Source organism: Enhygromyxa salina (genome assembly GCF_000737335.2).
Classification (GTDB): Bacteria; Myxococcota_A; Polyangia; order Nannocystales; family Nannocystaceae; genus Plesiocystis; species Plesiocystis salina_C.
Map to the genome: position 1 here is coordinate 1 of NZ_JMCC02000033.1, position 57671 is coordinate 57671.

General features: G+C 68.0%; 47 protein-coding genes and 1 pseudogene (1 of these 48 running past the window's edge). 21 read left to right on the forward strand and 27 right to left on the reverse strand.

Annotated features, from left to right (window positions below; all coding sequences use genetic code 11):
• The 3 genes and pseudogenes from DB30_RS41420 to DB30_RS41425 form a co-directional block, all read right to left on the reverse strand.
• Positions 1-398, reverse strand: a pseudogene (locus tag DB30_RS41420) (hypothetical protein); the annotation flags it as partial.
• 30 nt (positions 399-428) lie between these two features.
• Complete coding sequence (locus DB30_RS14335; protein WP_153258323.1) at positions 429-689, reverse strand: hypothetical protein; 261 nt, start codon at positions 687-689, stop codon at positions 429-431.
• 50 nt (positions 690-739) lie between these two features.
• Entirely contained in the window at positions 740-1471 is a 732-nt protein-coding gene (locus DB30_RS41425; protein ID WP_052549091.1) for a hypothetical protein, read from the reverse strand.
• Between the two features lie 289 nt (positions 1472-1760).
• Between DB30_RS41425 and DB30_RS14345 the strand changes: the two genes are divergently transcribed.
• From DB30_RS14345 to DB30_RS14355, 3 genes are all read left to right on the forward strand, one after another.
• Complete coding sequence (locus DB30_RS14345) at positions 1761-2258, forward strand: hypothetical protein (RefSeq protein ID WP_052549093.1); 498 nt, start codon at positions 1761-1763, stop codon at positions 2256-2258.
• A gap of 177 nt (positions 2259-2435) precedes the next feature.
• Complete coding sequence (locus tag DB30_RS14350; protein ID WP_052549096.1) at positions 2436-3404, forward strand: PDZ domain-containing protein; 969 nt, start codon at positions 2436-2438, stop codon at positions 3402-3404.
• A 77-nt stretch (positions 3405-3481) separates the two neighbouring features.
• A complete protein-coding gene (locus DB30_RS14355; protein WP_052549099.1) occupies positions 3482-4381 on the forward strand; it encodes a creatininase family protein in 900 nt (299 codons plus the stop codon).
• Here DB30_RS14355 and DB30_RS14360 read toward each other — a convergent pair.
• From DB30_RS14360 to pyrF, 3 genes are read right to left on the reverse strand one after another with little or no spacing between them, the layout of a single operon-like run.
• Positions 4370-5416, reverse strand: a complete 1047-nt coding sequence (locus DB30_RS14360; protein WP_052549103.1) for a GntG family PLP-dependent aldolase — start codon at positions 5414-5416, stop codon at positions 4370-4372. The genes DB30_RS14355 and DB30_RS14360 overlap by 12 nt on opposite strands.
• Positions 5413-5955 (reverse strand): CopD family protein, encoded by a 543-nt coding sequence (locus DB30_RS14365; RefSeq protein WP_052549104.1) that lies wholly within the window; start codon positions 5953-5955, stop codon positions 5413-5415. The genes DB30_RS14360 and DB30_RS14365 overlap by 4 nt, the downstream gene beginning before the upstream one ends.
• A gap of 22 nt (positions 5956-5977) precedes the next feature.
• Positions 5978-6685, reverse strand: coding sequence for an orotidine-5'-phosphate decarboxylase (gene pyrF, locus DB30_RS14370; protein WP_052549109.1), 708 nt, complete (start codon positions 6683-6685; stop codon positions 5978-5980).
• Between the two features lie 162 nt (positions 6686-6847).
• Here pyrF and DB30_RS14375 point away from each other — a divergent pair, with 162 nt between their 5' ends.
• Both DB30_RS14375 and DB30_RS14380 read left to right on the forward strand, forming a co-directional pair.
• Positions 6848-7993, forward strand: a complete 1146-nt coding sequence (locus DB30_RS14375) for a serine hydrolase domain-containing protein (RefSeq protein WP_165703760.1) — start codon at positions 6848-6850, stop codon at positions 7991-7993.
• Between the two features lie 40 nt (positions 7994-8033).
• A complete protein-coding gene (locus DB30_RS14380; protein ID WP_052549115.1) occupies positions 8034-10364 on the forward strand; it encodes a hypothetical protein in 2331 nt (776 codons plus the stop codon).
• 18 nt (positions 10365-10382) lie between these two features.
• Here DB30_RS14380 and DB30_RS14385 read toward each other — a convergent pair whose 3' ends face one another.
• The 4 genes from DB30_RS14385 to DB30_RS14400 form a co-directional block, all read right to left on the reverse strand.
• Complete coding sequence (locus DB30_RS14385) at positions 10383-11042, reverse strand: response regulator transcription factor (protein ID WP_052549117.1); 660 nt, start codon at positions 11040-11042, stop codon at positions 10383-10385.
• 106 nt (positions 11043-11148) lie between these two features.
• Positions 11149-12174, reverse strand: a complete 1026-nt coding sequence (locus tag DB30_RS14390) for a ParA family protein (RefSeq protein ID WP_052549121.1) — start codon at positions 12172-12174, stop codon at positions 11149-11151.
• Positions 12174-13370: an ATP-binding protein gene (locus DB30_RS14395; protein ID WP_052549124.1), complete on the reverse strand. Its 1197-nt coding sequence runs from the start codon at positions 13368-13370 to the stop codon at positions 12174-12176. The genes DB30_RS14390 and DB30_RS14395 overlap by 1 nt, the downstream gene beginning before the upstream one ends.
• 130 nt (positions 13371-13500) lie before the next feature.
• On the reverse strand, positions 13501-14850 hold the full coding sequence (locus DB30_RS14400) for a sensor histidine kinase (protein ID WP_052549126.1): 1350 nt from the start codon (positions 14848-14850) through the stop codon (positions 13501-13503).
• A 287-nt stretch (positions 14851-15137) separates the two neighbouring features.
• Between DB30_RS14400 and DB30_RS14405 the strand changes: the two genes are divergently transcribed.
• From DB30_RS14405 to DB30_RS14415, 3 genes are read left to right on the forward strand one after another with little or no spacing between them, the layout of a single operon-like run.
• Entirely contained in the window at positions 15138-17387 is a 2250-nt protein-coding gene (locus DB30_RS14405) for a serine/threonine-protein kinase (protein ID WP_052549129.1), read from the forward strand.
• Between the two features lie 59 nt (positions 17388-17446).
• Entirely contained in the window at positions 17447-19399 is a 1953-nt protein-coding gene (locus DB30_RS14410; RefSeq protein ID WP_165703761.1) for a YfbK domain-containing protein, read from the forward strand.
• A 26-nt stretch (positions 19400-19425) separates the two neighbouring features.
• Entirely contained in the window at positions 19426-20019 is a 594-nt protein-coding gene (locus DB30_RS14415) for a Maf family protein (protein WP_052549135.1), read from the forward strand.
• Between the two features lie 40 nt (positions 20020-20059).
• On the opposite strand, the gene DB30_RS14420 is transcribed toward DB30_RS14415, so the two are convergent.
• Both DB30_RS14420 and DB30_RS14425 read right to left on the reverse strand, forming a co-directional pair.
• A complete protein-coding gene (locus tag DB30_RS14420) occupies positions 20060-20689 on the reverse strand; it encodes a 5-formyltetrahydrofolate cyclo-ligase (RefSeq protein ID WP_052549137.1) in 630 nt (209 codons plus the stop codon).
• Entirely contained in the window at positions 20686-21918 is a 1233-nt protein-coding gene (locus DB30_RS14425) for a globin domain-containing protein (protein ID WP_052549142.1), read from the reverse strand. The genes DB30_RS14420 and DB30_RS14425 overlap by 4 nt, the downstream gene beginning before the upstream one ends.
• Positions 21919-22096: 178 nt before the next feature.
• Between DB30_RS14425 and norR the strand changes: the two genes are divergently transcribed.
• A complete protein-coding gene (norR, locus tag DB30_RS14430; protein WP_052549147.1) occupies positions 22097-23584 on the forward strand; it encodes a nitric oxide reductase transcriptional regulator NorR in 1488 nt (495 codons plus the stop codon).
• A 30-nt stretch (positions 23585-23614) separates the two neighbouring features.
• Positions 23615-25078, forward strand: coding sequence for a hypothetical protein (locus DB30_RS14435; RefSeq protein ID WP_146658890.1), 1464 nt, complete (start codon positions 23615-23617; stop codon positions 25076-25078).
• Between the two features lie 22 nt (positions 25079-25100).
• Here DB30_RS14435 and DB30_RS14440 read toward each other — a convergent pair whose 3' ends face one another.
• From DB30_RS14440 to DB30_RS14450, 3 genes are all read right to left on the reverse strand, one after another.
• On the reverse strand, positions 25101-25973 hold the full coding sequence (locus tag DB30_RS14440; RefSeq protein ID WP_052549155.1) for a response regulator: 873 nt from the start codon (positions 25971-25973) through the stop codon (positions 25101-25103).
• A 177-nt stretch (positions 25974-26150) separates the two neighbouring features.
• Positions 26151-27392, reverse strand: coding sequence for a sensor histidine kinase (locus tag DB30_RS14445; protein ID WP_052549159.1), 1242 nt, complete (start codon positions 27390-27392; stop codon positions 26151-26153).
• Position 27393: 1 nt separating this feature from the next.
• Complete coding sequence (locus tag DB30_RS14450; protein ID WP_052549164.1) at positions 27394-29292, reverse strand: AAA family ATPase; 1899 nt, start codon at positions 29290-29292, stop codon at positions 27394-27396.
• Positions 29293-29503: 211 nt separating this feature from the next.
• On the opposite strand from DB30_RS14450, the gene DB30_RS14455 reads away from it, so the two are divergent.
• The 4 genes from DB30_RS14455 (at position 29504) to DB30_RS14470 (ending at position 33343) form a co-directional block, all read left to right on the forward strand.
• The gene (locus tag DB30_RS14455) at positions 29504-30169 is read left to right on the forward strand and encodes a nitroreductase family protein (protein ID WP_240480232.1); all 666 of its coding nucleotides are present in this window, start codon (positions 29504-29506) and stop codon (positions 30167-30169) included.
• Positions 30170-30249: 80 nt separating this feature from the next.
• The gene (locus DB30_RS41430; RefSeq protein ID WP_052549168.1) at positions 30250-31011 is read left to right on the forward strand and encodes an MYXO-CTERM sorting domain-containing protein; all 762 of its coding nucleotides are present in this window, start codon (positions 30250-30252) and stop codon (positions 31009-31011) included.
• A gap of 49 nt (positions 31012-31060) precedes the next feature.
• On the forward strand, positions 31061-32197 hold the full coding sequence (locus DB30_RS41435) for an FG-GAP repeat domain-containing protein (protein WP_052549170.1): 1137 nt from the start codon (positions 31061-31063) through the stop codon (positions 32195-32197).
• A 33-nt stretch (positions 32198-32230) separates the two neighbouring features.
• Positions 32231-33343, forward strand: a complete 1113-nt coding sequence (locus tag DB30_RS14470; RefSeq protein ID WP_052549239.1) for an alkene reductase — start codon at positions 32231-32233, stop codon at positions 33341-33343.
• A gap of 12 nt (positions 33344-33355) precedes the next feature.
• On the opposite strand, the gene DB30_RS14475 is transcribed toward DB30_RS14470, so the two are convergent.
• From DB30_RS14475 to DB30_RS14500, 6 genes are all read right to left on the reverse strand, one after another.
• The gene (locus DB30_RS14475) at positions 33356-33712 is read right to left on the reverse strand and encodes a hypothetical protein (protein WP_146658893.1); all 357 of its coding nucleotides are present in this window, start codon (positions 33710-33712) and stop codon (positions 33356-33358) included.
• Positions 33713-33724: 12 nt separating this feature from the next.
• Complete coding sequence (locus DB30_RS14480) at positions 33725-34489, reverse strand: hypothetical protein (protein WP_146658895.1); 765 nt, start codon at positions 34487-34489, stop codon at positions 33725-33727.
• Positions 34490-34685: 196 nt separating this feature from the next.
• Positions 34686-35429: a hypothetical protein gene (locus DB30_RS14485; RefSeq protein WP_052549180.1), complete on the reverse strand. Its 744-nt coding sequence runs from the start codon at positions 35427-35429 to the stop codon at positions 34686-34688.
• Positions 35426-36160 carry an ATP phosphoribosyltransferase gene (gene hisG, locus DB30_RS14490; RefSeq protein ID WP_052549182.1) on the reverse strand — a complete coding sequence of 245 codons (735 nt, stop codon included), beginning with the start codon at positions 36158-36160 and terminating at the stop codon, positions 35426-35428. Before hisG ends, DB30_RS14485 begins: the two co-directional genes overlap by 4 nt.
• Positions 36144-37442 (reverse strand): UDP-N-acetylglucosamine 1-carboxyvinyltransferase, encoded by a 1299-nt coding sequence (gene murA / locus DB30_RS14495; RefSeq protein ID WP_052549184.1) that lies wholly within the window; start codon positions 37440-37442, stop codon positions 36144-36146. Before murA ends, hisG begins: the two co-directional genes overlap by 17 nt.
• Before the next feature lie 74 nt (positions 37443-37516).
• Positions 37517-38563, reverse strand: a complete 1047-nt coding sequence (locus DB30_RS14500) for a hypothetical protein (RefSeq protein WP_052549187.1) — start codon at positions 38561-38563, stop codon at positions 37517-37519.
• 181 nt (positions 38564-38744) lie between these two features.
• On the opposite strand from DB30_RS14500, the gene DB30_RS14505 reads away from it, so the two are divergent.
• From DB30_RS14505 to DB30_RS14525, 5 genes are all read left to right on the forward strand, one after another.
• Positions 38745-39257: a hypothetical protein gene (locus DB30_RS14505; protein WP_146658897.1), complete on the forward strand. Its 513-nt coding sequence runs from the start codon at positions 38745-38747 to the stop codon at positions 39255-39257.
• A gap of 152 nt (positions 39258-39409) precedes the next feature.
• A complete protein-coding gene (locus DB30_RS14510) occupies positions 39410-40195 on the forward strand; it encodes an OmpA family protein (protein ID WP_146658899.1) in 786 nt (261 codons plus the stop codon).
• Positions 40196-40313: 118 nt separating this feature from the next.
• The gene (locus tag DB30_RS14515) at positions 40314-41180 is read left to right on the forward strand and encodes a tetratricopeptide repeat protein (RefSeq protein WP_165703762.1); all 867 of its coding nucleotides are present in this window, start codon (positions 40314-40316) and stop codon (positions 41178-41180) included.
• A gap of 190 nt (positions 41181-41370) precedes the next feature.
• Positions 41371-42807 (forward strand): DUF2914 domain-containing protein, encoded by a 1437-nt coding sequence (locus tag DB30_RS14520; RefSeq protein ID WP_153258325.1) that lies wholly within the window; start codon positions 41371-41373, stop codon positions 42805-42807.
• 23 nt (positions 42808-42830) lie between these two features.
• Positions 42831-43910: an SGNH/GDSL hydrolase family protein gene (locus DB30_RS14525; RefSeq protein WP_205632981.1), complete on the forward strand. Its 1080-nt coding sequence runs from the start codon at positions 42831-42833 to the stop codon at positions 43908-43910.
• Between the two features lie 448 nt (positions 43911-44358).
• On the opposite strand, the gene DB30_RS14530 is transcribed toward DB30_RS14525, so the two are convergent.
• The 6 genes from DB30_RS14530 to DB30_RS14555 form a co-directional block, all read right to left on the reverse strand.
• Positions 44359-44619 (reverse strand): hypothetical protein, encoded by a 261-nt coding sequence (locus tag DB30_RS14530; RefSeq protein WP_146658907.1) that lies wholly within the window; start codon positions 44617-44619, stop codon positions 44359-44361.
• Between the two features lie 96 nt (positions 44620-44715).
• On the reverse strand, positions 44716-46317 hold the full coding sequence (locus DB30_RS14535) for a M16 family metallopeptidase (RefSeq protein ID WP_052549199.1): 1602 nt from the start codon (positions 46315-46317) through the stop codon (positions 44716-44718).
• Positions 46314-47717 (reverse strand): M16 family metallopeptidase, encoded by a 1404-nt coding sequence (locus DB30_RS14540; protein ID WP_165703763.1) that lies wholly within the window; start codon positions 47715-47717, stop codon positions 46314-46316. The genes DB30_RS14535 and DB30_RS14540 overlap by 4 nt, the downstream gene beginning before the upstream one ends.
• Before the next feature lie 162 nt (positions 47718-47879).
• Positions 47880-49484 carry a hypothetical protein gene (locus DB30_RS14545; protein ID WP_146658911.1) on the reverse strand — a complete coding sequence of 535 codons (1605 nt, stop codon included), beginning with the start codon at positions 49482-49484 and terminating at the stop codon, positions 47880-47882.
• Positions 49477-52560 carry a sacsin N-terminal ATP-binding-like domain-containing protein gene (locus DB30_RS14550; RefSeq protein ID WP_052549205.1) on the reverse strand — a complete coding sequence of 1028 codons (3084 nt, stop codon included), beginning with the start codon at positions 52558-52560 and terminating at the stop codon, positions 49477-49479. The genes DB30_RS14545 and DB30_RS14550 overlap by 8 nt, the downstream gene beginning before the upstream one ends.
• A gap of 20 nt (positions 52561-52580) precedes the next feature.
• Positions 52581-54281 (reverse strand): IgGFc-binding protein, encoded by a 1701-nt coding sequence (locus DB30_RS14555; RefSeq protein ID WP_052549207.1) that lies wholly within the window; start codon positions 54279-54281, stop codon positions 52581-52583.
• A 319-nt stretch (positions 54282-54600) separates the two neighbouring features.
• Here DB30_RS14555 and DB30_RS14560 point away from each other — a divergent pair, with 319 nt between their 5' ends.
• Both DB30_RS14560 and DB30_RS14565 read left to right on the forward strand, forming a co-directional pair.
• Entirely contained in the window at positions 54601-56814 is a 2214-nt protein-coding gene (locus DB30_RS14560) for a dipeptidyl-peptidase 5 (RefSeq protein WP_240480234.1), read from the forward strand.
• A gap of 622 nt (positions 56815-57436) precedes the next feature.
• Positions 57437-57671, forward strand: partial view of a hypothetical protein gene (locus DB30_RS14565; protein ID WP_052549209.1) — the 5' portion only. The gene runs 215 nt beyond the window's last position; 235 of the gene's 450 nt are visible here — the first part of the coding sequence; it begins with the start codon at positions 57437-57439; its stop codon lies off the right edge, out of view.

Consider the following 57671-nt stretch of genomic DNA (forward strand, 5'->3'; position numbering starts at 1 on the left):
TCGAACCTGCGGGTGCTCGACGGCGTGGATCTGTCGGACTGTCGTGGCCCGATCGACGTGGCCGCGCCAGCGCCCACGCGGGCGCGCCCCGTTCCCACGCCGGTCGCGGCGGGCCGGACCGACGTCACACCGCCGCGTGCGCGCCCCGTTCCCTCAGCGAATCCCAACCCCGGCCGGGCGCCGATCGACGCGCGCCGGATCGAGCCAAGCAGGCCGCCGCGTGCGCCCGTTGCGTCGGCGACCACGCCAAGCGCCCGCCCAACGCGTGCACGCGTGCCGCAGGTGCAGGTCCACTCGAGCTCGCCAAATGCCACGCGGGCGACGTACTCCCCGCCAACGGCTCGCCGGGCCCCGGCACCGTCGCGGGCGGTCTCACGCAGCGTGGGGACCAATCCCAACCCTCGCCCAAGCTCGAGCTCGTCGCCGACCTACCGCACGTACTCACCACCGGCGAACAACAACAACCCGCGGCCGTCCTCGTCGAGCCCGTCGCGCTCGTCGAGCCCCTCGCCGTCGTACTCCCCGTCGCGTTCGTCGAGCCCGTCGCGTTCGTCGAGCCCGTCGCGTTCGTCGAGCCCGTCGCGTTCGTCGAGCCCGTCGCGGTCATCGAGCCCGTCGCGGTCATCGAGCCCGTCGCGGTCATCGAGCCCGTCGCGGTCATCGCGTTCCCGCTGAGCGCTCCAAATCAAAAAGACAGCCGGCAACACCGGCTGTCTTTTTGTTTGGAGCGGAGCTGCGCTCAGAACCGGCCGACCATGGCCACGCCGCCGCCACCGCCGGGGACCATCGTGGGCACGACCGCGGTCTCGGGGGCCCATCGCTCCCAGCGCTTGTACTTGATGCGGTTGCCAACGCCGACGCCGAGCAGCAGCAGGCCAAGGCCCGTGGAGGCGACCGCGAGCGGGACCAAGAAGTCTCGCTGAGGGGCGAGCTTGCAGCTCAACGCTGACTCGTAGTCGCAGCCGGTGATCAAGATTGACGTGACGATGAACCCAGCGCCGAGGCCGGTGACGACGCCACCCGTGATCAGCATGCCCTTGCCGTTCATCGGGAACTGGTCCTTGGGTCCCCAGGTTGGCTCTGCAGGGCGGAGTGGGCCTTCGGGAACGATCGGGAGCTCGGCTTCCTCCTCCTCGGGCTCGGCTTCCTCCTCCTCGGGCTCGGGCTCGGGCTCGGGCTCTTCGGGCTCGGGCTCTTCGACCTCGGGCTCTTCGGGCTCCACGGGCTCCTCGGCCACGGGCTCCTCGCCCTCCTCGCCTTCGGTGACCGCTTCGGGATCGACACCCTCGCCCTCGGGGTCCTCGCCCTCGGGATCCTCGCCCTCGTCCACTTCGTCGACCGGCTGCGGATCCAGAGGCGCTGGAGCGGGCGCGGCGGCTGGTGCAGCGACTGCACCTCGGACCGGCGCGAGGGTCAACGCGGTGGCGAGCACGGAAGAGGTGATGCGGAGGCCGAGCTTGGTAGCGTTCATGGCGTTCGAGTCGCAGGCAATAGCCGACGCGTGCCGGGTGAGTATGGTACGGCTGGCGCCGCGTACACAACCCCTGGAGGGGGTCGAGCTTACGCACCGTCTTACGGGCATTCTCAACACGCCGTGCCGGCGAAACTGCCGGCGGGTGCCTGGCCGCTCACGCGCCGTCGAGCCACGAATGTGATGAAAAGCGCTCCGCGCCATCCAGGGCCGGCGGCGTTTGGCCGCCGGGCAAGACCCGGGACCTGTAGAAATTCGACAGCCCAAGCCATGATCGTAGACTGCCCAGATGCCGATGCTCGCCGACATCGATGATCCCCGGCCTTCGCGGGTCCGGGGATTCCTGATCGGGGCAGCGATCGCCGTGCCAGTTGGTTTGGTGTTCTGGTGGTTCGCCAGCAGCTGGCTCCCGGGGCTGATCCTCGGCAACGCGGTCGAGTATGACGCGCGCTTGCGGCAAGAAGACGCGTACATGCAGGGTGTCTGCGCGAACATGGACCTCGCGCGCGACGAGTCGCTGTGCGAGTGCGTGTTGGCCGTGGAGTACCCCTCGCTCGATTGCCGGCTGCCATTCATGCACTGGAGCCTCGTGCAGATGGTCGAAACCTGCAGCGATGACGCGGTGTTCAAGCAGTCCTTGTCGTTCTGCTCGTGCGTGCGCAGCCTCGATGAGCAGCTCGGCGCGGTCGCGCCCGACACCAAGGAAGCGCGGCAGATTGTGCAGACCTACGCAAGTTGCACGGAGCTCGCCGACGCGCTGTTCCTGCCGGCGCTCGAGCAGCTGTAGACGACCCAGATCGTGGCCATGAGCCAGCACACGTATGGACGGCGTGGGCCCGCGCGAACCTTGCGTGAAATCGCGGTGAGCCCTCGCCGTTGACGCGGCGCGCTGGCGCGTCCTACATTCCGCGCCAATCGTGCTCGCCAGCGTTGGTACCCACGCCGCGAGCCACCGAGGAGCCCCATGCTGAAGAAACTCGCCACGGCCGCGCTGTTGTCCCTACCCCTGTTGCTGTCCACCGCGTGCGACGACGAGTTCAAGGTCTCGTCCAAGGAGCTCAAGCCGGGTGGTCTGTACATCACCTACGTTCAGCCGCAGGACTGCGACGGCTGCGACGCGCTCAACCGCGGCGACCTGATCCAAGAGATCGACGGCACCCCGGTCAAGTCCGCCGATGAGATGTTGGCCAAGAACCTCACCGACGGTCAGCCGCACAAGGTCAAGTTCTTCGACAAGAGCGCGGACAACGAGCTCAAAGAGATCGAGATCACCGCGAACCCCAACAACTCGATGGCGCCGGTCAAGGACGCGCCGCCGTTTTGGACGGTTGGCGCAGAGGAGCTCAACAAAGCGCCAGACTGGGCGCGACGCCGGTTGTTTGGTCACGCCTCGCCGCAGCTGCTGCTCGTCAACTCCGACGGCGGCTTCGTCAACGGCCGCGACCTCTACGGCAAGAAGGTCCTGATGGTGTTCTTCGACTGGGCGGCGTCGTCGGATCGGCAAAACGGCGCGCTGTCGATGCAGGTGCTGCAAAAGGCCCAGGCCGACCTCAAGAACAAGGGCGTCGAGATCGTGTTCGCCCAGATCGCGCATCCGCAGCAACGCGAGATCGCGCCGATGAACGACACGGATCTGCGCAAGTTCTTCACCGACAACCAGGTCGGCCCGACCGAGGGTGGTCCGCTGCCGCCCCCGCCCCTGTACCGCATGCCCAACAAGACCGAGGACAACCCCACGCGGGTGCTTGGGCTCGAGGGCGCGTTCACGTACTACGAGGCGATCGGCGAGGCGCCGAACATCTTCTTGCTCGACGAGCACGGGATCATCCGCTGGCACTCGGCTGGCACCACCCCCGATCCCGAAGGCAAGATCCCCGTGGACATGGTCTACACGATCAACGCCGCGGTGCTGTTCGCCCTCCAAAACCTGTAGCCGCCTGGTGCGCGAGCGGGTGGTCCTCACGCCTCGGCGGGGGGCCACCGTTTTCAATCTGTTCGCTGCTGGCCGTGATGAAATTTGGCTACTCCAGCTGGTTCGTGTGCACGCTGGCGCTGTTCGCCTGTGAGCGCGGCGAGCCCGGCCAGGCTGTTCCCGTGTCAGACCCACCGCCAACGACCGCGCCCGCAGCTGCGCCGCAACCCGTGGCGGCGCCAAGCCGGATCCCAACCCAGGGGATCGTGCTGGGTGACAAGACCTGGCTCGAGGCCGAGCAGCTGCTCACGCCAGACACGATCGTCGTGATCCCGCTGGGCGCGGCGGCCAAGGAACACGGCCCGCACCTGCGGCTCGACAATGACCTGACCTTGGCCACCTACTTCCGGGACCGCGTGCTCGCCCAGGCTGAGGTCGTGATGCTGCCGACGGTCGGCTATCACTATTATCCAGCGTTCTCGGAGTACCCTGGATCGACGACGCTGCGGCTCGAGACCGCGCGGGATCTGATCGTCGACATTGTGCGCTCGGTCGCCCGGCATGGGCCGCGGCGCTTCTATGTGATCAACACGGGGGTCTCGACCAATCGCGCGCTCGAGCCCGCGGCCGCGCAGCTGCTGGCCGAGGACGGCGTGGTGCTGCGCTACACGGATCTGCTGAAGGTCGCCGGGCCCGTCGAGCGCGAGCTATCGGAGCAGCCCGGGGGCACCCACGCCGACGAGATCGAGACCTCGATGCTGCTCTACATCGCCCCGGATCGGGTCGACATGAGCCAGGCGGTCGCCGACTACCATCCGCGCGGGGACAAGGGCTGGCTGACCCGCGACGCCGACGGCGAGGGGACCTACTCGAAGACGGGGATCTGGGGCGACCCCACGCTGGCGACCCAGGCCAAAGGTGAGCGCGTGGTCGAGGCGATCGTCGCCGGGATGCTGGCCGACATCGAGGCGCTGCGGCAGCTCGAGCTACACGATTGAGTTGATCGCCGCTTGGACGCGGGTGATCGCTTCGGTGATCGTCGCGTCGTCGTGGTGGCGGTTGGTCACCAAGCGAATGTGATCCGGCGGGCGGTTGCTGGCGATCACGCTGTGGCGGGCGAGCAGCTCGATGATCTGGTCCGTCGAGCGGCCCGTCGCGGTGTGGTTCACGTAGACCATGTTGGTCTCCACGCTGGCCATGTCGACGCGCAAGCCGGGGATCCGCGCGAGCCCTTCGGCCAGGGCGCGGGCGCGGGCGTGGTCGTGGGCGAGCGGCTCGATCATGGTCTCGAGCGCGACGATCCCCGCGGCGGCGATGATCCCAGCCTGCCGCATGCCCCCGCCGAGCCGCCGCCGCACGTGGCGGGCCTCGGCGATGAACGCCTCGTCGCCCGCGAGCACCGAGCCGAGCGGGCAGCTCAAGCCCTTGGTCAGCGCGAACATGACCGAGTCGACCTTGGCGGTGTAGGCGTGAACGCTGACGCCGGCCGCGATCGCGGCGTTGAAGATCCGCGCGCCGTCGAGGTGAACCGCGAGCCCGCGCGCGTGGGCGACCTCGCACAGCTCGTCGTGGAGACCAAGCGGGATCACCCGGCCGCCGCTGCGGTTGTGGGTGTTCTCCAGGCACAGCAGCCGCGGCGTTGGGTAGTGGATGTCGCGCTCGCGGATCGCCGCGGCCACGCGCTGCGGGTCGAGCATGCCGGCCTCGCTGGTGACCGGCCACGGCATCAGGTGTGCGACGCTGCCGAGCGAGCCGACCTCGTAGTGAAAGATGTGCGAGTCGGCATCCAGGATGACCTCGCTGCCGGCCGGGGCGTGGACGATCAACGCGATCAGGTTGGCCATGTGACCGCTGATCGCCAGCATCGCCGCGGGCTTGCCGATCGCGGCCGCGGCCATCGCCTCGAACCGCTTGACGGTTGGATCCGCGTCGTAGGTGTCGTCCCCGAGCTCGGCGCTGGCGATCGCCTGCAGCATCGCGGGCGTGGGCAGGGTCTGGGTGTCGCTGCGGAGGTTGATCGGCTTGGGGCTCATGCGCTGCGCTCTCGGATCTTTCGGTACAAGCGAACGCCGAGCATCAGGGACACACCCAGTATGAGCAGGCCGCCCACGCCCCACGCGACGCTGAGCGCCGACCGGAACACGGCGAGGAACACGATCGCGACCATGAACATGGTCCCGAGCTCATTGAACATGCGCAGCCGGTTGCTGGTCCAGCCCGAGCGCTTGGCGGCCTGACTGCGGCGGATCTGGCCGCACCACAGCGTGTACCCGATCAACCCAGCGAGCAGCGCGAACTTGAGGTGCAGCCAGCCGGGCAGCGGGCCGAGCTGGGCCAGCTGAACCACCATCGAGACACCGGCTGCGATCGTGAGGATCATCGCCGGGACCGTGATGATCTGCCAGAGACGTCGGGCCATGAGCTCGAGCTGCGGCAGCAAGATCTCGCGCTCGTGCTCGGGTCGCTCGGTGGCTTCGGCGTGGTAGACGAACAGCCGCACGATGTAGAACAGCCCCGCGAACCACGAGATGAACCCGACGATGTGCAGGGCCTTGGAGAGCGTGTAGTCCATTCGCGCCGGGCCGCAGAGGGTGTCAGTTGGGTAGCGCCAGCGCGATCTCGTTGACGATCCCGGTGGCGGCCGCCGCCGGGTCGCTGGCGCTGCGGATCGGCCGACCCACGACCAGGTGCGTGGCCCCAGCCGCGATCGCGTTGGCCGGGGTCATGACGCGCTTTTGATCGCCGACGTCGGCGCCAGCGGGGCGGATCCCCGGGACGACCCTGAACAGCCCGGGGGCCACGTCCGCGAGCGACTCGAGCTCTTGGCCGCTGCACACCAAGCCTGCGCAGCCGGCCTGCGCGGCCGCTTGCGCCCGGATCTTCACGAGCTCCGCCGGACCGCGGGTATGGCCCGCCTCGCGGCAAGCCTGCTCGTCTTGGCTGGTCAGCACGGTGACCGCGAGGATCCCCGTGCTGTCCCCGGCCTGCTCCACGCAGGCGCGCAGGTGGGCGATCCCCGAGCCGGCGTGGACCGTGATGAAGCGGACGCCGAGGCTGCTGGCGCTGCGGATCGCCCCGGCCATGGTGTTGGGGATGTCGTGCAGCTTGAGGTCCAAGAACACGTCGAGCTCGGGGTGACGCCGACGCAGCTCGCGGACGATCCCCGGACCTTCGGCGACGAACAGCTCGAGGCCGATCTTCAGCATGCCGACGTGACCGGCGAGGCGCCCGGCGAGGGCGAGGGCGGACTCACCATCTGGTACATCCAGGGCGACGATCAGGCGCGAGCGAGCGGCGGACATCGAGGGCAACGTATGAGATCGGGCGGCCGTTGTCAGCTTGAGCGGACAGCTCGCTGCCCACAGGGACCCAGTCCACGAATGCTGTCCGCAAGCGGGCGAGAAGCCCTCGCTCGAGCTGCTGACAACCTGGTCAATCCGGCACCGGTCGGGCAAGCTGCCCGGGTGGACGGCCGCGAGCGTGTGGACCAGCTGTTGCGCGACGCGGTCGCGGACGGCGTCACGCCTGGCTGCGTGGCGTTGGTCTGGCGTGACCAAGCGCTGCGCTACGCGGGCGCCCACGGGGTGACCGCCCGGCTGGGGCCGGTGGCGCCGCGGCCGGTCAGCCTGGAGACGATCTACGACCTCGCCTCGCTGACCAAGGTGCTGTGCACGACGACGCTGGTTGCTCGGGGGATCGGGCGCGGGGAGCTGCGGCTCGAGGATCAGCTCCCGAGCGCGCTCGCCGTCGGCGGGTATCGGCCCACGCTGCGAGACCTGCTCGAGCACGCGAGCGGGCTGGTCGCCCACCAAGAATTTTTTCACGCGCCGTGGTCGCTGGGGATCGATCAGCGCGAGGCGTTGCTGGCGGCGGTGCGCGCCGTGCCGCTCGCCGCCGCCCCGCGCGAGCGGGCGATCTACACGGACCTCGGGTTCTTGTTGCTGGGCGCGTGGCTCGAGCAGCTCGGCGGCGCGCGGCTGGATCAGTTGTTCGCCGAGCAAGTCGCCAAGCCGCTCGGGCTCAGCGACGCGCTCGTGTTTGGGAGCACCCGGCCGCTGCCGCAGGTCGACCTCGCCGCGACCGAGGTCTACGACGCGCGGCTCCACGACGGCGCGGCCCAGCACTGGTACCCGATCCGCGCTGCCGCCGGGCAAGCCGTGGCGCGCGGCCTCGTGCATGATGACAACGGCCTGGTGATGGGTGGGGTGGCCGGGCACGCGGGTCTGTTCGGCACGGGCATGGGCGTGCTCGCGGTCGCGCGGGCGTGGCTCGAGCACAGGATCCCCGGGCTCGACGCCAGCGCGAGCGCGCAGGTCTGGAGCGCCTTCACCACGCCCTCGACGGTCCCAGGCTCGACGCGCCGGCTCGGCTTCGACGGCACCAGCCCCGACGGCGCCGGCTCGACCGCGACCGCGCTCTCACCCCGCGCGGTCGGGCACCTCGGGTACACGGGAACCAGCGTGTGGATCGATCCCAGCCCCACCCTCGCGCCGGGCGAGGGAAGCATCTACGTGCTGTTGAGCAACCGCGTGCACCCAACCCGCGAAGACACGCGGATCCGCGAGCTGCGTCGCGAGTTCCACACCCTCGCGGGCACGCTGTTTCGCTAAAAACTCGGCTGGGACCGCCGGACTCGCTACCGTGCGCGCGATGCGATCCCTCCGCCCGCTGCTCCTGTGTACGCTGCTGACCCTTCCAACGCTGAGCGCCTGCGCAGGACGTACCCCGTTCCCAAGCGTCAGCGGTGACGCGCTCGAGCTCGACACGGTCGTTCTGTACCGCAACGGCGTCGGCTACTTCGAGCGCCGCGGCAAGGTTGACGGTGATCTGCTGCGCCTGCGGGTGCGAAAGGATCAGGTCAATGATCTGCTCAAGAGCCTGACGGTCGTCGACGAGGACGGCAAGGCCGTGAGCGTGTCGATGCCCCTGGATCCGCAGACCTGGGCGAGCGTGGCGATGTCGACGCTGGCGCCGGGCAACGGCTCGCTGCCGGCGGTGCTCGACTCGCTGCGCGGGACGGAGATCACGGCGCGCGCGTCGGGTCGCTACATTCGCGGGCGGATCGTGATGGTCGAGCGGATCATCAACGAGCCCGACCCCGAGCTCAGCAACCCGGTGCGCGGCGGTGGCCCAAGCCAGAGCGCCGACAGCCGCGACTGGAAGCTGACCTTGCTCTCGCGCGGCCAGCTCGAGGTCGTGCGCCTGTCGAAGGTCAAGGGCATCACGCTGCACGACGGCGATCTCGCCATGCAGCTGCATCGCAGCCTCGACGCCTCGGCTGGCGAAGGCATGTTCGAGCAGGTCGACATCGAGATCCGCCTGGTCAACGCCCGCAGTCACCGGCTGGTCGTCAGCTATGTGGTCGGCTCGCCGATGTGGAAGCCGACCTATCGCGTGGTGCTGCCCAAAGACAGCAAGGGCCAGGCGCTGCTGCAAGGTTGGGCGGTCGTCGACAACATCTCTGGCGAGGACTGGGAAGAGATCGGCCTGAGCCTGACCTCGGGGGCGCCGATCTCGTTTCGCTATGACCTGCACACCCCCCGCGAGGTCTACCGAACCGACATGACCGCCAGCGCCGCCGACAAGCGAGCCGCGGTCGCGCTCGGCGAGACCAGCTGGGGCGACGAAGAAGAGATGTATGCGCCCGATGAGCCGATGCCCGAGCCCGAGCCCTACGCCTCCGACGTGGCGTCGGGCGGCGCCTACGACTACGAATACGAGGACGACACCCTCGAGGACGAGCTGCGCGAAGAAAAGAGCCGCCGCGGCGGCAGTGGCCGGACAGCCTCGCCGCCCAAGGCCAAGCCCAGCTCCACGTCCACCAGCACGCGCTGGAAAAACGAGGCCGCGCCCGTCGACGCGACCGGCATCGACGTCGACACCCTGCGCCGCAGCACCTTGGCCTCGTCTCGCTCGCAGCGGATCTCTGGGCTCACCCGCGTCGACCTGTCCGACCCGGTCACCGTGCCCGACGGGACCTCGACGATGGTCGCGCTGATCAACGAGTCCGTGAAGGCCGAAGAGACCTTCTTGTTCAAGCCCGGCGGCGCCGGCTATGGCTACGAGTCCAACCCCTACCGGGTCGTGCGCTTCACCAACTCGACCCAGTACGTGCTCGAGCCGGGGCCGATCTCGATCTACTCAGGCGGCAGCTTCGTCGGCGAGGGCCTGTCGGAGGCCGTGGGCGCCGGGACCTCGGTGACGATCCCCTTCGCCGTCGAGACCGACGTGATGGTGACCTCGTCGACCCAGTACAGCGGGCAAGAGATGACCGTGACCCGGATCGTCCGCGGCGTGCTCGAGGTCGAGAGCTTCTACCAGACGACCACGACCTGGGACGTGCGCGGGCCCGCCAAGCCCGAGGGCTTCAAGGTGTTGATCCGCCAGCCCCAGACCGGCTCCAACTACGAGCTGGCTCAGCGACCCGAGGGCACCGAAGACCTCGAGGGCGCGTGGCTGATCCCCCTGACCGTTGCCGCCAACCAACGCAGCGCGACGATCAAAGTGGTCGAGCAGACGCCCTCGAAGATCAGCATTGCGATCTGGGACCAGCAGGCGCTCGCCTTGCTCGAGAAATTCCTGGCCGCAGACAACCTCGACGCCGCCGCGCGCAAGAAGCTGCAGCCGATCGTCGACATCCGCCGCGACATCGGCCGGATCGACACCGAGGTCGATGGCCTGCGCCGCCAGCAAGCCGAGCTCGAGCAGCGCGCGGATCAAACCCGCCGCAACCTCGACAGCATCAAGAAGGATCCGGCCGCTGGGTCGCTGCGCCAGAAGCTCAACAAGCGACTCGAGGAGTTCTCGACCGAAGCGGACACCCGCGGCCGGCAGATCGTCGAGCTCGAGAGCAAGCGGCTCGAGAAGAAGATCGAGCTCGAAGACATGATCCAGGATCTGGATCTGCGCGCCCCCATGACCCCTGGCCCAGACGCGAAGCCCAAGCCAGACGCGAAGCCCAACGCGAAGCCCAAGAAGTAGCGGCCCAGAACGGCCAGCTCACTCGGCGGTGACGAGGCCAAGCCGGATCGCCTGGCGGACCAGGCCCGCGACGTTGCGGCACTCGAGCTTGGCCATGATCCGCCCGCGGTGACCCTCGATCGTCTTGACGCTCAGGTGCAGCTGCTTGGCGATCTCGGGGCTCGACTTGCCCTCGCCGACCAGCGTCAGGACCTCGCGCTCGCGCTTGGTCAGGCCGTCGCCGGGATCCTTGGTCTCGGCCGGGGTCTCGCCACGGCTGTCGCGCAGCAAAATCATGGCGATCGCAGGCGAGAAGAACGCCTCGCCGCCGTCGACGGCCCGGATCGCCTTGACGAGATCCGACAGCCCCGAGCCCTTGAGCAAATAGCCGCTCGCGCCGGCCCGGATCGCTGGGCGCACGTACTCTTCGCCGTCGTACATCGACAAGATCAGGACCTTGGGCGCGTTGGGCTTCTCGCGGATCTCGCGGGTCGCGTCGACGCCGTTGAGCTTGGGCATGTTGAGGTCCATGACCACCACGCTGGGCTGCAGCCGGGCCGCCGCGTCGACGGCCTCGCGGCCATCGGCGACCTCACCGACCACCTCGAGATCTTCGGTCGCGGTCAACAGCGCCTTGAGGCCCTCGCGCACGATCGTGTGGTCCTCGGCCAGTAGCACGCGAATCGTCTTGTCCGGCATCGTGCGGGCACACTACCAGGATATTCCGGGCCCCCACAGAGACGTTGGCACTTCGGCGACCGCAGCCGCTTTGCGTCTGGCTGTTCGGATCCGCGTGTGTGGTCCGTCAGACCTCCACAGAGACGTTGGCCTTGGTGTGCTCGATGCGGCTGAGGATCGACCGCGAGAGCAGACCGAAATCTTCGCGACAACGCCGGACGGCGTCCATGTGCGCGCCGAGTGCTCCATCTGCCGGTCGCAGGTGGAACATCGGCTTGCGTGCATCCTGCGCTAGCGGCATGAGGCTCTGATAGTGCCTCATGATGCCGAGGCAAAACGGATCCCCGGCGGTGGTGAGATGGGGCGGGTGCCCGTCGCCAGCGCTGGGTTCCTCGCGGAGCATCGCTCGCCGATACTCCCTCGGCATCCGCTCGACCCAGCGCTCGTACGCTTTAATGGGTCGGGACAATCGCATGCCCGCTTGCATGACCACGTAGCCAAGCGGCTCCATTCGGCCGCCCGGGAGATCCAATTCGGAGTCAGGGTTCCGCTGAACTCGGTCAGACCAGCCTTTTCGCCAGTCGATGAGGGTCGGGCCGAGATGACGCAAGCCTTGCATGGAGTAGAGATCTGGCGCGAGCGGAGTGACGACGAAGTCGGCGGCGAGCAGCGCGGCGCGGTTGATCGCTCCCAGGCTTGGGCCGACATCGAGCAGGGTGATGTCTGCGGACTGCGAGCTGGCTGCGAGACTGGCCAGCCGATGCGGGGCGGTGAGCACCCGGAACGCGTCTTCCCTTCGGTCCAGCGCTCGCGGCCAAGCATCCGAGAGCTTGTCTTCGAAGGTTGAGAGCCCCAGATCTCCGGGCACCAGCCCCAACCCGTCTCGAAGCTCCTCGACGTGCGGCGTGGTGATGTCGCCGATGCCTCGTAGGATGGGGCGAATGGAGCCGAGGATGGTCTGACTGTGCTCCTCGTCGCTGGGCCAGAGCTCCTCGAGTCGCTCCTCTTCCACACACATCGCGGTGAGGTTTGATTGGGGATCGAGATCGAGGAGCAGGACCCTGTGCCCGTGATCCACGAGCATGTGCGCGATGTGGTAGACGAGCGTGGTCTTTCCAACGCCGCCCTTGTTGTTGAAAAACGCGACACGCATCAGGTTCGCCTCCTGACGATGACGCCGAACGACGAGGGTCCAAAGATGAACTCGGGCGCGGGATTGTCGTTGTCCCGGCAGGCTTTTCGCGCTAACGCGATCCCCATCCCGAAGCGCTGGACGAAGCCCAGATGATGGAGCGCCGCAGCGATCGTCGGGTTGCGATAGTCGTTGCCCCCGGGGCTGCCGAAGCTCGCTTCGGTCGCCCGCCCGAACAAACCACCAGGGTTGTGAATCTCGATCCGATCGGTGAACCAGTACCACACCACGGGGGCGTTGCTGGTCTCGTAGTTGCGATGCATCACGGCGTTGCGAAGGAGCTGTTGCATTGCGGCGATCGGGTAGTCTGGGCGACGAGTCTCGACGGTGCCCGCGAGCGATGTCGACACCCGGATGTGCGCGTTCGTGATCTCATCGATTCGACGAAGCACGACCGGGAGCGGACCCACCAAGGTATCGTCCTTGCGGTCGATGATTGGGTCGGTGAGTTCGGCGCCGTCGACCCTCAGGAACTGGATATATGCCCCAGGAACGAAGGTCGTGGGCTCATGGCCGAGCACGAGCATTCCCGCGACATTGGGGACGCCGTCGGGGGACGCGAGGTGGAGGGCCGCGAGCTGCTCGGGCACCGAGCGGCCGTTCTCGCTGAGGACCTCGGGATCGACCGCGCTGGGGAGGTACTCCTGCCGGAACAGATCGAGGTCGAGATCACGAAGCGTGGATCCGGGGATCGCGCGTTGGTCAAAAGGCCCGTCCCAGCCCCGGCGCCGCTCTGTCAAGATCCGAACCTCGTCGCGGGTCGCCGTTCCTTTTCGCGGACCAACACGCACACACACCCGGCCGCGTAGCTCGACGGGCGGGTTCGGCGAGGCCTCGACCTCGACCACGGCGATGGCCTTGCCGTCGAGGACAGCCTTGTAGACGGTCATGAGCGGAAACGGGAGGATGTTCCCGTCGCTGCGGATGTTGGTGAGTGACAGCAGCAGCTCGTCGGTGATTGGGAGCCCGGTGGGTTTGCCGGTCCGATCCGTTACCCCGACCAGGATCACGCCGCCGCCGGCGCCAGGGAGATCATTCGAGTAGGCGCAGATCGCCTCTTCGATCTCCTTCTTGACCGCCTTGACCGAGGCTTTGCGCTCGACCTCAAAGCTCTCGAGGTCAGCGGCAAGCCGGACGATCTCCTCTGCGCTGCGCATGGCTGGGCAGGATACCCGAGAAGTGTGCATGGGAGGATCGCAACGGGTGCACCCGCGGCATGCGGCGTACACAGAGAGGTCCAAGCGCTCGGTGTCCCGGCTGATACGGGTCGCCATTGCGTTTGGCCGATCAAACGCTGTCGGGCTTGACGGGCAGCTCGACCCGGATCGATGCCCCCTCGCCTGGGGTCGCGCTGATCTCGATCGTTCCACCCAGCAGCTCGACGCGCTCGCGCATGCCCTCGAGCCCGCGCCGGCCCTTGGCGCGGACCTGCTCGACGTCGAAGCCCTCGCCGTCGTCGACGATCTCGATTGAGATCCGATCGTGGAGCGAGCCCGCGTCGAGCCGGCGCAGGTGGATCTCCACGCGCTCGGCCTTGGCGTGGCGGGCGACGTTGGTCAGGCTCTCTTGCACGATCCGATAGGCCGCGGTCTCGACACCGGTGTCGACGCCAGGCTTGTCGAGGTCCGCGAACGCGTAGTCGATCTCGACGCCCGTGCGCTCGGAGAAGTCGTCGCAGTGCCGCTCGACCGCCCCTTGCAGGCCAAGGTCGTCGAGCACCGCGGGCGCGAGCCGATCGACGACGCGACGGATCTCCTCGAGGGTCGAGTCGGCCAGCTCCATGGTCCGGGTCGCCATGGTCTTGGCGCTGGGGTTGCCGGCGATCTCGGCGAGCAGCTGCAGGTTGATCCGGATCGCCGTGAGCGCCTGCCCGGCCGAGTCGTGGAGCTCGCGCGACAAAGACCGCCGCTCGGCCTCCTGCATGGCGACCGCGCGGCCCGAGAGGTCACGCAGGCGCTGCTCTTTGTCGCGGACCTCCTCGAGCGCCTCTTGCAGCTGCGAGGAGCGCACGACCACCGTGGCCTCGAGGTTGGTGTTGAGGTGCTCGAGCGCGCTCTGCGACGCGTCGATCCGCTGCTCGGCCTCGATGATCGCCTTGAGCGGCAGCGCGTACATGACCCCCGCGAGCAGGGCCCCGAGCGCGGCGAAGCCCAGGAAGATCAGCGAGGCCTGGCGCTCGACGTCGCGCGAGGTCACGCCAACCCACACTCGCCCAACCTCGCGCTCGAGCTCGATCGGCTCCCAGTACCAGAGCAGCTGGCGGTCGGCGTTGCCGGGGGGCGCCTGGCCCAGCTCGATCAGCCGCCCGTCCTCGTCGGTCAGATCGATCCGCACGATGCTCTGGTGCTGGGTCTGCAAGCTGACGTGGCGCAGCAGCTTGGGTGCGTCGTAGCGCCACAGCACGGGCCGCTGCTGGGCCTCCTCGTGGATCAGCTCCGCGACCAACTTGGCCGTCGAGCTCGCCCGGGTGCGGATCGTCTTGACCCCCATGCCCAGGTACACGAGCGGCGCCGAGATAGCGACGACGACCAACAAGAAGAACGCGAGCGGCCCGAGCCGAGCCGCGAGGTAGCGCTCCAAGTTCACGCCCACACCCTCGAGCCCACCCTCGGGCGCGAGCTGCTCGCGGTCCGTCACCCCGACACTCTACCCAGGTTCTGCCCAACTCCATCACTCCCCGCCGATCCCAACGCGCCCCCCGCCCGCGGCCGGGCGCCTCCCGGGCCACCCTGAGGCTGGGGAGATCGCGGTAAGCACGGCCTCCGATATCGCTCGGCGAGATCCGACATTCCTGCCACGCGACCCGCTCCGCGCCGTCGCGACCGCGGACGGTGAGGCCGCCGCACGCCGGGCGATGGGGTGTTCGCGGCGGTTGCATGCCACATGACATGCAATGTCGGCCGTCCAATAGTATTTTCGCGGCCGTGAGCGAGCCTGCCACCCAAGCCGAGCTGCTAGACGAGCTCGTCGGTTCGACGCTGGCCGAGCGCTATCGCATTGACGAGCTGCTTGGCATCGGTGGGATGGGGGCTGTGTTTCGGGCCCGACACTTGCTGCTCAAGCGTGACGTGGCGGTCAAGGTCTTGCACCCGCGACTGAGCGCCAACGAAGACATCTCCAAGCGGTTTGATCGCGAGGCCCAGAGCGCGGCCCGGCTCGACCACCCCAACATCATCCCGGTCACCGAGTTTGGCTCGACCCCCGATGGGATGAAGTACATGGTCATGCAGCTGTTGTCGGGCCAAGAGCTCGGCGAGCTGCTCGATCAGGCCCTCGACCCGCTGCGGGCGATCGATCTCGAGATTCAGATCTTGCGTGGGCTCGAACACGCTCACAACAACGGCGTGATCCACCGGGATCTCAAGCCGGAGAACGTGTTCGTCACCAAGGACCACGACAACGCGGAGGTGCTCAAGCTCGTCGACTTCGGGATCGCCAAGATCATCGACGAAGAGGACGACGACGACACCGCGCAGCCGCTGACCCGCATGGGCCTGGTGTTTGGCACACCGCACTACATGAGCCCCGAGCAGGCGACCGGCTCGGTGATCGACAAGCGCACGGACATCTACTCGGCCGGCGTGCTGCTCTACCAGATGCTGGCGGGGGCCCTGCCGTTCGAGCACGATGACCCGGTCTCGCTGATCCGCATGCAGGTCAGCGTGGATCCGCCGCCGCTGCCCGACACGATCCCCGTACCGCTGCAGCGCGTCGTCAGCATGATGATGGCCAAGGGTCGCGACGAGCGCTACCCAGACGCCCGCTCGGCTCGCAAGGCGCTGCAGGCCGTGCAGGCCCGGCTGTCGAGCGACGCGGGCATCCCAATCAAGACCAGCCCGCACGACACGGGCTTGGTCGATCCGCGCGAGATCTATCCACCCGGTCACGAGGCGCTGGTCAGCAACCCAGCGTTTCGCGCGGGCTCGGGCTCGATGTCGGCCGCGAGCGGCTCTGGACTGGGTTCGGGCTTGGGTTCGGGCTTCGACTCTGGCTCTGGCTCTGGCTCTGGCTCTGGCTCTGGCTTGGGGCCCAACACGCCGATCCCCTACGATCCGTCAGAGATCAGCGGGCCGCTCGCCGCAGAGCTGGGCTCCAACCCGGGCCTGAGCCACAGCTCGACCGTGCCCCCGGTCGCGCCCCGGACCACGCACATGTCGCTGGCCGACGCGCTCACGCAGTCGCACCCAACGGTGTCGCAGCGGTCCCCGATCGCCGCGTGGATGGCCACGATCCCCCGCACGTGGTGGTACGTGAGCGGCGGGATCTTGGGCGTGTTGCTGCTGATCTCGCTGTGGCCCAGCGGCGGCGGCGGCGACGATGACGACGGAACGGACGACGACGCGGTCGAGTCCGCCGCGCCCGAGGACAACGCCGTGGTCGCGGGCGACGACGACGACGGTGACGACGACACGGCGCCGGCCGCCAAGCCGCGCGCCGACGAGAAGACCCTCGTTGCGATCGACGTCGCCCTGACCAGCAAGAACGAAGACCAGGCCTTGGACCTGATCCGGCCGGCGCGCGACAAGTTCCCCAACGATCCACAGCTGCTGTGGCGCGAAGGTCGGGCGCTGGCGATCAAGCGGGCCAAGAGCAGCCGCGTGACCGCGCTCGAGCGCTACAGCCAGGCGCTGGATCAGGACCGCACGCTGATCGACAACCCAGACTTCTACGGCGAGCTCTACGTGCTGCTGCGCAACAAGACGCTGCAAGAGCAGGCGATCAACCTCGCGCTGCAAAAGCTTGGGCCGGCCGGACACAAATTTTTGCTCGAGCTGGTCAACGTCGCAGATCCCAACCAGATGCTGGGCTGGGTGGACCGCCACCGCGTGCTCGATGTCCTGCGCAGCGACATGGACTCGCTCAAGCTGGTCGACTCGAAGCTCAACCTGGCGCGGGATCTGTACCAAGCCCCGGAGGCGCCCAAGCCCTGCGCCGAGTTTGCGAAGGTGCTCGACACGATCATCGAGGCCAAGGACGTGTACTTCGTCGAGCATGTCTTCAGCGCCAAGCCGCCGGTCGCGGGCGAGGACGTCGATGACGCGGCCGTCTGCGCCAAGCTCGACGCCCGGCTCGTCGTCGTCCGCGACTTGATGGCCACCGCGCACCCCGAAGAGGCCGCCAAGTACACGTCGAGCAAGCCGAAGAACAACAGCAAGAAGAAAAAGAAGCGCTAGAGGCTAGCGTGTAAGACCGCCACGTGGGCCCAGTTGCGTCGTGGATGCGCGCCCATGGCTTGACTCGTTCGCTCTCGATCTTGGCGCTGTTGCTCACCCCGCTCGTAGCCGGGGGCCTGAGCTACGTGAGCCCGAGCGCGGCAAGGGCTGGTCCCGGCTCCGACCCAGGCGAGGAGACGCGCGGGCAGATCAACGGGGTGATCAAGCACGCCGAGACCGGCGCCCCGATCGAATTCGCGCTGGTCGTGTTGACCTGCGACTGCTTCACCGGCTCGCGCGAGGCCATGACCAACGCCCGCGGCATCTACAGCTTTGGCGCGCTACCGGCGGGGCGCTACACGGTCCGCGCGTTCGCGGGAACGGGCGGGATCACCAAGATCATCGAGCTGCCAGTAGGCGCGAAGTTCCGCGCGAATTTCAGCCTCGACCCCGAGCCCGAACGAGTCGTGCAGATCGTGGTCAAGGCGCCGCCGGTGGCCTCGACCGCCGCGGCAGCCATGACGATCAGCATGGAGGAGGCCAAGCAGCTGCCGGTCGGGGTCCGGAGCAGCCGTGACTTCACCGCGGTCGTCGACCTCTCACCGACCGCGAGCCGCGACGTCTCGGGGATCACCGGGGCCGAGACCTACGGCGAGATCCAAGAGCGCGGCTTCACGAAGGCCGCGCACAGCTCGACCTTCTCGATCGACGTTGACACCGCCTCGTACAGCAACGTCCGCCGGTTCCTGCGCGACGCTGCCCGGCCGCCCGCCGACGCGGTCCGGGTCGAGGAATTGATCAACTACTTCAGCTACGACTACCCCGCACCCAACACCACGGGGGCGCCGTTCTCGGTGACGACGGAGGTCGCAGACTGCCCGTGGAACCCCAAAGCGCGGCTGCTGCACATTGGCCTGCAGGGTCGCGAGATCCCAGCGGGCAAGCTCCCGCCCCGCAACCTGGTGTTCTTGCTCGACGTCTCTGGTTCGATGAGTTCGGCCGACAAGCTGCCGCTGTTGCAGCGCGCCATGAAGCTCATGGTCTCGACGCTCACGCGCCACGACCACGTGTCGATCGTCGTCTACGCGGGCGCCTCGGGGGTCGTGTTGCCGCCGACCTCGGGCGCCGACCAAGCCGTGATCATGGCGGCCCTCGACCGGCTCCACGCTGGCGGCTCGACCAACGGCGGCGCTGGGATCGAGCGGGCCTACGCGCTGGCCCGCGAGCGCTTCGACCCCAAGGCGATCAACCGGGTGATCCTCGCGACGGACGGCGACTTCAACGTGGGCGACGTCAGCCAGGCCCAGCTGCAGGCGCTGATCGAAGCGGAGCGCGAGTCGGGGGTGTTCTTGTCCGTGCTCGGGCTCGGGACCGGCAACTTGAAGGACCAGACCATGGAGATGCTGGCCGACAAGGGCAACGGCAACTACGCGTACATCGACACGATCCACGAGGCCCGCAAGGTGCTGGTCGAGCAGGCCGGCGCCACGCTGGTGACGATCGCCAAGGACGTCAAGATTCAGGTCGAGTTCGACCCCGCGCAGGTCAAATCCTACCGGCTGATCGGCTACGAGAATCGGGCGCTCGCGGCCAAGGACTTCGACGACGATCACAAAGATGCCGGGGAGATCGGCGCGGGCCACTCGGTCACGGCGCTCTACGAATTCGTCCCGGCGGATCCCAAGCCGGACGCCAGGACCAAGCGTCAGCGCAAGCGGGACGCAGCCCAGGCGCCCCAGCCCATGGCCGAGCTGCGCCTGCGCTTCAAGGCCCCCGACGCCAAGCACAGCCAGCTGTCGAGCTTTGCCGTCGTCGACGCCGGGACCACGCTCGCGGCCAGCTCCAACGACTTTCGGTTCAGCGCTGCAGTCGCCGAATTCGGCATGTTGCTGCGCGACTCGAAGCACCGGGGGCGGGCGAGCTGGGCCGGTGTGACGTCGTTGGCAGCGGGCGCGCTCGGGAACGATCCCGGGCACTATCGCCACGAGTTCCTGGACCTGGTCGCGCTGGCCCAGGCCCTGCCCAAACCATGAGCGCGGGTGTGTAGACTGGCTCGCCCATGACCGACACCAACCTCGTGCTCGCAAGCACCTCGCGCTGGCGGGCCGAGCTGCTCGCTCGACTCGAGCTGCCGTTCACCTGCGCGGCGCCGCGCTTCGACGAGCGCGGTGAGGATCACCGGTTCGCGCAGCTTGGCCCCCAGGCGTTTGCGCTGCACCTCGCGCGCGGCAAGGCGCAGAGCTTGGCAGCCGACCACGACGCGTGGATCTTGGCGGCGGATCAGCTCGCCGTGCTCGACGAACCTGGCGGCCCGCAGCTGCTCCACAAGCCAGGGACGAGCGCCCGGGCGGTCGAGCAGCTGATGCGCCTGCGGGGGCGCACGCACCAGCTGGTGACCGCCGTCGTGCTGACCCGCGGGGCGGTCGAACATCACGAGATCGATCAGCAACACCTGACCATGCGAGCGTTCTCGCTGGTCGAGGCGCAGGACTATGTGACCAAGCATCAGCCGCTCGACAGCGTTGGCGCGTACCACATCGAGGACGCCGGGATCCGGCTGTTCGAGCGGATCGAAGGCGGCGACTTCACCAGCATCATGGGGCTCCCGCTGCTCGTGGTGTGCCGATTGTTGCGCCTCGCGGAGGTCCTTTAGGACCTTGGGGGGGACCGCGTCCGTGGGTCGCGGGGGCGGGTCAGGCTGCGCTCGGTGAGGCGGGGTTGGGCGCGCGGATCCTGAGCACTTGGCGCTCGGTGAGGACCATCGACATCGGCACGTCGTGGAGCGCTCGCGGCAGCTCGCTGACCACCTGGATCTCGAAGCTCAGGCCGATCGCGTACACCGGATACTTGGCCAAGAAGCGATCGACGTAGCCGCTCCCGTGGCCCAACCGGACGCCGCTGCGATCGAAGGCCGGACCCAAGATGATCGCCGTGTCGATCCGCGCCATGATCTCGTCGTCGTCGAGCTGCGGGGAGGTCCGCGCCGGTTGCTGCAACCCGAAGCGCAGCTGGTGTAGCTCGCAGGGCCAGGCGTGGGCGTGCAGCTGGCGATCCTTGGGGTCGGCCCGGGGCAGGTAGATCTGCTTGCCGGCGTCGGCGAGGGCTTGGATCAGCGGTCGGGTCTCGGGCTCGTCGCCAAACGACAGGCACGCCAACACGCCACGCGCGGCCCGAAGTTCGGGCAGCGCGAGCGCGCGCCGGAGCATCTGTGCTTCGGCGCGCACGCGTTGGTACTGGGGGATCGCTGCGGCGTGCTTGGCCATCAAGCTGCGCAGTCGCTGTTTTTGGGCCGTGGTCTTCGATGCGGAGGCGGTGGTCGTCATGATTCCGTGAGGGGCCGCGCGGGGCCGAAGAACTCGAAGTGTCGCCGGGCGCGGGGGACCGCGAGGCGTTCGAGCGCCGCGTCGACTGACACCATGAATCCGTCGGGCCCGCAGGTCCAGCACTCGATCTCGGCGCGTTCGACCGGGTCGGCGGGCAGCAGCGAGGTGAGCCGCGCGTGATCGAGCAGGCCCACGTGATCGTAGTCGACCCCAAGGCGCTCGGTGGCCGCCGGCTGCTCATGAATTCGCACGTAGCGAAATCCCGGCGCGACGTTGGCGAGCTCGCGCAGATCGGCCTCGAGCGGGCGAGACGAGCGGTCGAGCGCCGCGTGGACGAACAACAGCGGACGCGCAGGTTTCGCCGCGACGCTGGCGGCGGCCATGCTGAACAAGGGCGTGACCCCCACGCCGCCCGCGAGCAACACGATCGCGTGATCGCCGGCCGTCGGATCGAGCGTGAAGCAGCCGCAGGGCATGGTCAGGTTGAGCTTCGCGCCAAGCTCGAGAGCCTGCGTCAGGCGATTCGAGACGACCCCCGGCTCGTGCTGATCCCTGGCGGGCTCGGCCTTGATCACGAACCGCCAGCTGTCGCCGCCCGGCGCCTGCGTGATGCTGTACTGGCGCAGCGCGAGCGAGTCGGCGCCCGGCAGCGCAACGGACACGTGCTGCCCGGGCGCGAACGTAGGCAGGCGCTGGCGGTCGACTGGGCTGACCCGCAGCGAGGTGATCATGGGCGTCAGCGCGCGGCGCTCGACCACCTCGAATTCGCGCAGGCCCGTCCACCCGCCCGGGGCGACGCGTTGCTGCTCGTACACGCCTCGCTCGGCGGCGATGCAGACGTCGGCCAGCTCACCGTAGGCAGCCGCCCACGTGTCCATGAGCTCGGGCGTGGCGGCGTCGCCAAGCACCTCGGCGATCGCCGCGAGCAGGTGGCCACCCACGACGTCGTACTGGATCGGTTGTACCTGCACGGCGACGTGCTTGTGAACGATGACCGCGAGCGCGTCGTGCAGGACCTCGAGCTCGTCGAGGTGCTCGGCGTAGGCCACGATCGCCCCCGCCAGCGCGCCCTGCTGACCGTCGGGGTGCATGTGCGCGGGGTTGAACATGCGCGCGACCTCCGGGTTGGCGGCGAACATGCGCCGGTACATTGCCTGCGTGATTGGGATGGCCTGTTCGCGCAGGGTGGGGAGGGAAGCGCGGATGAGCTCGATCTGAGTGGGGAGCATTGCGCGGCTCAAACGCAAGCGTCGTGCCACCGCTAATTCTAGGCGTCCGGTCGATCTAGCGGCGATGCCTGGGGTCGCTGCGAGCGAGCGTGGTCGTTTGGACGCCGACGGTGTTGTCAATGGGACAACGGCCGCACTTCTGGCGCTTGCCGTTCGCGAGCCCTGCTCTTAGGTAGGCATGGTGCGCCGGACCTTTGCTCGAAACCTGCTCGCCGCTGCCCGCTGCTTCGAGGGTGAGCGCGCTCCGGGCCCCGCGGTGGTCGGGCGCGTGCTCGGGCTCCTGCGGGATGCCACGGGCGCCGACGCGGTCGCGCTGCTGACCGGTGAGGGTCAGGCGCTGCGCGTGAGCGGGGCCACCGGCCTGCTCGGGCGCGCGCGTGGGCTTCGGCTCGAGGTCGACGCGCACCCCCGGCTGAGCGCGCTGGTCGACGCCTCGTCGCCGCTGGTGTTTGCGCCCGACGATCCGCGCCCGGATCCCTGGGACGGCTTCTTGCTGGTGGATCCCAAGGCCAAGGTTCACGCCTGCGCTGGCGCTGCGCTGCGTGGGACCGACGCGCGTTCGTGCGGGGTGGTCACGCTCGACGCCGCGTCACCGCAGGCGTTCGGCGGCGAGATCGTCGGGGAGTTGGCTAGCTTCGCCGCGCTGCTCGAGCTGGCGATCGACATGGATCAGCCTGCTCTCGCGCCGCGCACCCGCGCGTCCACGCGCGAGCTCATTGGCCACAGCCCCGCAATGCAGAAGCTGCGCCGCGAGATCGAGCTGGTCGCGCCAAGCAATTTGCCCGTGTTGATCGAAGGGGAGACCGGGGTTGGCAAGGAGCTGGTCGCAGAGGCGATCCACGCCGCGTCGACGCGCGCCGCGGGTCCCTTGGTGCGGGTCAATTGTGCGGCGCTGCCAGAGTCGCTGGCCGAGAGCGAGCTGTTTGGTCACCGTCGCGGCGCGTTCACGGGGGCGGTCACAAACTACCGGGGAGCGTTCGCGCGGGCCGACGGCGGCACGCTGCTGCTCGACGAGTTTGGCGAGCTCGAGCCGCGCCTGCAGGCCAAGATGTTGCGCGTGCTGCAAGACGGCGAGCTCGCGGTGCTCGGTGAAGAGCGGACCCAACGGGTCGACGTGCGGGTGATCGCGGCGAGCAATCAGGACCTCTCGCAGGCCGTCGCCGCGGGTCGGTTTCGGGCGGATCTGTGGTACCGCGTCGCTGGCTACCGCGTTCGGGTTCCGGCTCTGCGCGAGCGCGAGCGCGACATCCTGATGCTCGCCGGATACTTCCTGGATCAAGCTGGCGCCGGCCTGGGTCTGCTCGAGGCCAAGCTCTCGCCCGCCGCACAGCGCTGCGTGGTCGAGTACCCGTGGCCTGGCAACGTGCGCGAGCTCGAGCACCGGGTCGCCCGCGCGTGTCTGCGCGTCGCCGCTCGCTCACCGGTGCTGCCCGCCGTCGTTGGCCCTGAAGACCTCGAGCTCGAGCGCGACGAGGCTGCGCGACCTCACCTGGCCGTGCTCGACGAGCTCCCCGCCAACGGCCTCGCCGCGGCCGTCGAAGATCTGCGCCGGGCCTTGATCGAGCGAGCGGTCGCGCTGTCGAACGGAAACTGGGCCGAGGCCGCGCGCCGGCTCCAGATCGATCGCAGCAACCTCCACCGCATGGCCCGCCGCCTCGACATGTGAGCGGGCAGCGCGTGTGCTACCTAGCTCTACGTGTTGCGCTCGCGATCGTCGGTGTTCGTGCTCCTCCTGTGTTGTAGCGCGCTGCTGAGCGGTTGCTGGAACCGCGAGGCCGTGTGGGAGGCGACGGACGCCCATCGCTCGTCGGTCGTGCGCCCAGGCGAGAGTGAGGCCGATCGCCTGTACCGGCACGGCCGCGATTGCATGGACACGATCGAGCGTGATGACTGCGCGATCGACTACTTCGAGCAGCTGATCGAGCTTGGGCCCGACCGCCGCGAGCTGATCGGCGACGCGACGTTTCGACTCGTCGAGCTGTACCGCCGCCACGACAAGGCCGAGTCCGCCACCTTGCTGCTGCGCAAGTTCTGGGAGCTCGGCATGGGTCGGATCAGCGCTGGGGTCGTGCCGCACAGCACCCGGTTCGCGCCCGAGACCGTGACCACGCTGTTCATGGTCGACGTCGAGCGGCTCGAGCAAAGCGGGCTGCACCGCGCGCTCCCGCAGGACGCGAAGGACATGATGTTCACCTGCGATCAGGCCCTGCGCGAGCGGCTGGGCGAGCAGGCCAAGGCCCGACGCGAGGCCAAAGAGCAGGCCAAGCTCGCGACGATGACCGAGAAAGAGCGCGAGGACTACCAAAGGCGGCGCAAGCAGCTTCGGTTTGGACGCGGCGATGACAAGTCCAAGGGCAAGTCCAAGCCCAAGGAGATCGAGACCGTGTACTCGGCCGGTGGCTTTTGCAAGCTCGCGGCCGCGCTCGGGCTCGCAGATCCCCGCGACTTCGAAAAATTTCTAGGCGCCAGCAACCACGCGGATCAACGGGTTTCGCTGGCGATCATGCGGATCGACGAGCTCGAGGCCAAGCTCGCCGCCGCGGCCGAGGCCGGCCACATCGTCGCCGAGCCGATGCCACAGATCGAAGGCCGGGACCTCGCCGCCATGACCCAGGGCATGCGCGACAAGCTGCGGGTCTGGACCCTGAGCGACTTCGAGTACGACGGCGCGCCCGTCCAGCTGCTGACCCTCGACCGCGGCGAGCTGACGATGGCGCCCAAGGCGATGATTCAAGGTCTGCTGCAGGCCCGCGCGCACGACCAGGATCGCCTGCACCCCAAGCTGCAAGAGCTGCTTGGCCAGGTCCCGCCCGAGGTCACCTTCGTGTCGCTGATCACCCCAGAGGCGACCGCAGCGTTCTTGGCCGAGATGGGCACGATGGGTCGGCTGCTGCCAAACCCCGCCGGCCTCATGATCGCGGCGGTCGTCTATGACTACGCCGGGCTGTTCGTGCGCGTGCCGACCGAGGACTCGGTCAAGGCCTGGGTGCTGCTCTCGCTCGCCCGCAAGTTGATCGTCAACGAAGACGAAGCCGCGCGCGCGGGCGAAGAGGACTTCATGGGCAACTTGGATATCTCGCAGACGCGCGACGGCAAGGCGCTGCTGATGACCAACATCCTGACCTCCGGCGCGGTGACGAACATGTTCTTGGGAGGTTGACCGGACCGGAGGCCCGACCCAGCTACGAGCGCAGCTTCACGAGCAGCTCGCCGTGCGCGGCCATCGAGTCGGCGTCGTAGGTGATCGAGTCGCCGGGCACCTGCAGGCAGTAGCTGCCGTGGCCGTCGTTGCGGATCCAGCGATCCCAGAACCCGGGGACTTGCTCTTCTAGATCTTTGCGCAGGCGATTGAGCGCCTGGCGTGTGCCGCTTTGGATCTCTGGCACGTCGAGCAGCGACAGGTGTTGCCCTGGCGCTCGCTTGGCGTGCACGGCCAGCCGGCCAAACAGGCGAAACCGCTGCTCGGACAACAGCAGCTCTTTGCCGTTGATCTCGAGGTTGCAGCGGCGGCGGTCGTAGGTGCCGATCAGGTGGATCGCTGGTGGACCTTGCTCGGCCCCGGCCTCGCGGGTGGCACCGCCCGGTCCGCGCTCGCGGGCGACGGACCCTGGCACATCGGCGACGGCCTCGTAGCGCTCCTCGCTGCGGCGCGCGAGCAGCTGCTTGATCGCGGCCTCCGGTGACTCTTTGCCGCCGTCGAAGGGCTTCTTGATGAAGTCGTCCGCGCCCTCACGCAGCGCGCGACGGCAGTACTCGTGGTCGTCGCCGTGGGCGGTCATCACGATCACGCCGGGCCGGCGCGCGTCGGGTAGCGAGACGATCCGCTCGAGCAAGGTGAAGCCAATCTCGAGCCGCGGCAGCCGACCCTCGCGCAGCGGGATCTTGAGATCCAGCAGCACGTAGTCGAACATCGTGTCCTCGAGCAGGGCCAGGGCGTTCTCCTGCGAGCTGGCCGAGCTGACCTCGTGGCCTAGAGACTCGATGGTCTCTTTGATGAGATCGAGCAACGTTGGATCGTCCTCGACGACGAGCGCTACCTGCTTGGTTCGGGCCATTGGGCACAGTATAGGGGCCTCGCGAGATCCCGATGATCTGGCTTGGATCGTGGCGCGGGTGGGATCGCAGATCCGGGTAGATCTGGCGTGTGTGGCCGAAAACGGGAGATTTGCGTGATCACCGAGTGCGCCGCGGACTTCCCGCAAAGTGGTCTTTTGGCCAGGTGCCGGCCGAGCTCAGTCCTCGATCGTCGGGAACATGCAGATCACAGCAGTCCCCGAGTCCGGCGTGCTCTCGATCTCGAAGGTCCCACGACACTCGCGTTCGATGATCTTCTTGGCCAGCGGCAGCCCGACCCCGGTGTGCTTGTCGTCTTTCTTGCTCGACACCATTGGCAACAGGGCCTGGCGGATCTCTTCGGGCCCCATGCCATAGCCGCTGTCTTCGACGCTGAGTCGAACCCAGCCGCGGCGGGGAACTGTCGCGCTCAAGGTCACGCGTCCGTCACCTTCGACGGCCTCGATCGCGTTCTTGGCCAAGCTCGACATCGCCTGAATCAGGCGCACGCGCGGCACGTGAACGCAGGTCGCCGAGGCGATGCCAGCCTCGACCTCGAAGCTCACGCTGGCGGGGATGTCGAGGGCGTCACGCACGATCTCGGCGACCTTGTCGAGCATCGCGACCACGGGCACGTCTTCACAGTCGAGCTTGGGCTCGTCGACCAGGCGCTTGGTGTCGTCGAGCATCAGCTGCAAGAAGTTGGTGCGCTCGCGGGCGATCCGAAGCGTGCGCTCATACACGTTCTTGCTGGTGTTGCTCTGCTCGAGGCTGGCGTGCAGCTTGGTCAGCGCGTCGAGCAAGCTGGCGACGACGGTCCGCATCTCGTGGGTGGTCTCGTTGGTAAGCAGCCGATACTTCTGATCCGCGATCCGCTCGGCGGCGCTGGCGACCCGCTCGCCGTGATCCTCGCGGAGCTTGCGGAGCTCGATGGCGACCTCGTCGATCTCGTCGGTCTTGGCTTGGTAGGCAAAGTCGAGCTCGCGCCGCTTGGCCGCGGATCCGCGCGCGGCCTTGGCCACGAAGCTGTTGTCGTCGGTGTCGAGCCGCGCCGCGATCACGGCGTAGTCGGGGTGCTCGAGGTACGCGAGCGCGCGCGCGACCAACAGCCGGACCTCCCACTTGCTGTCTTCGCTGTAGATCAGCAATTGCTCGGCGATCGCCCGGACCCGCTGGGCCGAGGGGTGGCTGTGCAGCTCCTCGATCATCGCGCTGACGGCCGCGCCCCGATCCTTCCACGAGCGATCGTCGTGCTTCTCGAGCCCCGCGGACTTGGGCTTGGGCTCGGCCCCGTCGTCGTCCGATTTGGCGGTCTCGGGCGGGGGCTCGGCCGGCTTGCTGCGCTTCTTGGCCCGCGACTTGGTGCTGGCGCCCTTCTTGCTCGACGCGGACGGCTTGCGTTTGCTGGGTCGTGCGCTCATCTCAGTGCCCATACCGGCGCTTGCGCTCGAGGAAGGCCTCGGCGCCGCCTTCGAGGATCTTCTCGATCTCGAACTTGACCTGCTCGACGTCACCGCGGGTGCGCAGGCGACCGTGTTGACCGTCGGACTCGGTCACGAACACGGCCTCGGCGTCACCGAGCACGGGGATGTTGGGGTTGTGGGTCACGAAGATCAGCTGGCGGCGGGCTTTGACCTCGCCGATGTTGCGCACGACGGTTTCATAAATGAACGCGTTGTCGAGGTTGTCCTCGGGCTGATCGATGAGCAGCGGGCGATCGCTGTCGAGCAGCAAGATCGGGAGGATCGTCGTGCACTTTTGACCGGTGCTGAGGGTGGACGCGTCTTTGTAAGTGCCGCCGTCACGCAGCTCGATCTTCGGGCGATCCTCGAGCTGCAGGGCCTCGAGGTCGAGCAGCAGCTTGCCGTCCTCGGCCCCGCGCAGGCGATCGATCAGCCAGTCGGCCTGCTCGTCACGAACCTCCAACGTGGTAGCGATCTCGGACACCGCCGAGCGCTCGACCAAGCGGACCAGCTCGCGCGGCGGCATGTTCTGCTCGATCCGGCCAACCAAGGTGCTGTAGTGCCGGCCCTGGCCTTTGAGCGCCTCACGCAGGCGCTCGGCATAGTCACCGCGCTCGCCGAATTGCGTGATGCTCACCCGAATGTCGGGCTCGAGCCGGGAGGTGATCTCGCGGGCGATCTTCTGGCGCAGCACGAACACCTTGTCGTGCAGCTCCGACAGGCGGTCGAGCAGCTCGCCGCGCTTCTTGGTCAGCTCGAGCAGCTCTTTGCGACGCCGCTCGACCGAGCGCCGCTGCTCGAGCAGCTCGTTGAGCCGGGTCTGCAGCCGCGCGCCCTCGCGGGCTTGGGCCTGGGCGTCTTGGTGGGCGCGGAGCAGCTCGGTGTAGCGCTGCTCTTGACCGCCGTGGGCTTCCGTCAGCTGGCGATCGAGCTCCTCGACGCTGAGCCGGGCGCCCTCGACGATCTTGCGGGCGCTGGCGATCGCGCCGACGGCGTCGTTGCCGGCCGCCTCGAGCACCATGTGCAGGCGCTCGAACAGCTCGCCGTTCTCGCCTTCACTGCGCTCGACGAGCTGGCCAAAGCCCCGGACCATGCGGCTCAGGCCCTCGAACTGGTCGACGACCCCAGCCAGGGTGTCGTCGGCGCGCTTGAGCATGCGCTTTTCCTGGTCGCGGGCGCCCTTGAGCGCGACCTCGCGGTTGATGTCGTCAGCCTGCTCGCCGCCGACGTCGAGCGCCTCGATCCGCTTCTTGATCTCGGGGATCTCGCCAAGCATCTCTTCGCGATCGGCGATCGCCTGGCGCAGCTGGTGGATGTCCGCGCTGTTCTTCTCGAGCTGCGAGATCACGTCGCGGCGGGTTGGATCGAGCCCGGCGATCTCGTCGGCCACGAACTGATCAATGACCTCGAGCTGGGCCCGGGGGCTGATCGCGATGTCCTCGATCTGGTGCTGGCTGTAGAAGTCCGCGGCGAACACCTGCCCGCGCGAGAGCGAGACCTCGACCGGTGAGCCGCGCTCGTCGGACACCTCGGGCTCACCAGAGCTGCCGCGCACGACCCGGTACTTCATGCCGTCGCGGGTCTCGATCGTGACCTCTACGGTGCCGCGATCGAGGTTGGCCTTGATCAGCTTGGTCAGCTGCAGCTGGCGCGTGGGGTCGGTGCTCTGCATCTGACCCAAGCAGTAGCGACACAGCTCGAGGATCGTGGTCTTGCCGGTGCCGCGGGCGCCGATGATGCAGTTGAGGCCGGCGGCGAAGTCGAGCTCGAGGCCGTCCCAGAACCCGCCGAGGACCGTGAGTCGGCGGATCTTGTGCGAGGCGCGGGGACCATCTTGCTCCGCTAGGATGTCGGCCATGCGCAAGAGTACCTAGCAGGCTGGAGAAAATCGCCCCACACCGGCAGGCACGCCCCTGAACATTGATGTCTGTGTCGCCGAACTCGCCGTGCGCCCGGCACCGCAGAAAAGCGGCTAGCGCGCGTGGGCACGTGTTTGGGGCATTTTTGGGATTGGAAAAGCTCACGCGCACCCGGGACGATCTCGAGGCTGGTTCGGGCATGGTGGGGCGGTGAGTGAGTACCCGACCGTTCCCCTGTCGTTCTCGCGCCGTCCCGAGGCACAAGTGCGTGAGCGTGCCCACGCATTCTATGAGCTGATGGACCTGCGTCGGAGCATTCGGCAGTTCAGCGCGGAGCCGATCCCCCTCGACGCCGTCCGCGAGGCTATCCGGACGGCCGGGACGGCGCCGAGTGGGGCGCACAAGCAGCCGTGGCGGTTCGTGATGGTGACGGACCCGGCGCTCAAGCACGAGATCCGGCTGGCGGCGGAGGTGGAGGAGCGCGAGACCTACGAGCAGCGCATGAGCGACGAGTGGCGGGCCGCCCTCGCGCCGCTGGGGACCGATGAGAACAAGCCCTACCTCGATCACGTGCCGGTGATCATCGTGATGTTTCGGGTCGACTACGACCTTCGCCCCGACGGATCTCGCAGCAAAAATTACTACGTGCAAGAGAGCTGCGGGATCGCGCTTGGGATGCTGATCGCCGCGCTCCACAACGCGGGGTTGGCGACGCTCACGCATACGCCCAGCCCCATGAACTTCTTGGCCAAGATCCTTCAGCGGCCCAAGAACGAGCGGCCGTTCATGCTGCTGCCGGTTGGCTACCCAAGCCCCGATTGCCGGGTGCCCGACCTGGCGCGCAAGCCCCTCGAACAGCTGCTCATCGAGGTTTGAACAGCGAACCGGGCGATTGGGGGGTCCGACCATCGGGGCTGAGACGCTGGGCGCTGTCGTGGTATACGGACGCCCGCACCATGCAATCGCTCCTTCGCAACATCGTCATCTCCGCCACTGTCACTGTCGCCGCGGTTACCTGTGGGCTCGCTGTGGGCTTGGCCCCGAGTGAGGCGTTGGCGGGACCCGAACAAGAACAGATCTGGTTTGGTACTGGCGTCGACTCGCTCGAGACCGACGAGAAGGGCCAGGTCACCTCCGAGGGCGCCAAGACCAAGACCGACAAGGTCGATCGGATCCCCAGCGAGGAAGACTGGGAGCTCAAGCTCCACGCGCGCATGAGCGGGCACGCAGCCGAGGGGCCCGTCTACGTCGAGTTCTATCAGAACGTCGGCGGCAAAGAGTACATCGTGTATCGCCACGAAGACGCGGACTACGACGGCTCGCGCTCGTACACCGCGGTGCTCTTGCTCGAGGCCAACATCGGGTTCAACAAGGACCGCGAGTACCGGGTGCAGATCGTCCAGAACAACGGCAAGCGCGATCTGGTGCTGGCCAAGGGCAAGGTCACGCTGATCGACACCGGCCGCGAGGCCGAGGGCGCCGACGAGCCCGAGCCCGAGGACGAGGGCGAAGAGGAAGAGGAAGAGGAAGAGGACGACGAGGACGACGAGGACGAGGGCGAAGGGGAGGAGGCCGACGTCGCGCCTCCCCCGATCGACGACAGCCCCGCCAAGAAGAAGGGCTGCAGCGTGACCGATGGCGGCGCGACCGACCTCGGCGCGACGGGCCTCGGGATCTTGCTGCTCGCTGCCACCTTCCGTCGGCGGCGCAACGGCTGAGGCCGGCTCAGCTCGAGCGGCGTATTCTCGCGGTGCTAACGTGCCGAGTATGCGCCGCTTTGTCGCGACCTGTGCTGCCGCTGCCACGCTGGCGCTTGGGTGTGAAGATCCACCGATCGAGGAGCCGCCTGACAACGGCGGACCCGGCGAGAGCTTGGGAACCACGGGCGGGACTGGCTCCGAGACTGGGGACGGCGATGGGGACGGGGACGGGGATGGCGACGGGGACGGGGACGGGGACGGGGACGGGGACGGGGACGGGGACGGCGATGGGGACGGCGACGGGGACGGCGATGGCGACGGCTTCAGCTTCGCGTCGCCGGTGACCACCGAGGTGTTCGCGTTCGATGATCTGCAGCTCGCCGATCTCGACGCGGACGGCTGCGCGGACTTGGTGCTCGCGGGCACGGGCGCACCCCCGCGGATCAACGTGTACCCAAGCGACTGCAACGGCGGCTTCCTGGCGCCGCCGATCACCCACCAGCTCGCCAGCTTCGATGGCTTCGCGCTCGGAGATCTCGACGCCGACGGCCGGGCCGACTTGCTGCTGCAAGCCACCGGCGCGCCGCCGCGGGTATCCGTGCACCTCAGCAGTGACAACTTCGAGCTGGGCGCGGCGATCACCAGCGAGGTCTTCACCTACGATCGGCTGTGGGCGATCGACATGAACGGCGACGGCCGCAGCGAGGCGATCACGTCCCAAACCAACGCCGCCCCGCCCTTGGTCCACAGCTGGAGCGGACCCGGAGACGGGACGCTGACCCTGCTCGCGAGCGCCGAGGTCGGCAGCTACGACGCCGCCGCGGTCGCCCACCTCAACGGTGATCTGTTTGGGGATCTCGTCACCGGCCTCGGCCAGGTCCCCGTCATCAACCCGTGGCTTGGCCAAGGCAACGGCGACCTGATCAGCGCCGCGCTGGTCTGGCCGTTCACCTTCTCGATCCTCGCGCTCGGCGACCTCGACGGTGACGGGTTCCCCGAGCTGCTCACCGACGTGCCCGGCAACGACTGGCGCGTGTCGATCTACCCCAACACCGGCGACGGCTTCTCGGGTCGCGCCCACGATCTCGCCGGGGTCTCGTACACCCGCTTGCGCAGCGCCAACATCGACGGCGACGGCGACGACGATCTGGTCATCACCCCGACCGGGATGCCGCCGCGGGTCATGGTCTTCGAGTCCAAGTAACGAGCCTCGGGCCGGCGCGTAGTGGGTCAGCGCATGAGCGAGATCAGCCCCGACCCCTTGTTTGCGCCCCTCGAGCTCGGCGCGTTGCGCCTGCCCAACCGGGTGTTGATGTCACCCATGACGCGCTCGCGGGCCCAACAGCCTGGTGACCTACCGACGGAGCTCAACGCCCGCTACTACGCCCAGCGGGCCAGCGCCGGGCTGATCTTCACCGAGGCTACCCAGGTCAGCCCGCAGGGCAAGGGCTACGCGTTCACGCCGGGCATCCACAGTGACGAGCAGGAGGCGGGCTGGCGCGGCGTGACCGAGGCCGTGCACGCCAACGGCGGCCGGATCGTCATGCAGCTGTGGCACGTCGGTCGGATGTCACACGAGGAGTTCCATGGCGGCGAGCCCCCGGTCGCCCCTTCGGCGATCAACGCCAACGCCCAGATCTTCCTGGGTGGTGAGCGCGGCTTCGCTCCAACCTCGACGCCACGCGCCCTCGCGCTGACCGAACTCCCGGGCATCGTCGAGCAGTTCCGGCAGGGCGCCGAGCGTGCCAAGCGAGCTGGGTTTGATGGCGTCCAGATCCACGGGGCCAACGCGTACCTGCTCCACCAGTTCCTCAGCGACGGCGCCAACCAGCGCACCGACGCCTACGGGGGCAGCATCACCAACCGCATCCGCCTCACGGTCGAGGTCGCCGAGGCCGTCGCCAGCGTGTGGGGCCCGGACCGCGTCGGCCTGCGGATCGGCCCCGGACTTGGCGGCATGGGTGGCGCGAGCGAGTCCGACCCGATCCCCCTGTACACGGCGCTCGCCGACGAGCTCAACCGGCTCTCGCTCGCCTACCTCGACGTCATCGAGTACTTCGGCCCGTCCGACAAGCGCCCGACCGAACCCAGCGATCTCCACCGCCGGATCCGTCAGCGCTTCACTGGCGCGTACCTGGCCAACGGCGCGTTCACAGCCGAGAGCGCGCGCGAAGCGTTGAAGCGCAACCACACCGACGCCGCGATCTTTGGCGCGCCGTTCCTCGCCAACCCCGACCTGCCCGAGCGGTTCCGCCGCGGCGCCCCGCTCAACGAGCCCCGGCGCGAGACCTTCTTTGGCGGCGACGCGAAGGGCTACATCGACTACCCCACCCTGAGCTGGGCGGAGTGATCGTCGCTGCTCTCAGGAGCCGGGGCTCATCGCTGTAGCGATCGCTATCTCGATCTTGAGAACGGTGATCTCGGCGACCGCGCCTCGCTTGTCGCCCACGCGAGCCGCCGGGATCGCGGCGACGGGTAGGCGGATCCCACTTCCGATGTTCACACCCGCTCGGTTGGCGATGTTCGGCTCGGAGAACGTGAACACGGGATTCGCAGGGTTCGACTCGATCACCGCCCCGAGCCAGACCCCATTGGGTTTTTCCTGCAGGAGCACCACGTAGTGATGACCGCCGCGGCCGCCTGACCTGGTGCGAGGATCTTCGCAGTGACGAACATGCCCCCGCTGAGGCGGCTTGTGCCGGCGACGACCAAAGACCATGCGTTGCCGGTACTAGCCGAAAGATGCTCGAACGTTCCGCCACCGGGCGTCGAGTGCCTCGAGCGGCATCGGATCTGGAAGCCTGCGGTCGAGCGCTGGCGGTGGTTGTGGAGGCGAAGGCTGCAGCAGCGCGAGCAGAAAGCTGATCTTGGAGTCGAGACCCTCGCGCAGCGCTTCGAGGTAGAGCTCCCTCACCCTGCCCGAGTCGTCTGCGCCTCGTCGGCGGGCGTGATCGAGGTAGCCAATCAAGAAGATCAAGATCGGGACAAGCCGGCTTTGATGGACGACAAGTCGGATCTCGGGAGGGATCGTCAGGTCTTCGATGAGCGCCTGGCCGCTCTCTCGGTGCGCGCGGTAGCTTCGGCGGGGTCGAGGCTGTCCAAGACGCTCGTGAAGCTCTCCGGTGAGCGTCTGCAAATAGCTCAGGCGGCTCATCAGCTCGTCGCCGAGCAGCGACGCCAGCGACGCTTCGTGAACAGATGACTCGGGCGTTGGACCACTCAGCTGAACGAAGACGTCAGAAAAATGTGGTTCGATCGCCTCGGCTACGATCCAAGCTTCGTGGGCTGATGTGATCGCATGAGGTCGAGCGCGAACCCCCGCCAGCACCAACCTCAGCGAGCCCGCGACGACCCGTCCGGCGTTCAAGAATCCGCGAAAGTCACGGATGACCGCGCGGAGCTTGCCCAGCAGTTCATCAACGGTCCAGACCTCCTGAAGTGACTGCTCGACCGAGCTGACCGCTGGGAGCCACACGGATGTCGCGGCTGCCGTCACGACACAAACCTAGCACGCATCATACTGCGGTTAAATAGGCAGTGCTGGACCCACCAAGAAAAAACACACGGCACTCTACCGACGTCGCAGCCGGGACCGACTGGGCGTGACCATCCAGCGCACGCGAAGGGCGGCCCGGCGCAGCGAGCGACCAGGAGCACGGACATGGATGACCAGCGCGGGGGGTGGCGAGCGCTCACGGAACGTGGACTTCGGTCACGTACTCGCGGGTGATCGCCAGGCTCTCGGAGTCGACCATGAACACGTTGGCCTTGCCAACCTGCCCGTCAAACTCCACGACCAACCAGATCTCCACCGCCCAAGCCTTGGACTCCGCCAAGCATGGCGGCACCCACCCAACGACGACCGCGGATCCCAGCGCGTCGTTTTGCCGGGCACGGTAGGCGGCCTGGAAGCTCTCGAGCTGCTTGACGGCGGACAGGGCCGCGCGGGCGACCGGCGGCCGAACTTCCTTGCGCCAGTCGCTGAAGAACCGGAACTCCTCGAAGCTCGGGCTGCCCGGCCGCAGCACGGCGATGTAGGTCTCGCTCGCGTCGAGGTCACCGTAGTCTTGCAGGTCGAACTCGGGGAACAGGTTGTCGCTGGCGATCGCCTGATCGCGGGCGCGGATCTGGGTGTCGAGCAGCCGCGCCTCGTGGCGGCTGTAGGCGGTGTAGATCCGCAGCAACATGTACTCGCTGGGGATCTGGTGATCCCAGTCGAGCACGGCTCGGACCGCCGCGTACTGGTTGGACCCGTAGGGCACCAGCTTGGGCATTGCCTCGTGCAGCTGCACGCGAAACTGCTCGGTCGTGGCGATGCTCTGCTCTTGCAGACGCACGTGAACGCGCAGATCCGTGAACGCCTGCTCGACGAGCTTTGACGGCGGCTCGATCGGCGGTGGCTTGCCCTTGTTCTTGTTGCGCCCAAACAGACTCACGAACTCGCCACCTTCTCCCTGACCTCGCTCGCGTGCTTGCGTGGTCGCTCGTTGGCTGCAGCCTGGACCGCACGCCGTAGTCCAGCGATGGTGTGCGAGACGGCCGGTTGTTTCAAGCGCAAGCTGGCGCCATTGACGATCAGCCGGCTGGTGACCTCGAAGATGGTCTCGACCTCGACGAGCGCGTTTTGGCGCAGGGTCTCGCCGCTCTCCACGAGATCGACGATCTGGTCGGCCAGTCCCGTGATCGGGCCCAGCTCGACGGACCCGTACAGGGGGATGATGTCGGGCTGAATGCCGCGGGCCCGGTAATGCCGCAGGGCGCAGCGCGGGTACTTGGTGGCGACGCGCAGGTCCATGCCCCGGCGCAGGGCCTTGCGGTCACCCGCCGCCCCCGCGGGGGCCGCGACCGCGAGCCGGCAGCGACCGATGCCGAGGTCGACCGGCTCGTAGAGATCCCGGCCCTGCTCGAGCAGGGTGTCGAGGCCAGCGATGCCGAAGTCCGCGATCCCGTGCTCGACGTAGGTCGGAACGTCGACCGGCTTGACCAGCAAGATCCGATCACCGGTTGGCAGCTCGAACAGCAGCTTGCGACCGACCTCGTCGAGCGACGGTGCGATCTCGATGCCGGCGGCGGCGAGCAAGGGCAGCGCCTGCTCGAGGATCCGCCCCTTGGGCAGCGCCCAGGTCAGCGGTACGGAGGTCGTTGGCGACTCAGGCACCGCCACCATGGTACCTCGACATTTGGGCGCCGAGGGGACACAGCCGGGCCTCGATCGCCTCGTACCCACGGTCGATGTGATAGACGCGGCGGACCTCGGTGGTGCCCCGCGCGACCAGCCCGGCGAGCACCAACGAGGCGCTGGCCCGCAGATCCGTGGCCATGACCGTGGTGCCAGAGTACTTGGTGGGCCCGCGGACGACCGCCGTGTTGCCGTTGACGACGATGTTGGCCCCAAGCCGGTTGAGCTCTGGCACGTGCATGAATCGGTTCTCGAAGATGGTCTCACGGATCACGCTGGCCCCGTCGGCCATGGTCGCGAGCACCATGATCTGGGCCTGCATGTCGGTTGGGAAGCCGGGGTGCGGCCGCGTGACCACGTCGAAGGGGCGCAAGCGCTCCGGGCCGATGACGCGCAAGCCCCCCGCCTCGACCCGACACTCGGCCCCGGCCGCGACGAGGGTGTCGATGATCGCGTGCATGTGGTCGACCGGCGCGTGCTCGAGCAGCACGTCCCCGCGGGTGATCGCCGCCGCGACCGCGAAGGTGCCGGCTTCGATCCGGTCGGGTAGGATCGCGTGATCGATCCCGCTAAGCTCGTCGACGCCGTCGATCTCGATGGTCGGGGTCCCCGCGCCGGAGATCTGCGCGCCCATCTTGTTCAGGAACAGCGCGAGCTCCTCGACCTCGGGCTCGCGGGCCACGTTCTCGAGGGTGGTGTGGCCCTTGGCGAGGGCCGCGGCCATCATGACGTTCTGGGTGCCGCCCACGGTGACCTTGTCGAACAAGAACCGCCCACCCGTGAGCCGCTTGGCCTCGAGATCCACGTAGCCGTGCTCGAGCGTCACCTTGGCGCCGAGCGCCTGAAGCCCCTTGAGGTGCTGATCGATCGGCCGGGCACCGATCGCGCAGCCGCCCGGCAACGAGACCCGCGCCCGACCGTAGCGAGCCAGCAGCGGCCCCATGACCGTGACCGAGGCGCGCATGGTCTTCACCATTTCATAGGGCGCCTCGAGGCTGCCCTGCGCGACGCCGCGGGGATCGATCTCGACCGTGCGGCCGTCGGTGTCGGCGATGACCTCGACCGCGCAGCCGACCTCGCGCAGCAGCCGGTTCATGGTCGAGACGTCGGTTAGTTTGGGGACGTGGCGCAGCCGGGTCAGGCCCGACCCCAACAGCGCCGCGCACTGGATCGGCAGGGCCGCGTTCTTGGCCCCGCGGATCGGCAGGGTTCCCACGAGTCCCGTGCCAGGCATGCCGGGCGGCTTTCCGATGATCTCGAGCTTGTCCATGGTCGCTCTACGCCCACCCGCGGAGCTTTTTTCCGGTGTCCGCGGTTCAGTTGAAGCGCGGCAATGACGCTGGCCTAGGTGGGCGGCAGGCGCAGCCTCGCACGAATCTGGGTGACGACCGATCGATCGTCAGATCCCTCGTCAGATAGATCGTCGCTCAGGCCCGGGGACGGATCCCCACAGTCGTCCAGCCGGGTCAGCTCGAGCTCTCGCGTCACGCCCACCCAGCGCTGCTCGATGCGGACACGGGCCCAGAGTGGACGGCCCTCGGCGATCAGGAGCTGGCGCGACGTGAGAATCCCGATCTCGGGCCGCGCGAGATCGTGCCCGTCGTCCCAGTCGCCCTGGATCAGCACGAACGGGGCGGGTGGGCCGTCCTCGCCCGAGATCTGGCCCGCGCCGACGGCCGTCTCGCGCCACGCGCGGGCCCGGCAGGGGCGGTCGTGGGGAAACTGGCCCTGATCGTCGACGCAGGTGGTCTCGTGGCAGCGGCCTTCGACTGCGCCTCCCTGCCATGACTGCCCGACCCGAACCGGATGATCGGGCAGCTCCGGCCAACCCAGCGCGAGCGCGTCTTCGAGGGGATCCCAGCTGCGCTGCCGACAGGCGAAGTCCGGCGCGGCCGGCCCGACCGTTCGCGCCGACCACCACAGCTGTCGACGGCGCTCGGGCTCGGGCTCGGGCTCGGGCGCTGCGCCACCGGGATCATCGAGCGAGATCAGCAACCCCTCGACCCCGACCACCCCGGCATGACGCGCGCCCGGCCGGCCCGTCAGCGCGAGCGCCCAGGTCGTGTGCTGTTCCTCGCGACCGACGAACACCGCCACGCTCGGATCCCGAAACTGCTCGTCGACGCGGACGCGGTAGACCTCGACGCACTCGCCCGGCGCGCGCCAAGCCAGCTCGAGCGGCGCGCCTGGATCAGCGTCGAACTCGATCGCAAGACCGCGGGTGATCGCTGCTGCTCGCGCTTGCTCGAGCGCAGCGGTGGCCGCCTGCTCCGCCGCGTTGGCACGCGGCTGCCACCACCAGCGCCAGCCACCCACGACCGCGAAGCCAAGCACGCCAACGCTCACCGCGATCGAGCGCCAGCGCTGGTCATGCGTATCGCTGCTGTTCATCCGCAGCGGTCTTTATAGCGCCCGCCAACCAAAATTTTTCACGGATCACGTTGGCGCTGGGCGGGCCCGCACGAAATTTGGGCTGGCGAGCGATTCGGTGGATCCGATGTGCATGGCGCATCGAACCAAAGCTCTCCGCATCGCACTCGCACTGCTCGCCGGCGTCGTCGCAACCACCGGCATGGCCGACACGAGCCTCGCCGCACCGGGTGACCGCGCTCGCGTGAACAGCTTGTCGGTCCCGATGTTCGGCGATCGCAGCGAGGCTCTGTGGCCGCTGCAGATCGGGCTGGAGATCGTCAGCGAGTCCGGCGAGGTCGTGGTTCCGCGCCGCGAGCTGGTCGTGTCCGACGGCCAACACACGATCTTCTCTGAGGTGGTCGCGACCCCAAAGGGCTCCCACGCGTTCGAGCTCGAGCTCGTCGCTCGGCACCACGCAGGTGACGCGATCGAGCTCGAGTACGATCTTCAGGTGCGCCAAGCCCGGTTCAACGGGCTGACCTGGACCGGCTACTTGCTCCACCGCCTGTCCCTCGCGCCCCGCCCCGCGCTCGGACAGAGCGCCCTGGCTGCGGCCCGCGCCGATATCGTGGAGACCCGCGAACAGCCCAACCAACCCGCACACAGGCAGACGCTCACGGTTGATGGGGATCGCTACGAGATCCGCCTGTACGCCGCGAGTCTGCGCGGTTGACACCCATTCCCACGACGGATAATCCTTCTACGAACTCGCGCACCCGCAAGACGGGGCCGAGGTCCCGGAGCTCCCAGATGCCGAAGCGTTCCCTCACCGCTCGACTTTCCCGCCTCTCTTTCCTCGGCGTGTTCGCGCTTGGCTTGACCGCCATGTCGCTGACCGGCTGCAAGAAGCCCGAGTACCCCGCGTGCAAGAAGAACAAGCACTGCAACCAGGAAATGGACGAGAAGTGCGTCGACGGCACTTGCCAAAACTGCGTTGAAAATAGCGAGTGCGCAGGCAAGGGCCCCAACGGCCAAGACTACGTCTGCTACGAATTCCGCTGCGTCGATCCCTCCGAGGCGATCGCGGGCGGTTCGGGCCAGGGCTCGCCGTGTACCAGCAGCCTCGACTGCACCGGCGGTCTGGTCTGCCAAGCCGGCTCCTGTAACTTCTGCGCCCAAGACATGGACTGCCCAACCGGCACCTGCGACTTTGGCACCGGCCTGTGCAGCGACGGCATCCCCGGCGCGCCCGGCTCGTGCACCGTCGACGACGACTGCGCGATCGATGAGATCTGCGACGGCGGCATGTGCATCTTCTCCGGTGACTACAGCGGCGACGGCGAAGTCCTGTGTGAGCTGCAAGCCGTGTTCTTCGGGTTCGACAGCCCCAAGCTGAGCCCCGAGACCGAGGCCAGCCTCAAGGCCGCCGCCCAGTGCATCGCCGACCAGGGTCGCTTGGTCTACCTCGAAGCCCACGCCGATCCGCGTGGCACCGAGGAGTACAACATCCTGCTTACGGATCGCCGCGGCCAGGGCGTCAAGAGCTTCCTGCAAAACCTTGGGGTCCCCCCCGAGAACATGCAGGTGATCTCGAAGGGCAGCCTCGAGGCCCGCGGCACTGACGACCAGTCCTACGCGGACGATCGTCGCGTCGAGTTCATCTGGCAGTAGACTGCCTTCAGCTGTGGGCGAGCGGTCAACGCTCGCCCACGACCTGAAAAAAACTGACATGGGCTGCCTGCCCCACCCAGCCCGACCCCGCGTCGGGTTGTTCGATCTGAGGACCACCATGATCCGAACCCGAGTTGTCGTTTCGCTGCTGATGATCGCGCCGCTGTCAGCCTGCATCACCATGAAGTCCGAGCACGACGAGCTCGCGGCCGAGGTCATGACGCTGCGCAAGAAGGTGTCCGAGCGCGACACCCAGCTCGAGCAGACGCTGATCAAGGCGCAAGAGCAGATGGCCGTCGTCGAAGAGCAGCTGGCCGCGGCCGAGAAGATCCTGCGCAACAACCAGGCCTCGATCGGCGTGCGCGTCGACAACTTGGAATTCGACAGCCAAGACGTGCGCGGCATCGCCGAGGACAGCCTCAACGAGCTCGCCGCGCTCGCGCAGAACGTCGCGGACTCGCGGACCGAGCTCGACCAACGCCTGACCGCCGTCGAGCAGACCCTCAACGCCGAGACCGACATCCCCGAGGGTAAGACCGATCTGCTCAAGGCCGCCGAGCGCGAGCTCAAGGCCAAGGACTACAGCCGGGCCCGGCGCCTGTTTCGGACCTACCTCTCGCGCTACCCCAGCGATCCGAAGGAGCCAGAGGTTCGCTTCAAGATCGGCCAGACCCTGTTCTCGGAGCGGGACTATCGCAGCGCGCTCGGTGAATTTTACTGGCTGGTTCAAAACGCCCCCGACAACGAGGTCATCCATGACGCCGTCTACTACTCGGGGTTGGCGTTCGCGAAGCTGGGCCAGTGCGACAAGGCGATCGCCTACTTCAACGCGATCGTGAAGAAGGGCTCCGACGCGCCAGAGCGCTACAAGACCCAGGCCGAAAAGCAGATCAAGACGCTCGAGGCGGACACGGGCAAGATCTGCGGTGATCGTCACACCGACGAGTCCGGTGACTCGATCAGCGACGAAGACGCCGAGAGCTGAGCGCTCTGGGTCGCTGGCCAGGCGCGAGGCTGGTGCCACTCTTTGGTACTGGTGGGTGGGCTTGCTGCAACGACAGCCCCCTTGCTCATGGTGTCACGGCTGAGGCAGCATGCTCGTGTAGGGCCCGTCCCATGCCGATCCCCGCGCATCGCTCAATATTCTGCTCGCCTCGTGTACACCGAGGTGGTCGATGAGTGAGTCCGAGACACCCGACCCAGCGTCGGAATTGGGCCCGGGAGTGCCGACCAAGCTCACACCCGAGAGCGAGGAAGACACGCTACCGATCCGCGTGCCCCAGGCACCTCATGTCAGCGCGCCCGCGGCCCCCGCCGCGGACTCGAAGCCAGCGTCGTTGTTCAACACTGGGTGGGACGCGCTGATCAGCCCCGCGTCTGCCAGCCCGATCTTCGCGCCACCTGGGGCCGCCGTCAGCACGCCCAGCCAGCCAGTCGAGCCAGGTGAGCCAGTCGAACCAGTGAGCCTCCCAAGCTTCGTGCCGGCAACTGACAAGCCCCGTACTTCCGAAGCGGGAACGGTGGTGTCGGGCGAGTTCGGCAGCCCGTCGGCGCAACCGGCGGCCACCAAGGCCGACCAAGCTGGGGACGGTCAGCGCGACGAGGACGACGCGCCATCCGCCGCGGGCGACCAGACCGAGGACGACGACGAAGACGACGATCCGTCCGACGAAGACGACGATCCGTCCGACGAGGACGAGGACCCGTCCGACGAGGACGACGACCCGTCCGGCGAGGACGACGAAGACGACGACCCGTCCGACGAAGACCAACGAGCTGCGATCATCACACAGCCGGCCGCGAACGAGCCACCGCGCGTGAGCTCGAACCAGGCTGAGCCGGGCGGTGGCGGGCGCAGCCTGGTGTGGATCGTCGGGATCGCCGCCGCGATCGTGCTGGCGGTCGTCCTGGTCAATCGCGGAAGCTCACCAGAACCAGGCAGCGGCTCGCAGTCGGCCCGGCCCAACAAGCCGGACGACTCAGCGCCCAGTGATCGCGCCGACAAGCCGAAACCACGACCGCCGCAGGTCAAGACCCACGCCGCCGACCCCAAGCTCGCCGCGCTGCGGGAGAAACAGGCCCGCGAACAAGCGGCCAACAACGACGAGGGTAACGGCGATCCAGACGGTGAGCGTCCCGAGCCACCCGCGGCCAAGCCAGAGGTCACGGATCCGCGCGCGATCCCGCCGGGCACCCCCGAAGAAAACGCCAAGGCGTTCGCCAAGCTCCCGGTCTCGGTTCAGGACGGGCCGCCGATCGGCGCGATTGGCCTCAACGGCATCCACATCGACGAGATCCTGATGGGTGCCGGCCGCGAGAACACCGAGTGCAACGATCCAACCCGGAAGTTCTCGACGACCGGCACCGAATTCGTGAACGTGTGCATTCGCGTCGTCCACTCCCGGGCCACCGACACGCTGCGCGTGATCTGGGAGAAAGACGGGACGGTGACCCGGCGCGGCAAGGTGCGGATCCCCGACAATTTGCACGCCTACAAGACCCGGGCCTACCTTCAGGTTCGGCCCGAGTACGTTGGGTCTTGGCGGGTTCGGATCGTCCCCGAGGGCGAAGAAGACACCGACCTCGCCGTCGCCGAGTTCCAGATCGAGTAGGCCCAGCAAGGCCCCCGAGCGCGATGTCTGCCTCTACATTTTTTGCTCGTCGTCTCCCCGCTTCGTCACTCGCCCGCCGTGGCCTTGGCGTGCTCGGCACATTGATGCTGTTGGCCGCGCCGGATCAGGACGCTCGAGCCCTCACGCTCGCGCCCCCCGAGACCGAGACCAGCCCCGAAGGCGTCGAGGTCGAGCCCGAGCCCGCGGCCGAGCCGGAGCCGGAGCCCCCGCCAACGTGGCGGTTTCGTCACGCCGACAAGCCGGTCAAGGTCGTCGTGCTCGCGGGCTCGGTCGGCGCGTGGCAGCGCGATCCCTACGCGCAGCACTTCGAAAATTGGTGCAGCAACGTCGAGGTCAAGAACCTGTCAAAGACCGGCTACGGGGCCTGGCAGCTGCGCCAGCGCTTCATGGATCAGGTCGTCGCCAACGGCTACGTGAACCTGCGCGACCCCGCGAACGAGTACTGGTTGGTGTTCCAGGGCGGCCTCAACAGCGTGGCGATGCCAGAGAAGACCAACAAGGAGATCCGCCAGCTGTTCATGTCGGCCCACCAGCGCAACATGAAGGTCGTCGCGCTGTCGCTGACCCCGTGGGGCGACGAGGGCGACAGCCGTCGCTGGAAGGGGCTGACGGGCCTGACCTATCAGGGCTACACGCAGAAGATCGTCGACTTCGAGCTGGGTCGGCTGAGTCCACAGGAGGCGCTGGGCCGGTACCTCGACGCCCGCGACCAACCAGACGCGCCGTGGGATCCAAGCGAGCTCGCGGACATTGGCGTGGATCTGTACGACTCGGCGATGCGTGACCGCGACGCGCCGCTGCGTGAGATTCAACCGTTGCGGAGGGAGCTCGAGCGCTCGAAAGAGTGGAAGCGGCGCTTCGCCGAACTGGATGAGTCCACGCGTGAACTGGCGCTCGACGAGTACGCGCAGCGGGCCGCGGAGCTGCCTCGCTGGTACATGCGCAAGGAGCTACATAGCTTCGACGACATCCACCCGAACGAGCATGGGCACCGGTTGCTGGCGCAGATCGCTTGCCCGGAGCTGCCGGATAGTTGGGGATGTGCTTGCCCGGCTATTGGTAGTGATGTGCCTGCTGAGTAGGCGTTTGATTGGTTGTTCGCGGAGGTGTGGGTGCCGAAGGGGACCGCGCACGGGCTGCAGACGACCCCAACCCGGCTAGGTCTACTCCAGTCTCGTGACCCCGCTTCCTCTCGCGTCTTCTTCTTGGCCCGACTTGTCTTCTCTTCGTTCATCTCCACGTGCGTAGATACGCCGGGTTGGGGTCGTCTGCGGCCTTGTGTGCGCTCCACGTATTTGGGAGGGCTGCTCCGATCCGGGCATGCGGGGGGGCTCGTCGGTTTGGTTGTTTGCGGAGGTGCGCGTTGCCCCATCGGCGGGCAGTTCCCCGCAAACAACCAAACGGACGAGCCCCTCCGCATGCCCGGATCGGAGCAGCCCTCCCAAAAACGACCTAGCCGGGTTGGGGCCATCGGCAGCCCGTGCGCGGTGCCCCATCGGCACGCAGTTCCCCACAAACAACCAAGCAGCGTCACTCATCCCCATCTTTGCGATCCCGACGAAAGCGTCGCCTGATCATCCACCATGCGCTCTTCCGCGAGGCCTTCGCGCTCTCTCGCGCCACTCGCTCGGCCCCCTTGCGGACCCCCGCCTTGACCCGACCGCGGAGGGTCGCCTGCTCGGCCTCTCGGGCGAGGCGGCGCTGCTGCATGATCTTTCGGGCCATGACACCAACAGCGAGCCCAAGCAGTACCGCGACGGCGACGAGAACCACGAGCAGTTCGATCTGCACCCGCGCAGTGTAGCAGGGCAGGCAGCTCGGGCTGACCAACTCGACTGGAGCGCGCGAGCAGGGGCCGTGAAGCCCCGGATCGGGCGCGGTCGTGAGCTACTTGGGATCTGGTTGGTCTGGCTGGCTGGGGTCTGGCTGGGCGAAGTCTGGGCGGGTGATCGGGTTGCCGTCGCTGTCGAGGTACTGGATCCCGCCGCCGCCGAACACGGCGTCTTCGGCGATCTTTTCCAGTGACTCGAGCACGACGGCGCCGTCGCCGACGACGAGCACGACCTGGTCGCTGGCCTGCAAGTGGGCCTGCGCGGCGGCGTGAATGGCCGCCGTGTCGACGGCGCGCAGGCGCTCTTGGTGGCCGCCGTGCCAGTCGAGGGGCAGGCTGAAGTAGTCCAGCTCGCGCATGGAGAACAGCGTGCGTGTGGCGGTTGCGAACTCTGCGGGCATGGCCAGCAGCGCGCCCTCTTGCTCGCGGCGCAGCTCCTCGGCGGTTGGGGCCGCGCTGCGCATGCGCTCGATCTCTTTGGCGATCTCGAGCACGGCGGGGCCGGTCACGTCCGAGCGGACCGAGCTGCTCGCGGCAAACGAGGAGCCGCCGCGGTTGTAGGAAAACCCGCCGCGCGCACCGTAGGACCAGCCCTTGTCCTCGCGCAGGTTCATGTTGATGCGGCTCGAGAACGAGCCGCCCAGGATCATCGCCATCAGCTGCGTGGCCTCGAAGTCCGGCAGGTCGCGGGCCGGACCGGGGTGGCCAATGAGCACCTCGGACTGCGCCGAGTTGGGGACGTGAACGAAGAAGATCGTGGCCTTGGCCGGCTTGGGCGTGCCGAGCTTGACCGGCTTGGGCGCCTTGCCCTTCCAGTTGCCAAACCGCGCGTCAAACTGGGTGCGCAGCTCGGCCTCGGTGATCTTGCCGACGACCCACAGCCGCGCGCCGTCGGGCTTGAGCCGCTTGACCCAGCTCTCGCAGTCCGAGAGCGTGACCTTGTCGAGGCTCGCGGCGGTCTCGATCTTGGCGTAGGTGTGCTTGCTGCCCCAGATCAGCGAGGGGAAGATCCGGCGCGAGATCGACGAGGCCGAGCCCTTGCTCTGCTCGATCCAAGCCTTGCGCTGATCCTTGAGCCGATCGAAGTCGGTCTGGCGCATGCCAGGCTCGAACAACATCTCGGCCGCCAGATCCAACGCCGGGCCAAGCTCGCGCTCGAGCGCGCGCAGGCTGAGGTTGGTGAGCTCGGTTCCGGCCCGCAGCCCCACGCTCACGGCGTGATCGTCTTGCGCGGCGGCGAACGCCTCTTTGTCCTTGTTCTTGGTCGCCTCGCCGACCAGCGAGCCGCACAGCGCGGACATCCCCGCTTTGCCCTTGGGATCGTTGACCTCGCCAAGATCCCACTCCATGTACATCAGGACCGTTGGCAGGGTCTGCTGCTGGACGAGGAACACCTCGACGCCGTTGTCGAGCTCGAAGGTCTCGACCTTGGGGATCGTGACGTTCTTGATCGGCTTGGGCGTGGGCCGCTCGGCACGAAACGGCTCGTCGGGCCAGCGCGGGGCCGGATCCTCCACGACCACGTCGACGGTGGTGGTGTCGGGGTCGACGGTCGTCGCTTCGCGCTCGCAGGCGGACATGGACACGGTCATCGACATGAGCAGCGCGGCGCTGGTGACGAGGCGCCGACCCGCGCGGGTGGTGAATTGCGACTTCATTGCTTGGCTCCCTTCGGGGCGGGCTGCTTGCCTGACTTCGGGCCCGCCGCGTCTGCGGGCGCCGGGACCGAGATGATCTCTGCGCGTGGCTTGGTCAGCCACTTCGCGGCCGCGGCTTGGACCGCGGCCGGGGTGAGCCCGCGGATCCGCGCGACGTAGGAGTTGGCGTAGCCAGGATCGCCCGTGTAGTGATTGAACCACTGCAGCTGGTTGGCGCGGCCGCCCAGATCCTCGAGGCCCCACACGAACCCGGCCTCGATGCCGATCACGTGGCGCGCGAGCTCCTTGGCGGTTGGGCCCTCGGCGACCAGCTTGTCGATCTCTTCTTGGATCGCCTTGGCGACCGCCGCCTGCTGGGCCGCGGCGTCGGGCTGACCGGGCGAGAGGGTCACGACCACGTCGAAGGTGCCCGAGAACCCGCTGGCCGACTGGTACACCCAGACGCTCTGGGCGATCTTTTCAACGTCGACGAGGCGCTTGGTCAGCCGGCCCCAGCCGCCCGAGCCCAGCGCCGCCGCGGCGACGTCGAGCTCGAGATCACCCTCGGCCAGGTTGGCGGGGCTGTGCCACACGAAGTGCATGCGGGTCAGGCGAGCGAAGGGATCCTCGAGCTCGGTGCGAACGTTCTGCTTTAGCTCCGGCGCCGGCACGACCGTGTGCGCGGGCTTGGGCAGCTTGGGGAAGCTTCCGAACCACTTGTCGACCAGGGCCTTGGCCTCGTCGATCTCGAAGTCACCCGCGAGCACCAAGGTCGCGTTGCTGGGCACGTACCAGCGCTTGAAGAAGTTGCTGACGTCGTCGAGGGTGGCGTTCTCGAGATCCTCGTGGCGCCCGATCGTGAGGTAGCGATAGGGGTGCCCCTCGGGGTACAGGGCCGCGGCCACGGCGAAGCGCTCGAGCCCGTACGGGACGTTGTCGTAGCGTTGGCGCCGCTCGTTGCGGACCACGTCGATCTGGTTCTCGAGGCTGGCCTCGTTGAGCAGCGCGAGCAGGTAGCCCATGCGATCGCTCTCGAGCCACAGCGCGGTCTCGACCTCGTGGCTTGGCACGATCTCGAAGTAGTTGGTGCGGTCCGAGTTGGTCGTGCCGTTGACCCCGGTCGCCCCGATCTCGCGCAGGGTGTCGAAGTGCACGTCCTCGCCGATGTGCTTGGCGCCCTGGAACATCATGTGCTCGAACAGGTGGGCAAACCCCGACATGCCCGGCACCTCGTCGCCGCTGCCGACGTGGTACCAGATGTTGACTGCGACCAGCGGCGCGGTTGGATCCCGGTGCAGGATCACCTCCAGTCCGTTGTCGAGCGTGTAGCGCTCGTGGTCGATCTCGAACTCGGCGTCTGAACTGTGCTGAAGCGCTTGCTCGCTGGTCCCAGCCGTGACGGCGTGAGGGGCGATGAGCAACAGCGGGAGTCCGAGACCGAGGATGCTGAAAAGGCGTCCGCGCGTCATGATTTCTCCGTACGATCTGCAGGCGATCTTCGCCGATGCCCGGCCCCGGGGCAAGGAGGGGTTGCGGGTCCCAATTGGGAATCGGTGCCGGAAACAGCCCGATTCGGCCATCTATTAGAGCTTGTAGATACTCCAGCGGCGTCGCGCCCGTTCCGGAAAAGCTCGCCCGTCGAGTAATGCGAGCAAGGCCGGATACACCCACGCGCGATCCCTGGCGACGGCACGCACGGCGGCCCGGACCTGCTCCGAGTCGCGCGGCAGCAACAGCTTGTCGGGCGTGGCGCCGATCCGGCGGACCGGGCCCGAGCCGGTACACATCGCGACCTCACAGGTCTCGACCTGGGCGCGCAGCTGCACGAGCAAGCTGCGCTGCTCGGGCTCGAGCTCGGCGTCTGGGAGCTGGCGGCCGCCAGGGCGCAGGCCCAGCAACCAATCGCGGCTGCGCAGCAAGCTTGGGCCTTCACGAAACAGCCGCGCGAGTCCCCGGCGGGCCTCGACGCGGCGGCGAGGTTGGCGAAACCCGAGCTCGAGCAGCTCACCCAGCAGCGCCCGCTGGCTCTCGTCGAGGATGTAGACCCGTCCGTCGATCGTGAACTCCGACGGATCCTGGTCGGGGAACAGCGCGCTGAGCAGGCGCTCGCCGCCGTCTTCGTGGACCGACTGGCGCAGCGCGAGCAAGTCGGACCAGCGCTCACGGCCGTCGCGCTCGATCCCGCGAAACAGCGGCACTTGGGCGATCGCCTTGGCGTGCTCGCGGTCTCGGCGAGCGCTGTGAAGCAGCAGTTGGGTGAGCCGTCCGCGGTCGGCCGTTGGCAGCGACGAGCCTTGGGCGAGCTTGATCATGTGGTCGATCGCCGCGGACACGATGCTGGGTATGTGCGGCTGGATCACGTCGCGCAGCCGGGCCGCGCTGGCGCTGGCCTCGGCGAGCTCGCGGGTCTCGATCGCGGCCTCGAAGCACGGCGCCTCGGTCACGCTGATGTGCGTGGTCACCAGGCCGTCCTGCAGCAGGTACAGGCGGGTGAGCTCGCCGTCGCGGGGCAGGGCGAGCGTGCCGTTGACCGGCGCGGTGATCGGGATGACCGCGAACGCGTCGTCGAACCCGCCAGCCAGCGAGCGGTTCGCCTGGCCGAGCGAGCGACCATCGATGATGATCTCGGCCGGCGCGTAGCGAGCGACGCTCTGCAGCCACTCGCGGGCGCGAGCGCGGTCGAGCTTGGCGCCGCGGACGATGATCTCGGCGAAGGTGGGATCGGTCTGCGCCGGGTCGGCCGCGCGCGACGTCCCTGCAAACCGCTGCAACGCCGCCCCTTCACCGCGACGCCAGCTCAGGCCGATGGTCTCGCCCTCTTCGTTGGCGTTTGGGCTGATGATCTGCACGCTCGCCGGTTCCAGACCAACGATCCCGAGCAGCGACAGCGCCCCCGCGCGCTCGAGCGCCGACAGAGCCCGGTGGCGACGCTGGGGAGAGCGCTTCGCGTCGAGCAGGACCGAGAGCTCGTGCAAGGTCGCGAGCGGCACGCCGCCGCCGCGCGAGCGCACCCGCAATTGCTGGCGGCCGATCTCGATCTCGACCCGTTGGGCCCCGTGGCGCAGCGCCCGACGCACGAGCTCGGCCGGCAGCTGCCACGGGCCTTGCAGCTGCGCTTGGGTCAGCTTGCGCAGCTCCGACGAGACGTCGATTGTCAGCAAGCTGGCGACGTCGATCCGCTCAACCATGGGCTTGGTCTTCCCCGCTGGGCTCGCGCGTGGGCGCATGTGGCAGGTTGGCGGTCTCGGCGACGGCGAGGGCGGCCAGCGGCGCGAGCAGGCGCGCGCGTCGATCACTGCCGAGGTCGAGGTGCTCGAGCAGATGATCGAGCAACGCGAACGCGGCCGCGTGCGGTCGCGTGGGTCGCAGCCGCTCGGCCTCGAGCAGCCAGGGATCCTCGACGTCGAGGAGCACCAGGCGGTCTCCGATCCGCCGGCTCGACCCCAGCGATCGCAGATCCAGGGTCGCCACGCTCTCGCCCAGCCCACGCACAGCGGCGCACCGCCAGCGCTCGCCATGGTCGCGGAGGTACGCGGCGACGATCCCGAGCACCAAGACGTCGGTGCCACGCGCCAAGCGATGACCCCAGCGATCGAGATCGATCGCGCCAAGCGAGGCGGCCACGGTCCGCCCGACCGGGGTCTGGGCGTCGAGCATGGGGACCCCGCGTCGGCAGGCTTCACGGCACAGCTCCGTCTGCTCGCCGCCAGCGTAGAGCCGCCCCTGTGAGCCCAGCGCCCGCACGCGGTTGAGGGAGATCGCCGCCCCGCCGCGCAGCGGGATCAAGCGGCGATGAAACAGCGACGGCAAGTGGCGAAACGCGGCCGGCTGGGCCAGCGCGCCCTGCAACAAGCCCGACAGATCCACGCCCGCGTCGAGCGTCAGACTTCGCGCCGTGCGACGCGAGAGCGAGATGCCGAGCAGCCCCAAGCCGAGCAAGCCGCAGCCGAACGCCAAGAACGGCACCCACGGGCCACCCAGCGCGGCCACCAGCGCCGGGGGGAGTCGATCTTGGATGCTTGGGGTGGACGGCGGCGACTCGGGGGTTTCACCGCTCGAGGGCTCGAGTGACTGGGCGGCGGCGTCAGACGTTGCGACGGCCAGCTCGGGACGACCGTCGACCTCGGGATCGGGCCCAGCGTCCGCGGCATCCGAGTCGGCCGGATCAGCTGGGTTGCCCGGATCACCCACCCCGGCCGGCTCACGATCTGGATCGAGGCTCGCGACCGCGACCCCAGCGGGCGGTGGCGGCAGCCCGGGGATCGAGCCGCCCGCGCCGGTCGTCCGCGCGGTCGCGTCGGCCACCCGCCAGCTCCCGTCGTCGCCAAGGTACTCGACCCACGCGTGGAGCCATGCCGACACGCCGCCTTCGTGACCCACCCAGCCAACCGCCAAGCGAGCGTCGATGTCCGCGGCGTGGAGCACCGCGACCAACAGACCGTTTTGCACGTCGCAGTCGCCAGCGCCGATCTCCAAGGTCCGCGTGACGAAGTCCTTGCCCTCGACCACCGCGATCTGGTGCTGGATCGCAACGGTGTTGCTGGTCTCGTAGCGGACCCGGTCCTGGACCAGATCGATCGCCGCCCGCGGCCGCTGCTGGGCCGGGAGCTCGCGCAGCGCTCGGGCCTCGCGGAGTAGGTCTTCGGGCAGCGCAGAGTCGCTGCGCGGCGGCAAGTTGACGATCGGCCCCGGCCCGGTGCGGTAGCGCAGCGTGCCTTCGAGCGACCAGTCGACGACCAGCACGGGCTCACCCGCGGCGCTCAGGAACACCCGCTTGGGCCCCGCGAGCACGCTGGTGCCGAGCGCGTCCGCGCTGTGGATCGGCTCGAACACCAAGCTCGCGACGTCGAGCCGATGGCCGCTGGGAACCGGCAGCGGCAGCTCGTCCCCGCCGTTGACGTTGACCGGCAGGGCGACTTCGATGCACTGGCTCGCGCACACCTGGCCGGGGTAGCGGGCGGTGGTCAGCGGTGCGATCGCGCCCGCGTCACCCGTGACTTGCTCGATGATCAACGCCGCGAAGTAGGGTCGTGCGCTGGCCGGTTCGTAGCGCAGCGCGAGCGGCTCGGCGGCGGCCGGGTCGAGCTCGCTGACCTGCGGCCCGTGGTAGCGCTTGCGAAGATCCCCGTAGCGGGTGCGATCGACCTCGTCCCCGGCCTGGGTGCCCGAAGCGCCCGGCCCAAACCCCGCGAGCCCGTACTCGTCTGGCCACAGCAGCTGGGCGGACACCACCGCCAGCACGGCCCCCGCGAGGGCCCCGAGCGTCGCTCGCCACCAGGTCGAGTCGCCCGCGAGCCTGCGCAGCAGCCCTGCGACCCGCTCGCCGATCCCCGGCGGCCGGATCCGCGCGAGCTGGTGCTCGACGAGCTGGCGCAGCTCGTTTTGCCCAAGCCGGACCAGCCGTCGCAAGCTTCGCGTGTCACGGGCGTCGCTGCGCGACAACAACAGCTCGAGGCCGTCGCTCTCTAGCAGCGCCTGCGGGGCCAGCCCGCCGGGCAGCTCGGGAAACCGGACCCGCGAGTGGCTGGTGTGGCCGGCGTTGGTCAGCAGATCGTCGAGGCACGCGGCCGAGCGGACCCGCAGCCCGCGAGAGAACAGCTCGACGCGCGGCGCGGTCCCAAGCCCCACGACCCCGCGCACGTGCCCGCGTGAAAATGCCGAGCTTGGTGGTGACAGGGCGAAGCTGGCGTTGACCGGCTGGCCGTTGACCCTGATCGGCAGCGGCGTGTCGGGGTCGTCGCGCAGACACAGGAACCGCGCGTTTTGGTGGGCTGCCTCGAACACCCGCCGCTCGTCGGCCCCGTCGCCCGCTGGACGCACCAACACGACCTGGGTGCCCGAGCGCATCTGGATCTGTGCTCGCTCGGCGTGCTGCAGGGCGCCGTCGAGGGTGACCTGCCACGGCCCGCCGTCTTCGGGCGCGCGCGGGCTCGATCGAATGGTGATCCGGGTCGGGTCAAACCGCAGGATCGACCAGAACCCCACGCCAAACCGCCCAACTTGGTTGGCGCGGTCTTCCTTGCTGGAAGCGTACAGCGAGAACAAGTAGCGACGCGCGTGCTCATAGCCCATGCCCTCGCCGTTGTCGGTGCAGCTGATCCGCGTTTGCCCGTCGCGATCGGCGATCTCGATCTCGACCGCGGTGGCGCCAGCGTCGCGAGCGTTTTGCAGCAGCTCGCGGACGAAGATCCAGGGATCCGGGCCGTAGCGATCAGCCTCGACTTGCGCGCGCTCGCGGAAGTCGTTGGCGCCCGGATCACTCACCTGATGCAGTGTAGTGGAAATCACCCGGCGGGGCCGAGATCCGCCAGCGACGGGCCCCAGCCGGCGAGATAGGCGAACCCGTCACCTGGCGCCCAACCACTCACGACCACCGACGCCCGACCGCTGGTCTCGACCCGATAGATGCCCGGTGGCACCGCGTAGCGCCGAACACTCCACGGACCCGCGCCGTCGGCCGCGGTCTCGTTGTCCTCGAGCAAGACCGCCGACTGCGGCGTGTTGTCTTCCTCGAGCCCGGTCAGCCACTCGACCTCGACCGCCGCGCCCGCCTTGGCGGTGACGAGCAGGTGGGTCTCGAAGCCCTGGGGGACCCAGACCCAGTGGCTGCCGGTCCACTGATCCACCGGCGCGAGCTGAACCATGGACGCCGAGCCCAGCCCGGTCAGCTGCGCGTTGGTCATGTACGCGGCCGCGAGGATCGGGCGATCCGCGCTCACGCTCAGCTCGTGGTCGTACTCGTAGATGGCGAAGGGCTCGTCGGGATCCATGATCACCGAGTCGAGCTCGACCACCGCGTCTTGCGCGTCGAGGTAGCTGAACACGACCTCGGTGTTGGGCTCGGTCGCCGCGACCTGGATCATTGTTCGTTCGTGGCCAAGCTCCCCGTTGGGTCCCAGCCCGACGTTGGCCGCGACGAGGCGCGGGCCGACAAACTGGGTGCCGATCAACTGCGCAGACAGCTGCTCTTGCATGTGCCCACACGAGCCCTCGTAGTCGGGGATCGCCGCGCAGGTGTGGGCCGAGAACACGGAGGTCAGGTGCTCTTGCCCGGACTCGACCATGGTGCCGCTGGTTCCATGGTCGACCTCGGCGGCGTCGATCGCCGTCGCGTCGAGGCGCAGCAGCTGACCCGGTTCGACTGGCAGCGTCACGGCGATCTGCACGGGCTCGGCGTCTTCGTCGATGATCTCGATGAAGGGCTCCCAGCTTGGCGGGATGTTGGCGATGCCAAACATCGGCGTGACCGCGACCGAGGTCCCGGAGCTCTGCGCGACCACGGCCAAGAACGAGGGCTCGCCAACGCCGGGGTGGGTGCGCCAGCCCGCGACGGGGTTGCGGGTCGACCACGCCGCCGTTGGCTGCAGCATCGTCGCGCTGGCGCTGTAGCCCGCGCCCGTTGCCGGGCTGGCCTGGATCACGATGACGGGCGCGGTCGCGGTCATGCGCAGCGTCGCGTGCTCGTGCAGGCCAGTCCCGTGGACCTCGCTGTCACCCGGCAGCAGCACGGCTTCGTCGCTGCCCGCGACCATGCGTGACTCCACGATGGTCCAGCCGCGCTCACCGTGGCGCTCGAGCGTGACCTCGACCGGGCCACTCAGCGGGTTGATGACCACGAACCCGAACGGGTCTTTCTCGAACAGGCCCGGTCCGTCGAGATCGACCCCATAGAATTCGCAGCCGATGTGGCTGGGAAACTGGGCCGCGAATTCGCAAGAGATCGACGACGCCGCTTCGCCCACGTCGAACAGAGGTGAGCTCGGACCCTCTTCGCCCTGCTCGTCCCCGAAGCTGTCGCCGTCCTCGCCCGAGTCCTCGAAATTGTCGCCGTCCTCGCCCAGCGGCCCCTCGGTCGCGCCGTCTGCAGCTGCATCGGCGCTGCTACCCACGAGCGTGTCGACGATGTTGAGCGAGCACCCAGGCGCGATCACCCAGCTGGCGACCGACGCCAACAGCGGCGCCCCAAAGTGCAGATGACCCCTCATGTCCGAAGCTCGTATTATCATGCCCGAGTCCGGTCTGATTTGCGCGCACGGGTGCCGCCGCGCACGGATCAGTCTGCCGGACTGGAGTAAACATCGCTCATGGGTACGGGCGGGCGACCTCGGCGAGGGTCCCGCTCGAAGCTGTCCGAGCTGTCCGAGCTGGCCGACCACGCGAGTGAGCAGCGAGCAGCGAGCTCGGATCCGCAAGACTCGACGCTGGCTCTTCGACCCGCCGGTGGCAGCTGCGCAGGATCGAGCATGATCTCGAGCCCCTCGCTCGCCGCCCCATCGACAGGTCACGCCTGTTACGCTCCCCCCAATGACCCCCCGCATGTGGCACCCGTTGGTTCCGGCCCTGTTGCTCGCCTGCACCCCCCAACCGCAGACCCCGGTCCAGACCAACCCCAACCCAGCCACCGCGACCCCGCCTGCTCCGATCCCCGCCTCGCCCGAGGCCGAGCAAGACACCGAGCTCGGCATCCTTCCGCCGATCGCCCCGTCTGCGGAGCACCCCTTCTCGGTCCTCGACATGCTCGACGTCGATCGGGTCTCGAGCCCGGCCCTGGCCCCCGACGGCAAGCGCGTCGCCTACGTCCTGCGCGAGACCGACATGGAGGCCAACAAGGGCCGCACCAGTCTTTGGATCGCCGGCGTCGACGGCAGCGAGCCCCGCCAGCTGGATCGCCACCCCAAGGGGATCAGCCAGCCGCAGTGGGCGCCCGATGGCCAGCACATCTACTTCATGTCGAGTCGCGCGGGGACCAGTCAGGTGTTTCGCGTCAACGTGGAGGCGGGCGAGGTCGAGCAGATCACCCACTTCCCGGTCGCGGTCGCCAACCTGGTGCTGTCCCGCGACGCGAGCAAGCTCGCGGTCTCGGCCGAGCTCTACCCCGACTGCCCGGATCTCGCCTGCAACGTCGCGCGCGAGGCCTCCGAAACAACCAGCGCCGCGACCGGCGTTGGCTATGACCGGATGTTCGTCCGCCACTGGGACACCTGGAAGGATCACCGCCGCTCGCAGCTGCTGGTCGCCGACGCGGTCCCCGGCACGGACCAAGCCACGATCGTGACCAAGGGCCTCGACGCCGACGTGCCTTCGAAGCCGTTCGGGGGCGCCGAGGAGTATGTGTTCACCCCCGACGGCCGCGGCGTCGTGTTCACCGCCCGCGCCTCGGGTGGCGGCCCCGCCGAGCCGTGGTCGACCAACTTCGATCTGTTCTGGGCCCCCGTCGACGCCAGCAAGCCGCCGGTCAAGCTGACCAGCAACCCGGCCTGGGACACCCACCCGCGCTTCTCGCCCGACGGCAAGCAGCTCGCCTATGTTGCGATGCAGCGGCCCGGCTTCGAGGCGGATCGCTTTCGCCTGATGACCGTGGCGTGGACGGGTGAGGGCTTCGAGGGCGAGCCGCGAGCTGTGACGCAGGCTTGGGATCGCTCGGTCGGCAGCTTCGAGTACGCGGCCGACGGTGGCCGGGTGTTCGCGGCCGTGGAGGATCTCGGGCGCAAGCCGCTGTTTGCGATCGACCTCGAGAGCGGCCAAGCCACGATCGTCGCGGGCCTCGATCACGGCACCGTCTCTGAGGTCGCGGTTGGCACCGAGCAGCTGGTGATCACCCACCATGATCTGCGCAACCCCGCGGAGCTCTACGTCGTGCCGATCCCAAAAAACGGGGGCGAGAACGGGGACGAGGCGGTCACCCGCCTGAGCCACCACAACGACGAGCTCATGGCCCGGACCAAGGTTGGCGAGCCCGAGCAATTCGAGTTCGTGGGTCATGGCGGCGACACCGTCTACGGCTGGCTGGTGCGCCCGGTCAATTTCGATCCAAGCACGACCTACCCGCTCGCGTTCTTGATCCACGGCGGTCCGCAGGGCTCGTTCGGGGACAAATTCCACTTTCGCTGGAACGCCCAGACCTACGCGGGTGCTGGCTACGCCACGGTCATGATCGACTTCCACGGCTCGACCGGCTACGGGCAGGCGTTCACCGACTCGATCTCGGGCGACTGGGGCGGCAAGCCTCTGGAAGATCTAAAGCTCGGCCTTGCCCACGTGCTGAAGGCCAACCCGTGGATCGATGGTGACCGGGCGTGCGCGCTCGGGGCTTCGTACGGTGGCTTCATGGTCAACTGGATCGCCGGCAACTGGCCCGACCGGTTCCGCTGCCTCGTCAACCACGACGGCATCTTTGATCAGCGCATGATGTACTACGCGACCGAAGAGCTGTGGTTTCCAGAGTGGGAACACGGCGGCCCCGAATATGAGCAGCCCGCTGCCTACGCGCGCTTCAACCCGGCCAACCACGTCTCGAGCTGGCAGACACCGATGCTGGTCGTGCACGGCTCGCTCGACTACCGGGTCCCGCTCGAGCAGGGCCTCGCAACCTTCACCGCCCTGCAGCGGCGCGGAATCGAGAGTCGCTTCTTGCACTTCCCCGACGAGAACCACTGGGTGCTGAGCCCGGCCAACTCGCTGCAGTGGCACGACGAGGTGCTGCGCTGGCTCGACGCGCACACGGCACCAACCCCCTGACCGTGCTCGAGTCTACAGTCCGGCTAGATGTGACGCGCGCTGCGCGTCCCAGGGACACAGAAAGGGCGTGGTGAGCTTCCCTTGTGTGGGGTTAAATGCCCATGGCGATGGCGGCGCGTATTTGCGCATCCGCATGCCGAAGCAGTGAGATGACCGCTGCTATGGGCGCAAAAAATGTAGGGCAGAATGCTCATATTCGCGCCGGCGATATGATCACAGTGGCACCGATCACTGTTGAATGTCCAAATCTGGCCACCTCAGGCTGTACAGGAAGATCATGCGGTCTGATCGCTCGTGTGCCCGCAGGTCAGGCGCCCAGAGAATTGTCGAGATACGAAGTTCCGGCCGGGGTAGACGTTATCAAGATATTGAAATTACTGGTATTTTGGAGGGCTCGGGGCATTCGGGACCAGCTTGATCGTCCGGCCTACAAATAATGAACCCACCAACTGTTACATACAAGACTAGCGGTACTCCAGAATGCCCCAGTTTGATCAGGATAGTTTTCATGACTTGGAGCTGCTATCTTGCCTCCGTGTCGAGTTTCGAACGCGAAATGTCCGCAGCCGTGAAAGACGTGCAACGATCCGTCTTTCTCGACCTAATTCGTTCACATCCGGAGATGACCCTCGCGGAGCTATCAAAGCTCAGCAAAGGTCAGTTTTCGGGCTTGTTGTCCAGCGTGACCGTGGGTGAGGTCATCAACGCTGGGCGCGAGTTTGATGACACCGGGCCGCAGGCGGCCAGGACTTCTGGGTCGCTGATGACATTGAGCGGTCCCAGCGGCGCAGCTGGGCCAGTCTCGGACCCTCGCTCTGGTTCGATGGGCGCCCTCGATCCGGGCGAGTCGGGCGAAG

Bases quoted from the DNA above. Each gene is read 5' to 3' on its own strand.
- DB30_RS41430 (WP_052549168.1), top strand. From the start codon at position 30,250: ATGCAATCGCTCCTTCGCAACATCGTCATCTCCGCCACTGTCACTGTC.
- hisG (WP_052549182.1), bottom strand. From the start codon at position 36,160: ATGGTGGCGGTGCCTGAGTCGCCAACGACCTCCGTACCGCTGACCTGG.
- DB30_RS14515 (WP_165703762.1), top strand. From the start codon at position 40,314: ATGATCCGAACCCGAGTTGTCGTTTCGCTGCTGATGATCGCGCCGCTG.
- DB30_RS14350 (WP_052549096.1), top strand. From the start codon at position 2,436: ATGCTGAAGAAACTCGCCACGGCCGCGCTGTTGTCCCTACCCCTGTTG.
- DB30_RS14365 (WP_052549104.1), bottom strand. From the start codon at position 5,955: ATGGACTACACGCTCTCCAAGGCCCTGCACATCGTCGGGTTCATCTCG.
- DB30_RS14505 (WP_146658897.1), top strand. From the start codon at position 38,745: ATGGCCGACACGAGCCTCGCCGCACCGGGTGACCGCGCTCGCGTGAAC.
- pyrF (WP_052549109.1), bottom strand. From the start codon at position 6,685: ATGTCCGCCGCTCGCTCGCGCCTGATCGTCGCCCTGGATGTACCAGAT.
- DB30_RS14415 (WP_052549135.1), top strand. From the start codon at position 19,426: ATGACCGACACCAACCTCGTGCTCGCAAGCACCTCGCGCTGGCGGGCC.
- DB30_RS14395 (WP_052549124.1), bottom strand. From the start codon at position 13,370: ATGCGCAGCGCAGAGGAGATCGTCCGGCTTGCCGCTGACCTCGAGAGC.
- DB30_RS14440 (WP_052549155.1), bottom strand. From the start codon at position 25,973: ATGGCCCGAACCAAGCAGGTAGCGCTCGTCGTCGAGGACGATCCAACG.
- DB30_RS14535 (WP_052549199.1), bottom strand. From the start codon at position 46,317: ATGAAGTCGCAATTCACCACCCGCGCGGGTCGGCGCCTCGTCACCAGC.
- DB30_RS14360 (WP_052549103.1), bottom strand. From the start codon at position 5,416: ATGAGCCCCAAGCCGATCAACCTCCGCAGCGACACCCAGACCCTGCCC.
- DB30_RS14345 (WP_052549093.1), top strand. From the start codon at position 1,761: ATGCCGATGCTCGCCGACATCGATGATCCCCGGCCTTCGCGGGTCCGG.
- DB30_RS14450 (WP_052549164.1), bottom strand. From the start codon at position 29,292: ATGGCCGACATCCTAGCGGAGCAAGATGGTCCCCGCGCCTCGCACAAG.
- DB30_RS14390 (WP_052549121.1), bottom strand. From the start codon at position 12,174: ATGCGTGTCGCGTTTTTCAACAACAAGGGCGGCGTTGGAAAGACCACG.
- DB30_RS14545 (WP_146658911.1), bottom strand. From the start codon at position 49,484: ATGGTTGAGCGGATCGACGTCGCCAGCTTGCTGACAATCGACGTCTCG.
- DB30_RS14555 (WP_052549207.1), bottom strand. From the start codon at position 54,281: ATGAGGGGTCATCTGCACTTTGGGGCGCCGCTGTTGGCGTCGGTCGCC.
- DB30_RS14525 (WP_205632981.1), top strand. From the start codon at position 42,831: ATGTCTGCCTCTACATTTTTTGCTCGTCGTCTCCCCGCTTCGTCACTC.
- DB30_RS14355 (WP_052549099.1), top strand. From the start codon at position 3,482: ATGAAATTTGGCTACTCCAGCTGGTTCGTGTGCACGCTGGCGCTGTTC.
- DB30_RS14560 (WP_240480234.1), top strand. From the start codon at position 54,601: ATGACCCCCCGCATGTGGCACCCGTTGGTTCCGGCCCTGTTGCTCGCC.
- DB30_RS14385 (WP_052549117.1), bottom strand. From the start codon at position 11,042: ATGCCGGACAAGACGATTCGCGTGCTACTGGCCGAGGACCACACGATC.
- DB30_RS14500 (WP_052549187.1), bottom strand. From the start codon at position 38,563: ATGAACAGCAGCGATACGCATGACCAGCGCTGGCGCTCGATCGCGGTG.
- DB30_RS14520 (WP_153258325.1), top strand. From the start codon at position 41,371: ATGAGTGAGTCCGAGACACCCGACCCAGCGTCGGAATTGGGCCCGGGA.
- DB30_RS14510 (WP_146658899.1), top strand. From the start codon at position 39,410: ATGTCGCTGACCGGCTGCAAGAAGCCCGAGTACCCCGCGTGCAAGAAG.
- DB30_RS14420 (WP_052549137.1), bottom strand. From the start codon at position 20,689: ATGACGACCACCGCCTCCGCATCGAAGACCACGGCCCAAAAACAGCGA.
- norR (WP_052549147.1), top strand. From the start codon at position 22,097: ATGGTGCGCCGGACCTTTGCTCGAAACCTGCTCGCCGCTGCCCGCTGC.
- DB30_RS14425 (WP_052549142.1), bottom strand. From the start codon at position 21,918: ATGCTCCCCACTCAGATCGAGCTCATCCGCGCTTCCCTCCCCACCCTG.
- DB30_RS14475 (WP_146658893.1), bottom strand. From the start codon at position 33,712: ATGGTCTTTGGTCGTCGCCGGCACAAGCCGCCTCAGCGGGGGCATGTT.
- DB30_RS41425 (WP_052549091.1), bottom strand. From the start codon at position 1,471: ATGAACGCTACCAAGCTCGGCCTCCGCATCACCTCTTCCGTGCTCGCC.
- DB30_RS14445 (WP_052549159.1), bottom strand. From the start codon at position 27,392: ATGAGCGCACGACCCAGCAAACGCAAGCCGTCCGCGTCGAGCAAGAAG.
- DB30_RS41435 (WP_052549170.1), top strand. From the start codon at position 31,061: ATGCGCCGCTTTGTCGCGACCTGTGCTGCCGCTGCCACGCTGGCGCTT.
- DB30_RS14380 (WP_052549115.1), top strand. From the start codon at position 8,034: ATGCGATCCCTCCGCCCGCTGCTCCTGTGTACGCTGCTGACCCTTCCA.
- murA (WP_052549184.1), bottom strand. From the start codon at position 37,442: ATGGACAAGCTCGAGATCATCGGAAAGCCGCCCGGCATGCCTGGCACG.
- DB30_RS14470 (WP_052549239.1), top strand. From the start codon at position 32,231: ATGAGCGAGATCAGCCCCGACCCCTTGTTTGCGCCCCTCGAGCTCGGC.